Annotated in this window: 52 protein-coding genes and 1 riboswitch (2 of these 53 only partly in view); of the genes, 23 read left to right on the top strand and 29 right to left on the bottom strand. The window is 71.1% G+C overall.

Annotation, left to right across the window (positions count from 1 at the left end; translation table 11 throughout):
• The 5 genes from BEI_RS17780 to BEI_RS17760 all read left to right on the top strand — a co-directional run.
• Positions 1 to 37: the end of a c-type cytochrome gene (locus BEI_RS17780; protein WP_097790754.1), read on the top strand. Its footprint begins 416 nt before the window's first position; only the last 37 of its 453 coding nucleotides appear in the window; the start codon falls outside the window, past its left edge; its stop codon occupies positions 35 to 37.
• A 320-nt stretch (positions 38 to 357) separates the two neighbouring features.
• Positions 358 to 1713 carry a cbb3-type cytochrome c oxidase subunit I gene (locus BEI_RS17775; protein WP_097790753.1) on the top strand — a complete coding sequence of 452 codons (1356 nt, stop codon included), beginning with the start codon at positions 358 to 360 and terminating at the stop codon, positions 1711 to 1713.
• A gap of 53 nt (positions 1714 to 1766) precedes the next feature.
• Positions 1767 to 2579, top strand: a complete 813-nt coding sequence (locus BEI_RS17770; RefSeq protein ID WP_097790752.1) for a CbbQ/NirQ/NorQ/GpvN family protein — start codon at positions 1767 to 1769, stop codon at positions 2577 to 2579.
• A gap of 284 nt (positions 2580 to 2863) precedes the next feature.
• Positions 2864 to 4807, top strand: a complete 1944-nt coding sequence (locus tag BEI_RS17765; protein ID WP_097790751.1) for a nitric oxide reductase activation protein NorD — start codon at positions 2864 to 2866, stop codon at positions 4805 to 4807.
• A gap of 22 nt (positions 4808 to 4829) precedes the next feature.
• On the top strand, positions 4830 to 5039 hold the full coding sequence (locus BEI_RS17760; protein WP_097790750.1) for a hypothetical protein: 210 nt from the start codon (positions 4830 to 4832) through the stop codon (positions 5037 to 5039).
• On the opposite strand, the gene BEI_RS17755 is transcribed toward BEI_RS17760, so the two are convergent.
• The 7 genes from BEI_RS17755 to BEI_RS17725 all read right to left on the bottom strand — a co-directional run bounded on the left by BEI_RS17755 (position 5036) and on the right by BEI_RS17725 (position 12701).
• A complete protein-coding gene (locus BEI_RS17755; RefSeq protein WP_097790749.1) occupies positions 5036 to 5341 on the bottom strand; it encodes a hypothetical protein in 306 nt (101 codons plus the stop codon). The genes BEI_RS17760 and BEI_RS17755 overlap by 4 nt on opposite strands.
• A gap of 59 nt (positions 5342 to 5400) precedes the next feature.
• Positions 5401 to 5985: a cytochrome c oxidase subunit 3 gene (locus BEI_RS17750; protein ID WP_227644512.1), complete on the bottom strand. Its 585-nt coding sequence runs from the start codon at positions 5983 to 5985 to the stop codon at positions 5401 to 5403.
• Between the two features lie 2 nt (positions 5986 to 5987).
• Positions 5988 to 6419: a DUF4870 family protein gene (locus tag BEI_RS17745; protein ID WP_097790748.1), complete on the bottom strand. Its 432-nt coding sequence runs from the start codon at positions 6417 to 6419 to the stop codon at positions 5988 to 5990.
• Positions 6420 to 6556: 137 nt separating this feature from the next.
• Positions 6557 to 7933 (bottom strand): MFS transporter, encoded by a 1377-nt coding sequence (locus BEI_RS17740; protein ID WP_097790747.1) that lies wholly within the window; start codon positions 7931 to 7933, stop codon positions 6557 to 6559.
• A 228-nt stretch (positions 7934 to 8161) separates the two neighbouring features.
• Positions 8162 to 9808, bottom strand: coding sequence for an MFS transporter (locus tag BEI_RS17735; protein WP_097790746.1), 1647 nt, complete (start codon positions 9806 to 9808; stop codon positions 8162 to 8164).
• Positions 9809 to 10090: 282 nt separating this feature from the next.
• The gene (gene narL / locus BEI_RS17730) at positions 10091 to 10753 is read right to left on the bottom strand and encodes a two-component system response regulator NarL (RefSeq protein WP_097790745.1); all 663 of its coding nucleotides are present in this window, start codon (positions 10751 to 10753) and stop codon (positions 10091 to 10093) included.
• Positions 10754 to 10838: 85 nt separating this feature from the next.
• Complete coding sequence (locus tag BEI_RS17725) at positions 10839 to 12701, bottom strand: histidine kinase (RefSeq protein WP_097790744.1); 1863 nt, start codon at positions 12699 to 12701, stop codon at positions 10839 to 10841.
• A 216-nt stretch (positions 12702 to 12917) separates the two neighbouring features.
• Between BEI_RS17725 and BEI_RS17720 the strand changes: the two genes are divergently transcribed.
• The 15 genes from BEI_RS17720 to BEI_RS17650 all read left to right on the top strand — a co-directional run bounded on the left by BEI_RS17720 (position 12918) and on the right by BEI_RS17650 (position 33489).
• Positions 12918 to 14219, top strand: a complete 1302-nt coding sequence (locus tag BEI_RS17720; RefSeq protein ID WP_097790743.1) for an MFS transporter — start codon at positions 12918 to 12920, stop codon at positions 14217 to 14219.
• 426 nt (positions 14220 to 14645) lie between these two features.
• Entirely contained in the window at positions 14646 to 18401 is a 3756-nt protein-coding gene (locus tag BEI_RS17715) for a nitrate reductase subunit alpha (RefSeq protein ID WP_097790742.1), read from the top strand.
• Positions 18398 to 19984, top strand: coding sequence for a nitrate reductase subunit beta (gene narH / locus BEI_RS17710; RefSeq protein WP_097790741.1), 1587 nt, complete (start codon positions 18398 to 18400; stop codon positions 19982 to 19984). The genes BEI_RS17715 and narH overlap by 4 nt, the downstream gene beginning before the upstream one ends.
• Positions 19977 to 20762 (top strand): nitrate reductase molybdenum cofactor assembly chaperone, encoded by a 786-nt coding sequence (gene narJ / locus BEI_RS17705; RefSeq protein ID WP_097790740.1) that lies wholly within the window; start codon positions 19977 to 19979, stop codon positions 20760 to 20762. Before narH ends, narJ begins: the two co-directional genes overlap by 8 nt.
• Positions 20763 to 20774: 12 nt before the next feature.
• On the top strand, positions 20775 to 21458 hold the full coding sequence (gene narI, locus BEI_RS17700) for a respiratory nitrate reductase subunit gamma (RefSeq protein ID WP_097790739.1): 684 nt from the start codon (positions 20775 to 20777) through the stop codon (positions 21456 to 21458).
• Positions 21459 to 21534: 76 nt separating this feature from the next.
• Complete coding sequence (locus BEI_RS17695) at positions 21535 to 22347, top strand: peptidylprolyl isomerase (protein WP_097790738.1); 813 nt, start codon at positions 21535 to 21537, stop codon at positions 22345 to 22347.
• A gap of 198 nt (positions 22348 to 22545) precedes the next feature.
• A complete protein-coding gene (moaB, locus tag BEI_RS17690; RefSeq protein WP_097790737.1) occupies positions 22546 to 23121 on the top strand; it encodes a molybdenum cofactor biosynthesis protein B in 576 nt (191 codons plus the stop codon).
• The gene (locus BEI_RS17685) at positions 23118 to 24374 is read left to right on the top strand and encodes a molybdopterin molybdotransferase MoeA (protein WP_097790736.1); all 1257 of its coding nucleotides are present in this window, start codon (positions 23118 to 23120) and stop codon (positions 24372 to 24374) included. The genes moaB and BEI_RS17685 overlap by 4 nt, the downstream gene beginning before the upstream one ends.
• Entirely contained in the window at positions 24334 to 25077 is a 744-nt protein-coding gene (locus tag BEI_RS17680) for a Crp/Fnr family transcriptional regulator (protein WP_097790735.1), read from the top strand. The genes BEI_RS17685 and BEI_RS17680 overlap by 41 nt, the downstream gene beginning before the upstream one ends.
• 21 nt (positions 25078 to 25098) lie before the next feature.
• Positions 25099 to 25479, top strand: coding sequence for a putative zinc-binding protein (locus BEI_RS17675; RefSeq protein ID WP_097790734.1), 381 nt, complete (start codon positions 25099 to 25101; stop codon positions 25477 to 25479).
• A 212-nt stretch (positions 25480 to 25691) separates the two neighbouring features.
• Positions 25692 to 27062, top strand: a complete 1371-nt coding sequence (gene hglS / locus BEI_RS17670; RefSeq protein ID WP_097790733.1) for a 2-oxoadipate dioxygenase/decarboxylase HglS — start codon at positions 25692 to 25694, stop codon at positions 27060 to 27062.
• A 187-nt stretch (positions 27063 to 27249) separates the two neighbouring features.
• Complete coding sequence (locus BEI_RS17665; protein WP_097790732.1) at positions 27250 to 28005, top strand: sulfite exporter TauE/SafE family protein; 756 nt, start codon at positions 27250 to 27252, stop codon at positions 28003 to 28005.
• A gap of 119 nt (positions 28006 to 28124) precedes the next feature.
• Positions 28125 to 31004: an HD domain-containing phosphohydrolase gene (locus tag BEI_RS17660; RefSeq protein ID WP_097790731.1), complete on the top strand. Its 2880-nt coding sequence runs from the start codon at positions 28125 to 28127 to the stop codon at positions 31002 to 31004.
• A 94-nt stretch (positions 31005 to 31098) separates the two neighbouring features.
• Positions 31099 to 32490 (top strand): serine hydrolase, encoded by a 1392-nt coding sequence (locus BEI_RS17655; RefSeq protein ID WP_097790730.1) that lies wholly within the window; start codon positions 31099 to 31101, stop codon positions 32488 to 32490.
• Positions 32491 to 32607: 117 nt separating this feature from the next.
• Positions 32608 to 33489: a DMT family transporter gene (locus BEI_RS17650; RefSeq protein ID WP_097790729.1), complete on the top strand. Its 882-nt coding sequence runs from the start codon at positions 32608 to 32610 to the stop codon at positions 33487 to 33489.
• A gap of 26 nt (positions 33490 to 33515) precedes the next feature.
• On the opposite strand, the gene thiE is transcribed toward BEI_RS17650, so the two are convergent.
• Both thiE and thiM read right to left on the bottom strand, forming a co-directional pair.
• Positions 33516 to 34130, bottom strand: a complete 615-nt coding sequence (thiE, locus tag BEI_RS17645; protein WP_097790728.1) for a thiamine phosphate synthase — start codon at positions 34128 to 34130, stop codon at positions 33516 to 33518.
• Entirely contained in the window at positions 34120 to 34926 is an 807-nt protein-coding gene (gene thiM / locus BEI_RS17640) for a hydroxyethylthiazole kinase (protein WP_097790727.1), read from the bottom strand. Before thiM ends, thiE begins: the two co-directional genes overlap by 11 nt.
• Before the next feature lie 42 nt (positions 34927 to 34968).
• Positions 34969 to 35054: riboswitch (TPP riboswitch) on the bottom strand.
• Positions 35055 to 35373: 319 nt separating this feature from the next.
• Between thiM and BEI_RS17635 the strand changes: the two genes are divergently transcribed.
• On the top strand, positions 35374 to 36861 hold the full coding sequence (locus BEI_RS17635) for a di-heme oxidoredictase family protein (RefSeq protein ID WP_153045810.1): 1488 nt from the start codon (positions 35374 to 35376) through the stop codon (positions 36859 to 36861).
• Positions 36862 to 36879: 18 nt separating this feature from the next.
• On the opposite strand, the gene BEI_RS17630 is transcribed toward BEI_RS17635, so the two are convergent.
• The 10 genes from BEI_RS17630 to BEI_RS17585 all read right to left on the bottom strand — a co-directional run bounded on the left by BEI_RS17630 (position 36880) and on the right by BEI_RS17585 (position 44556).
• Positions 36880 to 37167 (bottom strand): hypothetical protein, encoded by a 288-nt coding sequence (locus tag BEI_RS17630; RefSeq protein ID WP_153045809.1) that lies wholly within the window; start codon positions 37165 to 37167, stop codon positions 36880 to 36882.
• A gap of 98 nt (positions 37168 to 37265) precedes the next feature.
• Positions 37266 to 38642 (bottom strand): ATP-binding protein, encoded by a 1377-nt coding sequence (locus tag BEI_RS17625; RefSeq protein ID WP_097790724.1) that lies wholly within the window; start codon positions 38640 to 38642, stop codon positions 37266 to 37268.
• Positions 38639 to 39319 (bottom strand): response regulator, encoded by a 681-nt coding sequence (locus tag BEI_RS17620; protein ID WP_097790723.1) that lies wholly within the window; start codon positions 39317 to 39319, stop codon positions 38639 to 38641. Before BEI_RS17620 ends, BEI_RS17625 begins: the two co-directional genes overlap by 4 nt.
• Positions 39320 to 39331: 12 nt before the next feature.
• On the bottom strand, positions 39332 to 39979 hold the full coding sequence (locus BEI_RS17615; RefSeq protein WP_097790722.1) for a tetratricopeptide repeat protein: 648 nt from the start codon (positions 39977 to 39979) through the stop codon (positions 39332 to 39334).
• Positions 39976 to 40806, bottom strand: a complete 831-nt coding sequence (locus BEI_RS17610) for an SDR family oxidoreductase (protein ID WP_097790721.1) — start codon at positions 40804 to 40806, stop codon at positions 39976 to 39978. Before BEI_RS17610 ends, BEI_RS17615 begins: the two co-directional genes overlap by 4 nt.
• On the bottom strand, positions 40793 to 41485 hold the full coding sequence (locus BEI_RS17605) for an iron-containing redox enzyme family protein (RefSeq protein WP_097790720.1): 693 nt from the start codon (positions 41483 to 41485) through the stop codon (positions 40793 to 40795). The genes BEI_RS17610 and BEI_RS17605 overlap by 14 nt, the downstream gene beginning before the upstream one ends.
• Positions 41482 to 42933, bottom strand: a complete 1452-nt coding sequence (locus BEI_RS17600) for an AMP-binding protein (protein ID WP_097790719.1) — start codon at positions 42931 to 42933, stop codon at positions 41482 to 41484. The genes BEI_RS17605 and BEI_RS17600 overlap by 4 nt, the downstream gene beginning before the upstream one ends.
• On the bottom strand, positions 42917 to 43558 hold the full coding sequence (locus BEI_RS17595) for a thermostable hemolysin (protein WP_097790718.1): 642 nt from the start codon (positions 43556 to 43558) through the stop codon (positions 42917 to 42919). Before BEI_RS17595 ends, BEI_RS17600 begins: the two co-directional genes overlap by 17 nt.
• Positions 43559 to 43656: 98 nt before the next feature.
• Positions 43657 to 44154, bottom strand: a complete 498-nt coding sequence (locus tag BEI_RS17590; RefSeq protein ID WP_097790717.1) for a C40 family peptidase — start codon at positions 44152 to 44154, stop codon at positions 43657 to 43659.
• 57 nt (positions 44155 to 44211) lie between these two features.
• Complete coding sequence (locus BEI_RS17585; protein ID WP_097790716.1) at positions 44212 to 44556, bottom strand: hypothetical protein; 345 nt, start codon at positions 44554 to 44556, stop codon at positions 44212 to 44214.
• Positions 44557 to 44807: 251 nt separating this feature from the next.
• On the opposite strand from BEI_RS17585, the gene gloA reads away from it, so the two are divergent.
• The gene (gloA, locus tag BEI_RS17580) at positions 44808 to 45341 is read left to right on the top strand and encodes a lactoylglutathione lyase (protein ID WP_097790715.1); all 534 of its coding nucleotides are present in this window, start codon (positions 44808 to 44810) and stop codon (positions 45339 to 45341) included.
• 11 nt (positions 45342 to 45352) lie between these two features.
• Here the strand turns inward: gloA and BEI_RS17575 are convergent, their stop codons facing one another.
• Positions 45353 to 45649 carry a hypothetical protein gene (locus tag BEI_RS17575; protein ID WP_097790714.1) on the bottom strand — a complete coding sequence of 99 codons (297 nt, stop codon included), beginning with the start codon at positions 45647 to 45649 and terminating at the stop codon, positions 45353 to 45355.
• A gap of 258 nt (positions 45650 to 45907) precedes the next feature.
• On the opposite strand from BEI_RS17575, the gene BEI_RS17570 reads away from it, so the two are divergent.
• Entirely contained in the window at positions 45908 to 46870 is a 963-nt protein-coding gene (locus tag BEI_RS17570; protein WP_097790713.1) for an ABC transporter substrate-binding protein, read from the top strand.
• A gap of 72 nt (positions 46871 to 46942) precedes the next feature.
• Here the strand turns inward: BEI_RS17570 and BEI_RS17565 are convergent, their stop codons facing one another.
• The 9 genes from BEI_RS17565 to BEI_RS17525 form a co-directional block, all read right to left on the bottom strand.
• Positions 46943 to 47680 (bottom strand): DODA-type extradiol aromatic ring-opening family dioxygenase, encoded by a 738-nt coding sequence (locus BEI_RS17565; protein ID WP_097790712.1) that lies wholly within the window; start codon positions 47678 to 47680, stop codon positions 46943 to 46945.
• Positions 47681 to 47746: 66 nt separating this feature from the next.
• A complete protein-coding gene (locus tag BEI_RS17560) occupies positions 47747 to 48130 on the bottom strand; it encodes a DoxX family protein (protein WP_097790711.1) in 384 nt (127 codons plus the stop codon).
• Positions 48131 to 48228: 98 nt separating this feature from the next.
• A complete protein-coding gene (locus tag BEI_RS17555; protein WP_097790710.1) occupies positions 48229 to 49146 on the bottom strand; it encodes a LysR family transcriptional regulator in 918 nt (305 codons plus the stop codon).
• Between the two features lie 15 nt (positions 49147 to 49161).
• Entirely contained in the window at positions 49162 to 50292 is a 1131-nt protein-coding gene (locus BEI_RS17550) for a lipocalin-like domain-containing protein (RefSeq protein WP_097790709.1), read from the bottom strand.
• Positions 50289 to 52778 (bottom strand): ABC transporter permease, encoded by a 2490-nt coding sequence (locus tag BEI_RS17545; protein ID WP_097790708.1) that lies wholly within the window; start codon positions 52776 to 52778, stop codon positions 50289 to 50291. The genes BEI_RS17550 and BEI_RS17545 overlap by 4 nt, the downstream gene beginning before the upstream one ends.
• Positions 52775 to 53440, bottom strand: coding sequence for an ABC transporter ATP-binding protein (locus BEI_RS17540; RefSeq protein WP_097790707.1), 666 nt, complete (start codon positions 53438 to 53440; stop codon positions 52775 to 52777). The genes BEI_RS17545 and BEI_RS17540 overlap by 4 nt, the downstream gene beginning before the upstream one ends.
• A 96-nt stretch (positions 53441 to 53536) precedes the next feature.
• A complete protein-coding gene (locus BEI_RS17535) occupies positions 53537 to 54595 on the bottom strand; it encodes a metal ABC transporter solute-binding protein, Zn/Mn family (RefSeq protein ID WP_097790706.1) in 1059 nt (352 codons plus the stop codon).
• A 16-nt stretch (positions 54596 to 54611) separates the two neighbouring features.
• Positions 54612 to 55508 carry a metal ABC transporter permease gene (locus BEI_RS17530; protein ID WP_097790705.1) on the bottom strand — a complete coding sequence of 299 codons (897 nt, stop codon included), beginning with the start codon at positions 55506 to 55508 and terminating at the stop codon, positions 54612 to 54614.
• Positions 55492 to 55724 carry the end of a metal ABC transporter ATP-binding protein gene (locus BEI_RS17525; protein ID WP_097790704.1) on the bottom strand. The gene runs 502 nt beyond the window's last position, so only the last 233 of its 735 coding nucleotides appear in the window; the start codon falls outside the window, past its right edge — the gene reads right to left on this strand; it ends in the stop codon at positions 55492 to 55494. The genes BEI_RS17530 and BEI_RS17525 overlap by 17 nt, the downstream gene beginning before the upstream one ends.

Below are 55724 nucleotides of genomic sequence, written 5' to 3'. Positions count from 1 at the left end.
CGACGACCAGGACTGGCCACCGCACCCCGCCGGCTGAGCGCTTCGTTCCGGATTCGACCGTTGGAGTCGGGCTTTTCCGGCGACAAGTCCCGGTGTGCCGGACCATCGCGAGGGCGCTGTGAACCCTTCCATGGGCGCTACCTTTGCCCTGCATCGCTAACGCATCCTGCGTCGCTTGCAGGGCCTGGGCTGACCATCCGTGGCCAGCCCGCTCGGCGGGAAGAACATTCGCTGGACGTTCTTCACTTTCCGCCTCGCCCATGGGTAAAGGACCCTCGCTTCGCCTTGTCCCCGGCGCCCATTACCCCAGGGAGTCCGGCAATGCGAGCTTCGGATGACGCAAGGAGAATCACCGCGATGAGATACGAAACCCAGAGGGTGGCCCTGCCCTTCTTCATGGTGGCGATGGCGCTGTTCGCGCTGCAGATCGTCTTCGGGCTGCTGGCCGCCACCGTCTATGCCTGGCCGGAGTTCATGGCCCAGCTGATGCCCTTCAACATCATGCGCGTCAGCCACACCAACCTGCTGATCGTCTGGCTGCTGATCGGCTTCATGGGCTGCACCTACTACCTGATGCCCGAGGAGGCCGAGCAGGAGATCCACAGCCCCGGACTGGCCTACCTGCAGCTGGCGATCTTCGCCTTCGCCGGGGCCGCCGCCCTGGTCGGCTACCAGTTCGGGATCCACGAGGGCCGCGAGTTCCTCGAGCAGCCCTTCTGGGTCAAGGTGCTGATCACGATTTCCTTCCTGATGTTCCTCTTCAACACCAGCATGACCCTCGCCAAGGGGCGCAGGACCGCCATCAACCGGGTGCTGATGCTGGGCCTGTGGCTGGCCGCGGTGTTCTGGCTGTTCGCCTTCTACAACCCGTCCAACCTGGCCGTGGACAAGCTCTACTGGTGGTGGGTCGTGCACCTCTGGGTGGAGGGCGTCTGGGAGCTGATCATGGCCTCGCTGCTGGGCTACCTGCTGATCAAGATGACCGGGGTCGATCGTGAGGTGATCGAGAAATGGCTGTACGTCATCGTCGGCCTGTCGCTGTTCTCCGGCCTGCTGGGCACCGGCCACCATTACTACTGGATCGGCGCGCCGAGCTACTGGCAACCCATCGGCAGCATCTTCTCCACCCTGGAGGTGATCCCCTTCTTCGCCATGGTGGTCTTCGCCTTCGTGATGTTCTGGAAGGGCAGCCGCAACCATCCCAACAAGGCCGCCATGCTCTGGACGCTGGGCTGCCCGACCATCGCCTTCTTCGGCGCCGGGGTCTGGGGGTTCATGCACACCCTGTCGTTCATCAACTACTACAGCCACGGCACCCAGGTCACCGCGGCCCACGGCCACCTGGCCTTCTACGGCGCCTACGTGATGCTGATCCTCGGCGTGATCACCTTCGCCATGCCGTCGCTGCGGCGCACCCAGCCCTACAACCAGGTGATGAACATGTGGGGCTTCTGGATCATGACCTCGGCCATGTGCTTCATGACCTTCACCCTGACCTTCGCCGGGGTGGTGCAGACCCATCTGCAGCGGGTGCTGGGCATGAACTACATGGAGGTGCAGGGCCAGCTCGAGCTCTTCTACCTCATGCGCCTGGGGGCCGCCCGGGCGGTGGCCGTCGGGGCGGTGCTGCTGATCGTCGCCTTCTTCGGCCGGGCGCGCGAGCAGGTGCCGGCCGGCGGCACCCAGTTGACCGCCGGGACCGGCCCGCTCTGACTCGGGATGGCCCCCGGGGGCCATCCGCGCTTCACCGACTCGGGAGAGATCTCATGTCCGTTTCCTCACTGGCCGCCGCCTCCGGCGAGCGCGAGGCCCCCTTCTACCGGAGCGTCGGCAACGAATGCGGCCTGTTCGAGCAGGCCTTTCGCCAGCGCCTGCCGCTGCTGCTCAAGGGCCCGACCGGCTGCGGCAAGACCCGCTTCGTCCACCACATGGCCGCCAGGCTCGGCAAGCCGCTCTACACGGTCGCCTGCCACGACGACCTGACCGCCGCCGACCTCACCGGCCGCTACCTGCTGCAGGGCGGCGAGACCCGCTGGGTCGACGGGCCCCTGACCCGGGCGGTGCGCGAGGGGGGGATCTGCTACCTCGACGAGGTGGTGGAGGCCCGCAAGGACGTCAGCGTGGTGCTGCACCCGCTCACCGACGACCGTCGCCTGCTGCCCCTGGAGCGTACCGGCGAGCTGCTCGAGGCGCCGGACGACTTCATGCTGGTGGTGTCCTACAACCCCGGCTACCAGCACATCCTCAAGTCGCTCAAGCCCAGCACCCGCCAGCGCTTCGTGGCGATGGCCTTCGACTTCCCGCCCCCCGGCGTGGAGCGCGACATCATCGCCCGGGAGAGCGGCCTGGCCGCCGAGCGCTGTGCGGCCCTGGTCAACCTGGCCGCCAGCCTGCGCGCCATGAAGGGCCAGGACCTGGAGGAAGGCGTCTCCACCCGGCTGCTGGTCTATTGCGCCACCCTGATCCAGGGCGGCATGCCGATCCTGGAGGCGGCCCGGGCCACCCTGGTGGAGCCGCTCTCCGACGACGTCGACGTGCAGGACGGGCTGCTGGAAGCCATTCGCGCCACCTTCGGCTAAAGGGTGGAATTAGAACTGGCTGCCAAGCGCGTTGAGATGAGCGCCGGGGGCAAGGCGGAGCGAGGGTCTTTTGACCAGGGGTGAGGCGGGTTCCGCCGAACGGGTTGGCCATGGATGGCCAACACCGGCCCTGCAAGCGGCGCAGGATGCGAGAGCGCCGCAGGGCAAAAGTAGCGCCCAGGGAGGGTTCACAGCGCCCTCGCGATGGTCCGGCACACCGGGGCTTGGCGCCGGAAAAGCTCATCTCTTGTCTCTTGCGTCCGGTGGTGAAGAGGAGCGTTTAGATGCTCGATTTTCTGGAGGTCGAGGAGTTCGTCGGCCGGCACTGGCACCGCTGGGCCTCAGGCGCGGCGAGCTACCCCGACCACCCCGAGGCGGCGGTGCGGCTGGAGACGCTGCGCCCCGTGCTCGGGGTCTTCTTCCGCGCCGGCGGCGGCGAGGCCGGCATCGAGGTGGGGGCCATCGCCGCCCGGGCCTCCGCCCATCGGCTGAGCCTGCGCCAGCGCCTCGGCCTCGACGAGGAGGTGCTCGACCAGGCGCGCCGCGACGAGGAGCACCTGCTGCTCCCGCCCCGCATCGCCCTGTTCGACCAGGCGGCCCTGAACCGGGACCTTTATCTCTGGCTCACCGCCTACCTGGCCGAGGCGCGGCCGATCGAGCCGCCGGACGATCCGCTGCAGGCCGACCTGCTGAGGCTGCGCGAGGCTCGCCGCACCACCGGGAAGGCCCTGGCCCGCTTCCCCGGCCTCGCCGCGCGCCATGCCCGGCTGTGCCGGGCCCTGCTGGGAATCCGCCCTTGGCGCCGGCGGCTGCCTCCCCTGGAGGCGGCGCTGGAGGCGGCGCTGCGGGCCGAACTCGGCGAGGCGCCGCCGACGGACGGCTGGGCCGGGGCCATGCACCGCGTCGTCGTCGACGAGACGCTGGACCTGGCGGGCTTCCAGGCGCCGCGGGGCTATCGGCCGCCACTGCCGGTGCCGCTGTGGGGCCGGGCCGAGCGTTTGGGCACCCGGGAGGCGAGTCGCCCCGAAGCGGGGGAGGACGAGGTTCCGGGACTGTCGCCGGATGCCCGGGAGGACGATCATGGCAAGCGCCGGGCCGACCGTCGCGAACAGGATCAGGCCGACCGGGACGATCCGCTGATCCTCAACGCCTCGGAGAAGATGCTTTCCTGGGCCGAGATGGTGAACCTCAATCGGCACGTGGAGGACGAGGAGGAGGAAGAGGCGCGCCAGGCCGCCGACCAGATCGACGAGATCGTGCTCAGCCCGCATCGCAAGCGGGCCGGCTCGCGGCTCAAGCTCGACCTCGACCTGGCGCCGGGCGAGGCCGTCGGCGATCGGCTTCGCGGGCGACACACCTATCCGGAGTGGAACCATCGTCGGCAGGCCTACCTGCCCGACCATTGCGTGGTGATCAGCGGTCTCCAGGACGAAGAGGGAGAGGCCTGGTCGCTCGACGAGACCAGCCGGCGCCGCATCCGCCGGGTGCGGCGCGAGTTCGAGGCGCTGCGGCCCAGGCGCGAGACCCTGCGCGGCCAGCTCGACGGTCATGAGCTGGACACGGACGCGCTGATCCGCTCGCGCTGCGACCTGGCCGCCACCGGCGAGGCCAGCGACCGCTGCTACCTGGACAGCCGCGCCCAGGCCCGGGATCTGGCGGTGTCGATCCTGGTGGATGTCTCGCTGTCCACCGAGGCCTGGCTGGAGGACCGCCGGGTGCTGGACGTGGCCAAGGAGGCGCTGCTGGCGCTCGGCCACGGCCTGGCCGGCTGCGGCGACGACTACGCCATCCACACCTTCACCTCCCAGCGACGCCACAGGGTCTGGGTGAACACCCTCAAGGGCTTCGACGAGCCCATGGGCGAGCGGGTGGAGCGGCGCGTCGCGGCCCTGCGGCCCGGCCACTACACCCGCATGGGCCCGGCCATCCGTCACCTCACCCGCGAACTGGCCGAGCGGCCCAACCGGCACCGCCTGCTGCTGCTGCTCACCGACGGCAAGCCCAACGACACCGACTACTACGAGGGGCGCTACGGCATCGAGGACACCCGCAAGTCGGTGCTCGAGGCCCGGCGCCAGGAGGTGCGGGTGTTCGGCGTGACCATCGACCGGGAGGCGGGGCGCTACCTGCCGCACCTGTTCGGCCGCGGGGGCTACGCCATCGTGCAGCGTCCCGAGCACCTGTCGCTGGCGTTGCCGGGCATCTACCGCCAGATCATCGCCACCTGAGGCATCCCCGAGGAGGTTCGCCATGCCATCCCATGTCCGACTCGCCCTGGCCGTGGTGGCCTGGCTGCTCGCCGCCACCGCGGTGACGCTGCCGCTGGCCTGGGGGATCCATACCCGGGACTGGGGCGTGGCGCTGATGCTGGCGGTGCCCGTGGCGGTCTACGGCCTGCTGTGGCTGGGCCGGGGCCTGGAGGCCTGGGCTCGCACACCGCCGCCACCGGACGGCCCTTAGCCGGGCGAGATCCCCCAGCGCGCGGCCAGGTAACCGCCGGCGATCAGCGCCAGGGTCAGGGCCAGCAGCCCGACGAAGGCACCCCGCCAGGCGGAGCCGGCGGCGCGCAGGTTCAGGTAGACCATCAGCAGCCGGTGCGCCTTGAAGGCGGTGGCCAGCAGCACCAGGCCCGCCGACCAGAGCGGCAGGGCCTGCCACTGGGCCGCTTCCTCCAGGCGTGCCGAGAGCATGGAGACCAGCGTCAGGACCATCAGCGTGGCCCAGGCGATGAGCAGGCGGCGGGCGCCGGGCAGTGTCGTCATGGTTACCTCATCGGAGCGACGTCGGCGACGCAGGGCGCCTTCAGCAAAGGAGAGCGCCCTTAGCGCAAGAGATAGAGCAGCGGGTAGAGCAGGATCCAGATCAGGTCCACCAGGTGCCAGAAGGCGGCGGCGGTCTCGACGTTGTCCGTCGACAGGCGCCAGGTCACCAGTGCCAGCAGCGCCATCCCGAACAGCACGTGGGCGAAGTGGAAGGCGGTCAGGCCATAGTAGAAGCCGAAGAAGAGGTTGGTCTCCGGGGTGAGGCCGGCGGCCAGCTTGTCGGCGTACTCCAGCCCCTTGATCGTGCAGAAGACCGCGCCGAGCCCCAGGGCGGCGCCCAGCCAGCGGCGGGCGTGGCGTCGCCGGCCGGCGGCGATGGCCTCCACGGCCAGGGCGGCGGCGAGCCCGCTGGTGAGCAGCACCAGGGTATTGAGCCCGCCCATCAGCGGGTCGAGGTGGCGCTGGGCGGCGTCGACCCGGGCCGGGGCGGCGGCGCGCTGCCAGGCGTACAGGGCGAAGAAGGCGGCGAAGACCAGCAGTTCGCTGAGGATCAGCACCCACATCAAGGGATTGCCGGGCAGGGCGGCGAACGGTCCCCAGCCGGGATTCGGCAGCCCATCGCCGTGGGGGCGGGCCTCCGACACCGTCAGCCCTCCAGGGTGACGGCGGCACCGCCGAAGGCGAGACTCTCCGGGTGGGCGATGGGCCGGTTCGCCAGCAGGCGGTGGAGGCCGACGCCGCAGCGGCCCACCATCCAGGCCAGGCAGGCGGTGAAGAACAGATAGCCGTAGCTCCAGGACACGGCGGCGGGCAGGCCGAGCCATCCCAGCAGCTGCCAGGCGCCCAGGCCCAGGGCGCCGCCCGCGGCGCCGAGCCAGAAGGTGCGGATCTGGAAGCGCAGGTGGCTGTCGATCCAGCCGGCCACCCGGCCCCGACGCCGGTGCGCGATGACCGCGCCGAGCGGGGCGGTGATCACCGCCATGACGCTGCCCAGGAAGAGCCCATAGACGATCAGTGCGGTGCCGCGTCCGGGAGACTTCTGCAGGGTGGCCGGGGCGTCGGCGAGATGAGCGGGCATGGCGCACCTCCTTGAAGAAGTGTTTGAAATGGCACTTTATGCGATCGGAGCCAGGATCGTCCCTGTCCTGGATCAAGTCGGCAGGCGGAAACAAGAATGCCGCCCGCAGGCGGCATTCACGGCGTCGGGGACGGGGATCAGGCCCCGGCCTCGTGGCCCGGTCGCGCCGATGACGCGGCCCGCTCGTCACGGAGCGGAGGACGGTTGCCGACATCCTGGATCTCCGGCAGGTAGCGGTAGCGTTCCTCACCGAGCTCCGGCAGGCGGCGGCGTTCCATGCGGCGGATGGCGCCGTGCATCCAGAGCAGCGACACGGCCACCAGCACGAAGAGCACCATGTAGGAGCTGGTCCAGACGCCGGTGAGGTCGAGCACCGCGCCGAAGATGATCGGCAGGAAGAAGCCGCCCAGGCCGCCGATCATGCCGACCAGGCCGCCCACCGACCCCACGTTCTCCGGATAGTAGACCGGGATGTGCTTGTAGACCGCGGCCTTGCCCAGGGACATGAAGAAGCCCAGCAGCACGGTCAGCACCACCACGCCCCACAGCGGCATCGCCAGGGAGAAGGCGATCTGGCCCTCCTTGCCCTCCACCACGTAATGGGTCTCGGGATAGGCGAGCAGGAAGAGGCAGACCAGCGAGGCGATGAAGGTCAGGTACATGATCGACCGGGCGCCGTAGCGGTCGGACAGCCAGCCGCCCAGGGCGCGGAAGACGCTGGCCGGCAGGGTGTAGAGGGCGGCCAGGGACCCGGCCACGGCGATGCTGACGTCATAGGCGCCCACGTAGTAGCGCGGCAGGTAGGAGGCCAGGGCGACGAAGGCGCCGAAGACGAAGAAGTAGTAGAGGGCGAAGCGCCACACCTGCAGGTACTTCAGCGGCTCCAGTTGCGCCTTGGCGGAGGTGGCCTTGCCGCCCGCGCCGCGCCGGGCGCGGGTCAGCGGGTCCTCCTTGGCGAACACCCAGAAGCCCACGGCGACCACCGCCAGCACGATGGCGTAGACCACCGCGGTCTGCTCCCAGCCCAGGGCCAGCAGCAGGAAGGGGGCGGCGAAGTTGGTCACCGCGGCCCCGGCGTTGCCGGCGCCGAAGATGCCCAGCGCGGTACCCTGCTTCTCCTTCTCGAACCAGTAGGAGGTGTAGGCGATGCCGACGATGAAGGAGCCGCCGGCCAGGCCCACGCCGAGGGCGGCGACCAGGAACATCGCGTAGGATTCGACGTAGGACAGCAGGAAGACGCAGGCCGCGGTGACCAGCATCAGCACGCTGAACACCCGGTGACCGCCGAACTGTTCGGTCCAGATGCCGAGGAAGAGCCGGCTGATCGAGCCGGTGAGAATCGGGGTGGCCACCAGGATGCCGAACTGGGTCTCGTTGAGGCCCAGGTCCTGCTTGATCTTGATGCCGATGATGGAAAAGATCGTCCACACCGCGAAGCAGGTGGTGAACGCCAAGGTACTGAGTGTCAGCGCCCGGATCTGCTGTGGCCGGGTCACCCCCTCGAGGTGTTTCATGTCGAGCCTCCTTCGGCGATGCATGAATGGTCGTCTTCCAGACTGGCAGGCGGGGGACGGAGGATATTGACGTGTATCAAGTCTGCGCTGCCGCTACCCCTTGATATTCCAGGCCTATCTCCTTGGAGGTAGGTCGGGCCTGCCCCCTTCGGCGTCCTGCCGGGGCGTGAACCGCGACGACCGGGCCGCGGGGCCCGGTCGTGAGTGGCGGGGTGGGTGTCGCCCGGCTCAGGGGTTCTTCACGTAGGCGTTGCGGCGCAGGTAGAACCACCAGTTGACCACCAGGCACAGGGCGTAGAAGACCGCGAAGCCATACATGGCCATCTCCGGGGTGCCGGCCTTGATCTGCTCGCCCATCACCCGCGGGGCGATGAAGGCGCCGTAGGCGGCCACCGCGGAGGTCCAGCCGAGCACCGGGCCCTTCTGCTGCAGGTCGAAGATGAAGCCGATGCTGCGGAAGGTGGAGCCGTTGCCGATGCCGCTGGCGGCGAACAGCACGATGAACAGCAGCAGGAACATCCAGAAGTACTGGTTCGGGTCGGTGGCGTTGTAGGCCAGCATCATCACGTAGCCCACCGCGGCGGAGGCCAGGACCATCACCACGGAGATGGCCTGGGTGACGATGGCGCCGCCGACCTTGTCGGAGATCCAGCCGCCCACCGGGCGGATCAGGGCGCCGACGAAGGGCCCCATCCAGGCCCAGGTCAGGGCGCTGGGGGCGTCGGGATTGGCCACGCGGGTGACGGTGCCGTCGGCGGCCACCTCCATCATGTTGCCGAAGATCACGGTGATCGACAGCGGCAGGGCGGCGGAGAAGCCGATGAAGGAGCCGAAGGTGGCGATGTAGAGCACCGTCATCGCCCAGGTGTGCTTGTTGGAGAAGATTGCGAACTGCTTCTGGATGTTGGGCTTGATGTCACCGGGAATCAGCCGCAGCAGGCCCAGGGTCAGGGCGATGGTCAGCGGCAGGGCGAGCCACATGTTGAGCCAGCCCAGGGCCGCCACGCCGATCACCGCGGTGATCAGGCCCACGCCGTAGAGGCCGAGGATCTTGCCGAAGGCCTGCAGGGGCGAGCCGGGGTTGGGGGTGATGGCGCGGATGTTGTTCATGCCGAACCAGCCGGCGAAGGCCAGCGGAATCAGGAAGACCAGCCAGATCAGGCCGGCGTTCTGGATCCAGGTGTCGGTGCCCGCCTCGATGCGGCCGATCAGGGTGCCGCTGGCCTTCTGCAGCTCCATCGGCTCGCCGCCCAGGGCGCCGAACAGGCCGACGGTCATCACCAGCGGGATCAGGATCTGCATGGTGGTGACGCCGAAGTTGCCCAGGCCGGCGTTCATCCCCAGCGCATAGCCCTGCTGCTTCTTCGGGTAGAAGGTCGAGATGTTGCTCATCGAGTTGGCGAAGTTGCCGCCGCCGATCCCCGAGAGCAGCGCCAGCGCCTGGAAGACCCAGAAGGGCGTGCCCGGGTTCATCAGCGCCACCCCGGTGCCGAGCGCCGGCAGCATCAGCAGGGCGGTGGTCAGGAAGATGGTGTTGCGCCCGCCGGCGATGCGGATCATGAAGGACGCCGGGATGCGCAGGGTGGCCCCGGACAGGCCGGCGATGGCGGTCAGGGTGAACAGCTGGTCCACCGTGAAGGGAAAGCCCAGGTTGCGCATCTGGGTGGTGATCATGCCCCACATCAGCCAGACGGCGAAGCCCATCAGCAGGCTGGGGATGGAGATCCACAGGTTGCGATTGGCGATCCGCCGTCCGGTGCGTTCCCAGAACGTCGGATCCTCGACGTCCCAGTGGTCGAGGTCGGCGTTGGCCCGGCCCGGCGGGCGCTTCGGCTCGCCTTCCCAGCGGGCGGAATCGGCACTCTCTCGGCTCATGGTGTGTCCCCCTTGATGGTCTTTCGGTGGGCCCCGTCATGGGGCTTTGCAGCGAAAGATACGCCGGGGACAGGACTGGCGAAACGGGCTGAAAATGCCAGGAAAACAGCGGGATACCACTAGAGGGGTAGTCGGGGGTAGGCGTCGCTTGCCCGCCATATCAAGGGCTTAGCCGAACCGGGCCCGGGGTGGGGGAGCCCTCGGGCGACGCCCGGGGGCATTGGAGGTATCCACACAGAACCCCGGGCGTCGCCCGATCGATGCGTCAGACGGTCGGGCGGCCTACTTGTCCACACCCTCCTGCACGGCCCACACCGCGGCCTCGACCCGGGAGCGCAGGTTGAGCTTCTTGAGCAGGTGCTTGACGTGGACCTTGACCGTGCCCTCGGTGATGTCGAGCTTGCGGGCGATCAGCTTGTTGGACAGCCCCGCGGCGAGCTCGCGCAGGATCTCCCGCTCCCGTTGGGTCAGGCTGTGGATATCGGGGGTGGCCGGCTGGCTGCGCTGGTTGCGCAGCGCCTCGGCGAGCAGGGCGGTGAGGCTGTCGCTGATCACCATGCGGCCGAGTGCCGCCTGGCGCAGCTGGTGGACCATGTCGTCCGGATCCATGTCCTTGAGCAGATAGCCATCGGCCCCGGCGCGCAGGGCGGCCACCACGTCCTCCTCGTGGTCGGACACGGTGAACATCACGATGCGACCGGCGAAACCGTCCTCGCGCAGTCGCTTGAGGGTCTCGATGCCGTCCATGCCCGGCATGTTGAGGTCGAGCAGGATCAGGTCGGGGTCGAGCGCCTTCGCCAGGCGCAGCCCTTCCTCGGGTTCGCCGGCCTCGCCGGCCAGGGTCATGTCATCCTCCAGCTCGAGCAACTGGGTGACTCCACGGCGCAGCAGGGGATGGTCGTCGATGATCAGGATCGAGGCGCTGTCTTGGGCGGTGCGGGTCATCCTGTGGGTCCCTGTCGAGGAATGAGCGGGCCACCTGGAGGAAGACGCCGAGCGACATCGGGCGCAGCCATGAGTCCGGATCCTCCTAGGCGGGTTGCTGGGTGATCAGTCTAGCCGTCTGGGGCGTGAAGCCGACCGAGACGAGGGTACCGCCGGCCTGGCGATTGCGCACCTGGAAGTCGCCGCCCAGGGTATCCGCGCGGTCGCGCATGATGACCAGGCCATAGTGCATGGGGGGCGAGGTGTCATCCTCCAGCCCGATGCCGTCGTCCTCGACCATCACCTCGAGGCGGGCCTCGGCGAAGCGCACCGTGACGGCGGCCCAGTGGGCCCGGGCATGCTTGTGCACGTTGGCCAGGGCCTCGCGCACCACCTGCAGGACATGGATCTCCTCGTTGGGGTTGAGCAGGTGGGGAGGCACGTCGAAGAACAGCTCGACCGGGAAGCCCAGGCGCTCGCTGAACTCCAGCGTGGTCTGGCGCAGCGCGCTCTGCAGGCCGGGGCCATCGAGGCGCAGCCGGAAGGTGGTGAGCAGTTCGCGAAGCTGACGGTAGGCGCTGTCGAGCCCGGTGCGCAGCTCGTCGAACACCGGCGCCTGGGTCTCCCTCGGGAGCTCCTTGGCCTGCATGCGCTCGAGCCGGGCGACCTGCATCTTCAGGTAGGACAGCGACTGGGCCAGGGAGTCGTGCAGTTCCCGCGCGATGATGGTGCGCTCGTTCATCAGCGTCACCTGCTGCTCCTCCTCGATGCGCCGCTGCAGGTAGACCGCCGTGGCCAGCTGGTCGGTGAGGGTGTAGAGCAGGCGTCGGGTGCTGTCGTCGAGGCCGGTGTCCCGGGGATACCAGACCTCCAGGGTACCGAGCAGGGTGTCGCCGACGCTGACCGGCAGCAGCAGGCACTCCGCCTCGTCGTTCTCCGCCAGCGACAGCGGCTCGGGATCGAGCAGGCAGGCATGGCAGTCGTGGTCCCGGCAATAGGTGGGCCGGGACCGGGAATGGGTCGCCAGGATGGGGACCTCGCGCTGGTCATAGGGATCGTGAAGCGCCAGTCCCATCGGGCCGATCCCCAGCAGATCCTCCAGACGACGCAGCATGGGGGCGGCACTGGCACAGAGATCGTTGCCCCCGCCGTAGAGGGCCCGGCTGCCGTCATGGAGGATCTGCATGGCCTCGTTGCTGCGGGCCAGCTGACGCTGCTTGTGCGAGACCCGGGCCTCGAGCTCGGCGTAGCTGGCGCCGAGTTCCGTGGCCATGGTGTCCAGGGTCCGGCCGAGCAGGGCCAGCTCGTCGCTCCCCGAGAGTCGGGTGCGGTAGCCGAAGTTGCGGCGGCCGGCTTCCCGGGCCTGGACCACCAGCTGGTGCAATGGCCGAACCAGGTTGTAGCGGATGTCGTAGAGGGCGATGGCCACCACGACCACGGTCAACGCCAAAAAGAGGATCTGCAGGGCGCCGAGCAGCTGGATCTTGGCCTCGCTGTTCTGCTCGAGCAGGCTCACCAGGCGATCGATCTCGTCCACCAGCCCCTCCAGTTCGCGGGTCAGGGGAGGGATCGCGGCGTCCCCGCCGGCGACGGCCTCGACGACGCGCGGTGCCAGCTCGCCGGCCCAGCGAGCCTCGAGTCGGTGATACTGGGTCAGCAAGCGGTGTCCCTCGGCCCCCGGCAGGGCGCCGGTCAGGTCGGGACTGTCGAGGCGCTCGGCGAAGCGCTCGGCCAGCGTCTCGACGCGATCGCGGCGCTCGGCGCTCGGCGCCCGGTCATAGCGCTGCAGGGCGGCGACGACCTGATAGGTGTTCATGCGCAGCGAGCCGGCCAGGTTGATGGCGGCGGCGTCGCCCCGGCTGCTGCCGGCGATCCAGGCGGTCACGGCGATGCTCACCAGCGCCATGGCGCTGATCGCCAGCAGCGAGCCGATGATCCGAGCCACCAGGGAACGCTGGAGCAGTTTCATGGGACCTCCGGGAGGACGCGAAGCGTGGGCAGGAGCGGTGTTACGAGGGGGCATCGCCGGTGTGGCGACCGCCCACCATTCAACGAATCGTGGCTCCTGAATGCCACTATACCCTAGTAGGTAGGTGTCGCTCCCTCAAAGGCATACCTCCCATGCCCTTTTGACGCCCCTCCCGGCGCTCACGAGAATTCGGGTATCGTCCCGTGAGTCCCGACCATGAAACGCGCCGATTCCGCCCTCGTTCCCGGAGGAGTGCCCGTGCCGGAGCGCCAGGGCGAGCCGTCGCCGCCGCTGGGCTATCGTGCCCTGGTGGTGGTGGTGCTCTCGCCGCTGGCCTTCGCGCTGGTGTTCGCCTGCTGGACCCTGTTCGCCGTGCTCGGCCTCGAGCTGCGGCGCGACCTGGCGCTGCCCCCGCTGGCCTTCGCCGGCCTGCTGGCCATGCCGTTGCTGGCCGGGGCACTCGCCAGCCTGCCGGCGGCCCTGCTGGCCAGGCGGCTGGGGGGACGCCGGGTCATGCTCGCTTGCCTGCTGGTGATCTGTCCCTTCCTGTGGTGGATCGGCCATGCCCGGCACTACCCGGAGTTCCTGCTGGCCGGCCTGGGGATGGGCGTGGGGGCCGGGGCGCTGGCCGCCGGGCTGGTGCACGTGGCGAGGCTGGGGCCCTCCCGGCATGTGGGCCTGGCCCTGGGGCTCTACGGGGCGGGCATGGTCGGCGCGGGACTCGGCTATCTGCTGCTGCCGCTGGTCAGCCAGGCCTATGGCTGGCGGGTCGCGCCGCTGCTCTACCTGCTGCCGGTCGTGCTGGTGGCGGGCCTGCTCTGGCTGTTCGCCGACGACGCCGAGGCCCCGCGGTCCGGGCGCGAACCGGGCCTGGCGGCGGCGCTGTCCGCCGGGCTGCGCCGCCTCCAGGACTGGACGCTGTGGCGGCTGGCGGTGACCTACGGCTTCTTCTTCGGGGCCTTCGTCGGCCTGGCGCTGTGGCTGCCCGGCGAACTGACGGCCCGCTACGGCCTCTCCCTGCAGGCCGCGGCCCTCTGGGCGTTGCCCTTCCCGCTGGCGGTCGGGGCGGGGCAGGTGCTGGGCGGCGCCCTGGCCGATCGCCGCGACTTCCGCAGCCTGCGCTGGTGGGTGAGTGCCTTCGTGCTGGTCTGTCTCTTCCTGCTTTCCTACCCCCCCTTCGAGATGGTGATCCATGGCGTCCATGGTCCCCTGGCGCTGCGCTACGACGCCCCCCTCTGGGGGTTCGAGCTGCTCCTCGTCCTGATGGGGCTGGCCATGGGCCTGGGCCTGGGCAGCCTGATGCGACTGATCCATCGGGACCACGGTGACGACATGGCCCTGGTGGCCGGCCTGGCCCTGACCCTGGGCGGGCTCTTCGCCGCCCTGCTGCCGCCGGTGTTCGTGCTCGGCAGCGCCTGGACAGGGCTGTCCACCGCCGGCTTCATGTTCCTCTACGCCGCCCTGGTGGCCTGCATGCTGGTGATGCTCGCCGATCATGCCCGCGGCCCTCGCCCCTGACTTCGCAGATTTAGCGTCACACCCCCGGCTGACGTGGGAACGCAGCTCCGCTTGGCGATATGCCTCGGCCTGGTCCGGGCGTCGGCGGCGCCATCGCCGATGCGCCGGACCGGCTCCGAAGAGAACGTCCGCACGGAAGGCTACCCCCTGGGGCATCCGGCTCCGCTGCGCCATCGGCAAGCCTTCGGATGCGGCGGGACCGAGCCTGTTCCTGCCGCCTTCCGCCCCTCCCGCCAGGGGCTTATCCCCAGGCGAAAGGCCTGCCTATCCCCTTGGGGGTAGCGGCGAGGTATATGGAGGTAACCAGGCAGTAATCGGCGTGGCGATCACCCAGAATCGGCTCCAGCGACCCTGGCCGTGAAGGCGACGGCGCAGGACGGGTGACCGAGGGGTCACGCATCAATTCGAGGAGCCTGGAGAGCGACCATGAGTCACTTCATCGATCGGCTGAACTTCTTCCGCAAGGCACGCGAGCCCTTCGCCAACGACCATGGCGAGCTCCGCGGCGAGTCCCGGGGCTGGGAGGACGGCTACCGCCAGCGCTGGCAGCACGACAAGATCGTGCGTTCCACCCACGGGGTGAACTGCACCGGGTCGTGCAGCTGGAAGATCTACGTCAAGAACGGCCTGGTCACCTGGGAGACCCAGCAGACCGACTATCCCCGGACCCGGCCCGACCTGCCCAACCACGAGCCGCGGGGCTGCCCGCGCGGGGCCAGCTACTCCTGGTACATCTACAGCGCCAACCGCCTGAAGCATCCCCTGGTGCGCAAGCCCCTGCTCAAGCTGTGGCGCGAGGCCCTCGCGGCCAAGGGCGATCCCGTGGACGCCTGGGCCTCCATCGTCGAGGACCCGGCCAAGGCCAAGCAGTACAAGCGGGCCCGGGGCATGGGCGGCTTCGTGCGTGCCGACTGGGACGAGCTCAACGAGCTGATCGCCGCCTCCAACGTCTACACCGCCAAGCAGTACGGTCCGGATCGCATCATCGGCTTCTCGCCGATCCCGGCCATGTCGATGGTCTCCTACGCCGCCGGCAGCCGCTACCTGTCGCTGATCGGCGGGGTCTGCATGAGCTTCTACGACTGGTACTGCGACCTGCCGCCGGCCTCGCCGATGACCTGGGGCGAGCAGACCGACGTGCCGGAGTCCGCCGACTGGTACAACTCGGGCTACATCATCGCCTGGGGCTCCAACGTGCCCCAGACCCGCACCCCGGATGCCCACTTCTTCACCGAGGTGCGCTACAAGGGCACCAAGACCGTCTCCATCACCCCGGACTACGCCGAGGTCTCCAAGCTCACCGACGAGTGGCTGTCCGCCAAGCAGGGCACCGACGCGGCGCTGGCCATGGCCATGGGGCACGTCATCCTCAAGGAGTTCCACCTCGACAAGCCCAGCGCCTACTTCACCGACTACGTGCGGCGCTACACCGACATGCCCTTCCTGGTCGAGCTCGAGGCCCGGGAGGACGGCAGCCATGCACCCGGCAAGCAGCTGCGCGCCAGCGACTTCGCCGACGGCCTGGGGCAGGACAACAACCCCGAATGGAAGACCGTGGCCTGGGACGAGACCCGCGACCAGCTGGTGGTGCCCCGCGGCTCCATCGGTTTCCGCTGGGGCGAGGAGGGCAAGTGGAACCTCGAGTCGCGCAACGCCGAGGGCGACGAGATCAAGCCGCGGCTGAGCCTGGCCGAGGCCCATGACGAGGTGGCCCGGGTGGCCTTCCCCTACTTCGGCGGCATCGCCCACGAGCATTTCGATCACGTGAAGAGCGGCGGCGCCAGCGACGAGCTGCTGTTCCACAGCCTGCCCGCCAAGCGCCTGACCAAGGCCGACGGCAGCGAGGTCCTGGCGGTCACCGTGTTCGACCTGATGTGCGCCAACTACGGCATCGATCGCGGCTTCGGCGAGGACGACGGCGCCACCTCCTACGATCAGGTCAAGCCCTACACCCCGGCCTGGCAGGAGAAGATCACCGGCGTGCCCGCCGAGCAGTGCCTGCGCATCGCCCGGGAGTTCGCCGACAACGCCGACAAGACCCACGGGCGTTCCATGATCATCGTCGGTGCCGGGATGAACCACTGGTACCACATGGACATGAACTACCGCGGCCTGATCAACATGCTGATCCTGTGCGGCTGCATCGGCCAGAGCGGCGGCGGGTGGTCCCACTACGTGGGCCAGGAGAAGCTGCGCCCGCAGACCGGCTGGCTGCCGCTGGCCTTCGGCCTGGACTGGCAGCGACCGCCGCGGCACATGAACTCCACCTCCTTCTTCTACAACCACTCCAGCCAGTGGCGCTACGAGAAGCTCGAGGTCAAGGAGATCCTCTCGCCGCTGGCCAACCCGGCCGACTACTCCGGCAGCCTGATCGACTTCAACGTGCGCTCCGAGCGCATGGGCTGGCTGCCCTCCGCCCCGCAGCTGGCGACCAACCCGCTGCGCCTGGCCAAGGCCGCGGAGGCCGCGGGCCTGTCCACCAAGGACTATGCCGTCGAGCAGCTCAAGAAGGGCGAACTGGCCTTCGCCGCCGAGGACCCGGACGACCCGCAGAACTTCCCGCGCAACATGTTCATCTGGCGCTCCAACCTGCTGGGCAGCTCCGGCAAGGGCCACGAGTACATGCTCAAGTACCTGCTCGGCACCCGCCACGGCATCCAGGGCAAGGACCTGGGCGAGGACGGCGGCCAGAAGCCGGAAGAGGTGAAGTGGCACGAGCAGGCCCCGGAGGGCAAGCTCGACCTGCTGGTGACCCTGGACTTCCGCATGTCCACCACCTGCCTGTACTCGGACATCGTGCTGCCCACGGCGACCTGGTACGAGAAGGACGACCTCAACACCTCGGACATGCACCCCTTCATCCACCCGCTGACCGCGGCCACCGACCCGGCCTGGGAGTCGCGCAGCGACTGGGAGATCTACAAGGGCATCGCCAAGGCCTTCTCCAAGGCCTGCGTGGGCCACCTGGGCGAGGAGACCGACCTGGTCACCCTGCCGCATCAGCACGACTCCCCCGCGGAGCTGGCCCAGCCCGAGGTCAAGGACTGGAAGAAGGGCGAGTGCGAGCCGATTCCCGGCAAGACCATGCCGGCGCTGATCGAGGTCAAGCGCGACTACCCGGCCACCTATGAGCGCTTCACCTCCGTCGGCCCGCTGCTCGACAACCTGGGCAACGGCGGCAAGGGCATCAGCTGGAAGACCGAGAAGGAAGTCGAGCTGCTCGGCAAGCTCAACTACGTCAAGACCGAGGGGCCGGCCAAGGGGCGTCCGCGCATCGAGTCGGCGATCGACGCCGCCGAGGTGATCCTCACCCTGGCCCCGGAGACCAACGGCCAGGTGGCGGTGAAGGCCTGGGGGGCGCTCTCGAAGATCTCCGGCCGCGATCACACCCACCTCGCCGAGCCCAAGGAAGAGGAGAAGATCCGCTTCCGCGACGTGGTGGCCCAGCCGCGCAAGATCATCTCCAGTCCGACCTGGTCCGGCCTCGAGGACGAGCACGTCTCCTACAACGCCGGCTACACCAACGTCCACGAGCTGATTCCCTGGCGCACCGTCAGCGGTCGCCAGCAGTTCTACCAGGATCACGCCTGGATGCGCGCCTTCGGCGAGAGCCTGCTGGTCTACCGGCCACCCATCGACACCAAGGCGGCGGTCAGCCTGGCCGAGCCCAAGGGCAACGGCAACCCGGAGATCGCCCTGAACTGGATCACCCCGCACCAGAAGTGGGGCATCCACTCCACCTACAGCGACAACCTGCTGATGCAGACGCTGTCCCGGGGCGGGCCCATCGTCTGGCTGTCCGAGGACGACGCCCGCGCCATCGGCGTCGAGGACAACGACTGGATCGAGCTCTACAACGCCAACGGCGCCATCGCCGCCCGGGCGGTGGTCAGCCAGCGGGTCAAGAACGGCATGGCGATGATGTACCACGCCCAGGAGCGGATCCTGAACATGCCGGGCTCTGAGGTCACCGGGACGCGCGGCGGCATCCACAACTCGGTCACCCGCGTGTGTCCCAAGCCGACCCACATGATCGGCGGCTACGCGCAGCTGGCCTACAGCTTCAACTACTACGGCACCGTCGGCTCCAACCGCGACGAGTTCGTCATCGTGCGCAAGATGAAGAAGATCGACTGGCTGGACGGCGAGGGCAACGACTATGAGCAGGAGGCCGTGAAATGAAGATTCGTTCCCAGGTAGGCATGGTCCTGAACCTCGACAAGTGCATCGGCTGCCACACCTGCTCGGTGACCTGCAAGAACGTCTGGACCAGCCGCGAGGGCGTGGAGTACGCCTGGTTCAACAACGTCGAGACCAAGCCCGGCATCGGCTATCCCAAGGAATGGGAGAACCAGAGGAAGTGGAACGGGGGCTGGCTGCGTCGCAAGGACGGCCGCATCGAACCGCGCATCGGCGGCAAGTGGCGGGTGCTGGCGAACATCTTCGCCAACCCCGACCTGCCGGAGATCGACGACTACTACGAGCCGTTCACCTTCGACTACCAGCACCTGCACACCGCCAAGCAGGGCGAGCACCAGCCCACCGCGCGGCCGCGCTCGCTGATCTCCGGCCAGCGGATGAACAAGGTCGAGTGGGGCCCGAACTGGGAGGAGATCCTCGGCACCGAGTTCGCCAAGCGCCGCCGCGACGCCAACTTCGAGCAGGTACAGGCCGACATCTACGGCCAGTTCGAGAACACCTTCATGATGTACCTGCCGCGGCTGTGCGAGCACTGCCTGAACCCCACCTGCGTGGCGTCCTGCCCGAGCGGGGCGATCTACAAGCGCGAGGAGGACGGCATCGTCCTGATCGACCAGGACAAGTGCCGCGGCTGGCGGATGTGCATCTCCGGCTGCCCCTACAAGAAGATCTACTACAACTGGAAGACCGGGAAGTCCGAGAAGTGCATCTTCTGCTACCCGCGCATCGAGGCCGGCCAGCCCACGGTGTGCTCCGAGACCTGCGTGGGCCGCATCCGCTACCTGGGCGTGCTGCTCTACGACGCCGATCGCATCGAGGAGGTGGCGAGCTCCCCGGACGAGCGTGACCTCTACCACCGCCAGCGCGAGATCTTCCTCGACCCCTTTGACCCCGAGGTGATCGCCCAGGCCCGGAAGGACGGCGTGGCCGACAGCGTGATCAAGGCCGCCCAGGAGAGCCCGGTCTACAAGCTGGCAATGGACTGGGGCCTGGCGCTGCCGCTGCATCCGGAGTACCGCACCCTGCCGATGGTCTGGTACGTGCCACCGCTGTCGCCGATCCAGTCGGCGGCCGAGGCCGGCCAGGTCGAGTACGACGGGGTGCTGCCGAAGATCGAGTCGCTGCGCATCCCCGTGAAGTACCTGGCCAACCTGCTCACCGCCGGCGAGGAGGAACCGGTAGTGCTGGCCCTCAAGCGCCTGATGGCCATGCGCCTCTACATGCGCGGCAAGCACGTGGAGGGCGCCGCCGACGCCGCGGTGCTCGACGAGGTCGAGCTCACCGAGGCCCAGGTGGAGGAGATGTACCGGTATCTCGCCATCGCCAACTACGAGGATCGCTTCGTGATCCCCACCAGCCATCGGGAGCTGGCCACCGAGGCCTTCCCCGAGCGTGGCGGCTGCGGCTTCAGCTTCGGCGACGGTTGCCACGGCGACACCGGCCAGAGCCTGTTCGGTGGCCGCAAGCAGACCACCACCCTCGTCAAGTCGGTGGAGGTCTTCGATCCCCACGCCCAGAGCGAGGGTCGGCGCGATGAGACAGCCGAGGAGGCCCGTCATGGCTGAGACCGCCCCCATCGCCACCGCCCCGGCGGACGACATGCTGAGCCTGCGCGTGCTGGCCCGGCTGCTGGACTATCCCACGGAGGCGCTCCAGGGCGCCGCCGGGGAGATGATCGAGCTCCTCGATGCCGAACGGCGCTGGTCTGCGTCGCTGCGCACCGCCCTGATGGACTGGTGCCAGCGCCTGGCCGAGGCCGAGCTGATGGAGCTCCAGGCCGAGTACGTGGCGCTCTTCGACCGCGGCCGCGCCACCTCGCTGCTGCTCTTCGAGCACGTCCACGGCGAGTCACGGGATCGCGGCCAGGCCATGGTCGACCTGCTGGCCGAGTATCGCGCCGCCGGCTTCGAGATCGATGCCCGGGAGCTGCCCGACTACCTGCCGCTGTTCCTGGAGTACCTCTCCACGCGGCCCGAGGCCGAGATCGGCCGCTGGCTGGGCGAGATCCGCCACATCCTGGCCAGGCTCACCGCCCGACTGGAGGAGCGCGACGCCGACCACGCCCTGGCGCCCCTGGCCCTGCTGGCGCTGATCGGCGCCGAGGGGGACGTGGACGCGCACCGGGAGCCCGTGAAGGAGGAGACCCGGGACGACACCCCCGAGGCCCTGGACGCGGTCTGGGAGGAGGAGGCGGTCCGCTTCTCCGCCGCCTCCGACCAGGACTGCGCCCTGCAGTCGGCGGAAGGTCGCCGGCTGGTCGAGCGCAAGCACCAGGTCTCGAGCGACCCCGTCAAGATCATGCCCGGCGGCGGCTCGACCGCCCGCGCCGTGAGCGATCGCTAAAGGAGAACCGTCATGTTTGGCGAATACCTGCAACACCTCATCTACGGCTATTACCCCTACCTGGCCGGTACGGTGTTCCTGGTCGGCAGCCTGCTGCGCTACGACCAGGGCCAGTTCACCTGGAAGACCGGCTCGAGCCAGATGCTCTCGTCGAAGAACATGCGCCTGGCCAGCAACCTCTTCCATATCGGCATCATCGTGATCTTCTTCGGTCATCTCTTCGGCATGCTGACGCCCCACTGGGTCTATGCGCCCTTCCTCAGCGCCGGGACCAAGCAGGTGATCGCCATCGTGGTGGGCGGCATCGCCGGGGTGATGTGCCTGGCCGGCGGCGCCATGCTGCTGCATCGTCGCCTCACCAACCCCCGGGTCCGGGCCTCCTCGAGCCTGATGGACACCCTGATCCTGGCGCTGCTGGTGTTCCAGGCGGCGCTGGGCGTCACCACGGTGTTCTTCTCCCTGGGCCACCTGGACGGCGAGATGATGCTGACCCTGGCCGCCTGGGCCCAGGCCATCGTCTTCTTCGGCGGCGGCGCCGCGGACTACATGGCCGAGGTCTCCTGGATCTACAAGCTGCATGTCTTCCTGGGGCTGACCATCATCCTGCTCTTCCCCTTCACGCGGCTGGTGCACGTGTGGAGCGTGCCGCTGGGTTATATCACCCGCCGCTACCAGCTGGTTCGCAAGCGGGGCTGAGACCCAGCAGACACGGGGCCGGGCTTTACCGGCCCGTGACCGCAGGCGGGCCGAGAAGAGATTCGAGGAATTGACCATGCAGAAGATCGATATCGAGCAGATTCCGGGGAGCGCCGCGCCGCCCCCGATCCGGGTCGGCGAGGCCCGCATCGACCAGGCCGCCATCGCCCAGGAGATGCAGTACCACCCCGCCGACAGCGCCGGCGATGCCCAGCTCAAGGCGGCCCGGGCCCTGGTGGTGCGCGAGCTGCTGCGCCAGCGGGCCGGCCGGCTCGGCCTGGCGGTGGACGAGGAGGCCGACGTCGAGGCCTCCATCGCCGCCTTGCTGGAGCGGGAACTGGACGTGCCCGAGCCCGACGAGGCGGATTGCCGGCGCTTCCATGCCGCCCATCCGGCACGCTTCAGCGAACCCACCCGGCTGCGGGTTCGCCATGTGCTGCTGGCGGCGGCCCCGGACGACGCCAGGCATCGCGACGGGGGGTACCGGCTGGGCGAGAAGCTCATCCAGCAGTTGCGCGAGGCCCCGCAGCGCTTTACCGAGCTGGCCCAGCGCCATTCCGACTGCCCCTCCCGGGACGACGGCGGGGAGCTGGGCTGGCTGGTGCCCGGCCAGACCGTGCCCGAGCTGGATCGCGCCCTGCAGCACCTGCCCGAGGGGCTGCATGGCCGGCCGCTGGCCTCCCGCTACGGTTGGCACGTGGTCTCGATCGATGCCCGGGAGGAGGGCCGTGAGCCGCCCTACGAGGAGGTCGCCGAGCGGGTCCGCCACAGCCTGCGGGAGCAGGCCACCCGCCGGGCCCTGCGCCACTACCTGCTGGCGTTGGAGGCGGAGATCGGCGTGGAGGGCATCGAGCTGGACGATGACAGTGCCAGCGCCCTGATGCAGTGACTTTCGGTGGAAAAGTGCCTGCGCTCGGCCATACGGCGTTGAGAATCGGATCGAAATGCTCATTTAGGCACATCTAAACTCCGCATTCTCACCGATTCTCGCCTTGTCTGGCCATCGCTCGTCGACTTTTCCCCTCGAAAGTCAGTCCCTGAATGATTCTGCAGACGCCGCCCGCGGCCGGGCGGCGAGGAGGCCCTGATGTCCCATGTTTCCGCCGATGCCCCCTTCGTCCCCCTGGGCATCGCCGTGCTGACCGTGTCCGATACCCGAGGCTTCGAGGAGGACGGCAGCGGCGACCTGCTCGGCGAGCGCCTCACCGGCGCCGGCCATGCCCTGGTGGAGCGTCGCATCGTGCCCGACGACGTCTACCGCATCCGTGCCGTCATCTCCGCCTGGGTGGTGCGTGACGACATCCAGGCCGTGCTGGTCAACGGTGGCACCGGCTTCACCGACCGGGACACCACCCCGGAGGCCCTGGCGCCGCTGTTCGACAAGGCCATCGATGGCTACGGCGAGCTGTTCCGTCACCTCTCCCTGCAGAGCATCGGGACCTCCACCGTCCAGTCCCGGGCCGTGGCCGGGGTGATCGACCGCACCCTGGTATTCGCCATGCCCGGATCGCCCAGGGCCTGCGCCACCGCCTGGGACGGCATCCTGGCCGAGCAGCTGGATGCCCGCACCCGACCCTGCAACTTCGTCGCCATGGTTCGGCCGGCGACGCCGCGCTGCGCCTCCCGCCAGGCCGAGGCCCCCGTGCCGGGAGTCGAGGCATGAACTGCGGGTGTGACACCGTCTCCCGAGCCCGGCTGCTGGACCTCTTCGATGCCCGGGCCTTGATGACCGCCGCGGCCACCCCGGTGGCGGGCGTCGAGCGTCTCTCCCTGGACGAGGCCGCGGGCCGGGTACTGGCCGAGGAGGTACGAGCCGTGCTGGACCAGCCCGGCGTCGACAACAGCGCCATGGACGGCTATGCCCTGCGCCTCGCGGACCTCCGGGACGAGGGCGGGGCACTGCCGGTCCGCCAGCGCATCCCCGCCGGTGCCGGCGTGCAGCGGCTGGTCGAGGGGGGCTGCGCGCGGATCTTCACCGGGGCGCCGGTGCCTCGGGGCGCCGACGCCGTGGTGCCCCAGGAGCGCGTCGAGCTCGACGGGGCGGGGCGGGTGGTCTTCCCGGGCGACATCGCCCCCGGGGCGAACATCCGCCGTCGTGGCGAGGAGCTCGAGGCGGGGGAGCCCCTGCTGCCCGCCGGGACGCGGCTGACGCCCGCCGCCATCGCCCAGCTGGCCGGGCAGGGCCTGGCGAGCCTGACCGTGCGCCGGCGGGTCCGGGTGGCGCTGATCAGCACCGGCGACGAGCTGATCGAACCCGGCGAGGCCTGGACGCCGAGCGCCGTCTACAACAGCAACGCCGCCATGCTGCGCGCCCTGCTCGCCGCCCAGGGCGTCGAGGTGCTCGACCTGGGGGCGGCGCCCGACACCCCCGAGGCCCTGGTGGCCGCCTTCACCCGGGGACGCGACGAGGCCGACCTGGTGCTGTGCACCGGCGGCGTCTCGGTGGGCGAGGAGGATCACGTCCGTTCCGTGCTGGAGCTCCTGGGCGGCCTGGTCTTCCACGGTGTGGCCATCAAGCCCGGCAAGCCCGTGGCGCTCGGCTACCTGGGCGCCTCCCGGGCCACGGGGACACCGCTGGTCGGTCTGCCCGGCAATCCGGTGGCCTCCCTGGTGGGCTGGCAGTTCCTGGCCCTGCCGCTGGTGCAGGGCCGCCAGGGCCGCACCCCGCCGCCCCTGCAACGCTTCCCGGTGCGCGCCGGCTTCTCTCGCTCGGCGCCCCGCGGCCGCCGCGAGCTGCTGCGGGTGGTCCTGGACTGGGCCGGGGAGGTCCCGGTGGCACGCCTGGCCGGCGGCCAGGGCTCGCACATGCTGAGCGCCGCCCGCCAGGCCCATGGCTACCTGATCATCGATCCCGATACTCCCGTGGAGGAAGGCCATGCCTACCGCTACTGTCCCGTCACCCAGTTCCTCGACTGAGCTGCTGCTGCGCCCCCGCCAGCTGACCGACCTGGTCCGCGGCGTGCCCTGGCTGCAGGGCCTCGACGACGAGGGCCTGGCGAGCCTGCTGGCGGACTCGCGGGTCCGCACCCTGAAGAGTCGCGAGTGGCTCTTTCGCCAGGATGCCCCGGCCCACTGGCTGTACATCGTCATCAGCGGGGCGGTGCGGCTGGTGCGCGCCGCCGGCGACGGCGGACTGGCGACGATCCGTTGCGTGGAGCGCGGCGGCCCCCTGGGGGAGCTGAGCATGGTCGCCCGGGAGGGGAGCTACCTCTACTCGGCGGAGTCGTTGCGTCGGACCCAGGTACTGGCGATGCCCGCGGCGCGCTGTCGCGAGCTCTTCGACGCCCAGCCGGCCTGCCGGGCCGAGTTCATGAGCCGGTTGGCGCTCGAGCTGACCGAGCGCCTGGAGGATCTGGCCTTGCTCACCCAGGCCGACGCCATGGCCCGGCTGGTCAGCTACATCCTGCGCCAGCTGCCCCCGGGCCGCGCCGGCGATCCGCGGGTGGTGCGCCTGACGATTCCCAAGTGCTGGCTGGCCGCGCAGCTGGCGATGACGCCGGAGACCCTGTCCCGACTGCTGGCGCGACTGCGCGAAGCCGGCGCCATCAACGTCGAACGTCATCGCCTGGTGGTGCTCGACGAGGGCAAGCTGCGCGACATCATGCTCGCCGACGACTGATCCGAACCCAAGGGAGGTATCATGTCCCGACCCACCAAGCCGGATGTCCTGGTGTATGCCTGCTCCGGGTGCTCCGATGTGGCCCAGCTCGCCAACGACGTGGCCCTGCGTCTCGACCATGGCGGCCTCGCCGAGATGTCCTGCATCGCCGGAGTGGGCGGCGGCGTGCCCGGGCTGGTGCGCACCGCGCGCTCCGGTCGCCCCGTCGTGGCCATCGACGGCTGCCAGATGCACTGCGCCCGCCACTGCCTGGACAACGCCGGGGTCGCGCCCACCGAGCACGTGCGGCTCTATGAGCATGGCCTGAAGAAGCGCAAGGGGCGGCTCTACGACGAGGCCACCATCGATGCCGTCACCGAGCGGGTCGGCGAGATCATCGCCCGGCTGAAGGTGGAGGGCTGAGGCGGGGCCGACGTCGGGCAAGCAGGGAAGAGATGAAAAAGGGGGTCGCCTTTTCGGTAGGCCGCCTTCGGCGACTCTGCTTAGATGGGGACGGTCAATGCCCCTCGGAGCCTGTCGGACCCAACGGCCATCGGCCTCGACGATCGGTCGTCGCCGGCAGCCGCCTCGACGAGGGGTTCCGCCATCGCAGGAACCACTGCCAAGGACCCCGCATGAACAGTACCCCCACGGATATCGTGTCTCGCGACGAGATCCGCGACCGTTTCTCCCGAGCCATGTCGGCCATGTACCAGGCCGAGGTACCCCAGTACGAGACCCTGCTCGAGCTCGTCGAGCGCGTGAACCGCGAGACCCTGGAACGCGATCCCGCCCTGGCCGAGCGGCTGGACGCCCATGGCGAGCTGGACCGCCTCGGCGTCGAGCGCCACGGGGCCATCCGCGTGGGCAGCGCCGACGAGCTGGCCATGCTGCGCCGTCTGTTCGCCGTCATGGGGATGTACCCGGTGGGCTACTACGACCTCTCCGAGGCCGGGGTCCCGGTGCATTCCACCGCCTTCCGCCCGATCGACGACGCGGCCCTGGCCCGCAACCCCTTCCGCATCTTCACCTCGCTGCTGCGCCTCGAGCTGATCGAGAGCGAGGCGCTGCGCGAGCGTGCCGCGGCCATCGTCAAGGCGCGCGACATCTTCACCCCGGGGGTGCGCGAACTGATCGCGCTCGCCGAGGGGCAGGGCGGGCTCACCGATGACCAGGCCGAGCGCTTCGTCGCCGAGGCGCTGGAGACCTTCCGCTGGCACCGCGACGCCACCGTGGACCTCGCCACCTACGAGGCGCTGCATGACGAGCATCGCCTGATCGCCGACGTGGTCTGCTTCCGCGGGCCGCACATCAACCACCTGACCCCGCGGACCCTGGACATCGACGAGGTCCAGCGGCGCATGCCCGAGGCGGGCATGAACCCCAAGGCGGTCATCGAGGGACCGCCCCGCCGGGCATGCCCGATCCTGCTGCGCCAGACCAGCTTCAAGGCGCTGGAGGAGTCGATCCGCTTCGCCGGCGAGCGACAGGGCACCCACACCGCGCGCTTCGGCGAGATCGAGCAGCGCGGGGCGGCCCTGACCGCCGAGGGCCGGGCGCTCTACGACAGCCTGCTGACGGCCTCCCGCGAGCGGACCCGGGGGCTCGACAACGAGGCGCACCAGCGCGTGCTGGCGCAGGTCTTCGCCGACTTCCCCGACGACGAGGCCGAGCTGCGCCGCCGGGGGCTGGCCTTCTTCGAATACCGTCTCACCGAGGCGGGCCGCGCCGCCGGCAAGGTGGACGAGACCGACCTGGAGGCGCTTATCGCGCGGGGCCTGGTGGCGGCCCGTCCGATCACCTACGAGGATTTCCTGCCGGTGAGCGCCGCGGGCATCTTCCGCTCCAACCTGGGGGACGGCGGCGGCGAGGCCTACGCCGGCAACGCGAACCGCGAGGTCTTCGAGGCGGCCCTGGGCGCCCCGGTCACCGACGAGCTGGCGCTCTATGCCGAGCGCGAGCGGGCCTCCCGGGTGGCGGTGCTCGCGGCCCTGGGCCAAGCATGACCTGGCACTCCCGCCGATCCTGGGGGGCGACGGGAGTGTCGCCCGCTCCCTCTGGCGCGTGGGCGTCCAGCGGCTAGGCTGAGATGGTCGTGCGCCGGCGTCCCGGCGCCCCCGATGCGGCCGGCCCCTTGGCCGCCCGGGTCGCGTCTCGGCTATGATGTCGACTCGCCCATGGATCGGGATCCCCATGCCGCTGCTCGACGCCCTCTCTCCCCTCGGCGGCCACCTCGGCCTGCTGCTGATCCTGCTGTCGGTGCTGACCTCCGCGTTTACCGCGGCCTTCGGGGCCGGGGGCGGCGTGCTGATGATCATGGCCCTGGCCCAGGTCATGCCGCCGGCGGCCCTGATCCCGGTGCACGGCATGGTGCAGCTGGGCTCCAACGTGGGGCGCATGGCCATGACCTGGCGCCACGTCGATCGGGCCACCCTGCTGGCCTCGCTGCCCGGCGTCGCGCTGGGGGCGGTGGCCGCCGCCTGGCTGCTGATCCGCCTGCCCGCCGGGGTGCTGGAGCTGTGCATCGCCGCCTTCGTGCTCTTCACCCTCTGGGGCCCCGGCCTGCCCAGGCGGGCCCTGGGCGGGCCGGGGACCCTGGTCATGGGGGCCGCCACCACGCTGCTGTCGAGCCTGGTGGGGGCCAGCGGCCCGGCGGTCGCCGCCTTCATCAAGCAGCGCCAGGAAGGCCGGATGGCCAAGGTCGCCACCTTCTCCGCCTGCATGATGGCCCAGCACCTCACCAAGGCGTTCGTGTTCGGGGTGGCGGGCTTCGTCTTCCGCGACTGGCTGGGCCTGATCCTGGCCATGGTCGCGGCCGGCTTCCTGGGCACCTGGCTGGGCCTGAACGTCCTGCGCCGACTCTCCGACCGGCGTTTCGATGGCGTCTTCCGCCTGGCGCTGACCCTGCTCGCCCTGCGCCTGGTCTGGCTGGGCCTCCAGCGGCTCTGAGGCGCCTGATCGACCCCTGCCCGGCCAATGGGCGTTGAATGCCGCCGCTGAAGCGTCGGCCGGAGGGGGGCGACCATGGCGTATGCTGGATATCACCGCCGGCCGATATCGGGACCTCCATGCCGCGTCGTTCCTTCTCCCTCCAGTCGTTGACCGCCCTGGCGATCGTCGGCCTGATGCTGGTCCTGGCGACGGTGCTGCTGTGGCACGGCGGCCGGGGAGCGGATCGCCTCCTGGTCAACGCCGTGCGGGACACCGGCCGCCAGCTGGCCGAGACCACCGAGGAGCGCTCGCGACGGCTGATCGCCCCGGCCCGGGTGGTGGTTCGCCTGCTGGCGCGCGACAACCTGGTCGCGGAACGGCTCCTGGTCGATCGCCTGGCGGCCCTGCCCCTGCTCGCGGCCGCCCTGGACGCCCACGAGGTGGCCAGTGCCGTCTATATCGGCTATGACAACGGCGATTTCCTGCTGCTGAGGCCGGTGGCGCGGGTCGCCGAAGAGCACCTGCCGCCCATCGCCGGGGTCGAGCGGGCCCGCTATCTGGTGCAGGCCGTCTCCCGGGATCCGCGCGGTCGGCGCTACGGCGAATGGCGACTCTACGACGCGGACCTGACGCTGCTCGGGCGGCGCGCCATGCCGGGCTACGATTTCGACCCCCGTACCCGACCCTGGTACCGCGAGGCCATGACCGGGGAGGGGGAGCGCCTGACCGATCCCTATGTGTTCTTCACCACCCGTGAGATCGGCGTCACCCTGTCCCGGCGCAGCGATGACGGCCGGGCGGTGGTGGGGATGGACGCCTCCCTGGCGGATCTGGGCAGGGAGATGGATTCGCTGCGGCTGACCCCCGGGACGCGACTGGCGGTGGTGTCCGGCAATGATCGCCTGCTGGCCTACCCCGACATCGAGCGACTGCTGGTCGAGGCTCCCGAGGGCCCGCGACTGGCCAGCCTGGAGGAACTACGCGACCCGGTCCTGGCTCGGCTGAATCGACTCGGCCAGGAGGGCGAGTCGGTGCGGTTCCGGGTCGAGGGCGAACCCTGGTTCGGGATGCGCCTGCCGTTCCGGGCCCTGGAAGGGGCCCAGGCCCATCTGCTGCTGGCGGTCCCTGAGCGCGAACTGATGGCCGGCAGCCGACGCCTGCTCTGGCAGCGCTCCTTGGTCGCCGGCGGGCTGGTGCTGGCCCTGCTCCCCTTGGGCTTCTGGGTCGGCCACCGCCTCGGTCGGCCCCTGCGTTCGCTGGCCGACCAGGTCCGCTCCCTGGCCGGATTCGACTTCGAGGCCTATCGGGGCACGGGCTCCCCCGTGCGCGAGGTCCAGCAACTGGGCAAGGCCCTGGAAGACATGGCCGGCAGCATCTCGGACTTCCAGCACATGACCCGGACCCTGAGCAGCGAGCCTCGACTCGAGGCCATGCTCGTCGGCATCCTCGACGACCTGCTGCGCATCACGGCCAGCCGCCATGGCGCCATCTACCTGGAGGACGAGGCCGACGCCTCTCGCTTCGATTGCCTGGCCGAGGTCGGGGCCGGCCTGGACGGGGAGGCCCTCCCCGAGCGTCTGAGCCTGACGGCGCCCGAGGAGGCCGGCCTGGAGGTGCTGGGCCAGGAGCTCGAGGCCAAGGGCTATCTGGTCCAGCCGCTGCGCAACCGCAGCGGCCACCGCCTCGGGCTGCTGCTGCTGGCCAGGCGGGGCGATGCCGAAGGCGGGGACGACCAGCCCTGGCGGCGCTTCGTCGAGGAGATCTCCGGGGCGGCCGCCGTGACCATCGAGATGCGCCGGCTGCTGGAGGGGGAGAAGCGGCTGCTCGATGCCATCGTCGAGCTGATCGCCGGCGCCACCGATGCCAAGTCGCCCCACACCGGGGGGCACTGCTCCCGGGTGCCCCAGCTCGCCGAGATGCTGCTGGAGAGCGTCGATCGGGCGCGCAGCGGCCCCTTCGCCGAGGAACGGGTGGACGAGGACCGCCGCACCGCCTTCCATCTGGCGGCCTGGCTGCACGATTGCGGCAAGCTGACGACGCCCGACGAGGTCATGGAGAAGGCGACCAAGCTGGAGACCCGCTACAACCGCATCCACGAGATCCGCACCCGCTTCGAGGTGCTGTGGCGCGACGCCGACATCGCCTACTGGCGGGGCGTCGCCCAGGGCGGGGACGCCCAGGCCCTGGACGAGACCCGGGAACGGCGCCGGCAGGAGCTTCAGGCGGCCTACCGCCTGGTGGCGGAGATCAATCGGGGCGGGGAGCGACTCGACGCGACGCGGCTCCAGCGCCTCGACGAGATCGCCGACTGGCGCTGGTGGCGGCACTTCGACGACCGGCTCGGGCTTTCCGAGGACGAGGCGCAGCGGGCGTCCCGGGAGCCGGAGGTCACGCTGCCGGCGGAGGAGCGGCTGCTGGCCGATCGGCCCCGGCATCGTATCGACTGGGCCGTCAAGCCGCCGCCGGTGGCGCCGGACGATCCCGCCAACCGCTGGGGCTTCGCCATGCAGCCCCCGGAGGTGGCCGGTCACCAGGGGGAGCTCTACAACCTGAGGGTGAGTCGCGGCACCCTCAACGAGGTGGAACGCTTCCGCATCCAGGAACACATCGTCCAGACCATCATGATGCTGGAGTCCCTGCCCTGGCCGGCCCATCTGCGTCACGTCCCGTCCATCGCCGGCAACCATCACGAGCGCATGGACGGCCAGGGCTATCCGCGCCGGCTGGTGCTGGCCGAGGCCAGCCTGGAGGAGCGGATCATGGCCGTGGCCGACGTCTTCGAGGCCTTGACCGCCGCCGATCGCCCCTACAAGCCGGGCATGACGCTGTCTCGCTCGCTGTCGATCCTGGCGGGCATGGCTCGGGAAGGGCACCTCGACCCCGAGGTGTTCGGGCTGCTGCTCGACAGCGGCGTCTGGCGGGCCTATGCCCGGCGCTTCCTGGCCCCGGAGCAGGTCGACGCGGTGGACATCGAGGCGCTCAAGGTCGAGGCCGGCCTGGCCTCTCACGAGGCATGAAAATGCCCGGGCGAGGCGCTTTTCACCCTGTACAGCCTCGGACCCTGCGTCATAATGCACTGATACAGGGAACCGAAAAATCAGGGGAACATCGATGCTGCCCACGACGACCTCACCGTGGCGTCTCGGTGCCGTCATCGCGCTGCTGGCCGGCTGGCTGCTGGCCGGCAGTGCCCAGGCCGAAAACCCGCGCTATGCCGGCATCGTCATCGACGCCGACAGTCATGAGATCCTCTATGCCGAGAACGCCGACGCGCCGCGCTACCCCGCGTCGCTGACCAAGATGATGACCCTCTACCTCGTCTTCGAGGCCCTGGAGGAGCGCAGCCTGAGCCTCGAGCAGCCGCTGCCGGTCTCGCCGACGGCCGCGGCCATGCCGGCGACCAAGCTCTATCTCCGGCCCGGCGATCGCCTCTCCGTGGAGACCGCCATCCAGGCATTGATCGTGCGCTCGGCCAATGACGTGGCGGTGGTGGTCGCCGAGGCCCTGGGTGGCAGCGAGGCGCACTTCGCCCGGATGATGACCGACCGGGCCCGGGCACTGGGGATGCACGACACCACCTTCCGCAACGCCTCGGGCCTCCCCGACGACCGCCAGGTCACCACGGCTCGGGACATGGCGATCCTGGCGCGCCGCCTGATGCTCGATTTCCCCCAGTACTATCCCTACTTCGCGAAGCAGAGTTTCCGCTGGCGAGGCAAGACCTACCGCGGCCACAACCGGCTGCTGGCGAATTACCCGGGCGCCGACGGCCTCAAGACCGGCTTCATCCGAGCCTCGGGCTTCAACGTGGCCACCTCGGCGGTGCGCGACGGCCGGCGCATGCTGTCCGTGGTGATGGGCGGCTTCACCGCCGCGTCCCGGGACGCGCACATGGCCGACCTGCTGGATCGGGGCTTCGTCCGTGCCTCCCTGGCCGATGGTCACGGTTGGCTGGCCCACACCCGGATCGCCGACGGCCGGCTGATGCCGGCGTCGGTCGGCCCCGTGCCGTCCCGCGAGCGGATGCTGGCCAGCCTGGACACCGTGGGCGCGGCCGAGGCGCCGGCGCCCACCCCGGCCAGCCGGTCGAGCACGGTGGCCGCGCCCTCTCCCGTGTCCACCTCGCCCCCGACCGGGACGCCCGTCCGCCCCTCCGCGACCGAGACCCTGGTGGCCGCGTCGGCGTCGGGGGCAAGGGGGGGCTCGGCTCCCGCCGCCGACCCGATCCGGGAAATGATCGCCGGGGGCGATGCCCCGGGCGCCAGCTGGGGCGTCCAGGTGGGCGCCTTCCGCGATGCCGAGGATGCCCGTCGCCTGGCGGACCGGGCCGCGGCCCGGCTCGCCGTGGAACTGGCCGAGGCCCGGATCGCCGTGCCGCGAGCCGAGGGCGCCGGCGTCTATCGGGCCCGGGTGGTGGACCTCCACGAGGGGCAGGCTCGCCAGGCCTGTCGTCGCCTCCAGGCGCAGGGGATGGAGTGCATGGTGGTTCAGGCCTCCCTGTGACAGGGCTTGCCCTCTGCGGAACGACCCCTTAGCGTGTTCATGATCCCGCCACCCCGTCGGCTCTGCCGTCGGGGTGGCGTTGTCTCCATCCGACGAGCACGCAAGGAGGCGTTCGCCATGTCGTCGTCGCTGAAGGGCATCCTGTTCATGTGCGGGGGCGTGTTGTGCCTGGCCCTGGGGGACGCCCTCACCAAGTGGCTGGGCGAGACGCACTCGCCGCTGCAGATCATCTTCTTCCGCACCCTGGTGTCGCTGCCGCTGATCGCCCTGATCGCGCGCTACAACGGCGGGCTACGCACCCTGGCGACGCGTCGGCCGGGGGTGCACCTGCTGCGGGGACTGATCTTCGCCGCCACCATGATCTGCTTCATGTGGGGGCTGACCCTGTTGCCCCTGGCGGAGACCACCGCCATCGCCTTCGCCGCGCCGCTGTTCGTCACCCTGCTGTCCGTGCCGCTGCTCGGCGAGCGGGTCGATCGGCCGACCCTGATGGCCACGGCCCTGGGCTTTCTGGGGGTGCTGGTGGTGGTGCGTCCCGGCGGCGAGAGCTTCCAGCCCGGCGCCCTGGTGGTGGTCGCCGCGGCGGTCTTCTATGCCCTGACGATGATCACCGCTCGCCGTTACGGGGCGCGGGAGCACCTCTGGGCCATGGTCTTCTACACCACCCTGGTGCCCCTGCTGGTTTCCGCCGTGACCCTCCCCTGGGTGTGGCAGACGCCGGCTCCCTGGCACTGGCCGGCCTTCGTGGTGGCGGGCTTCCTCGGGGTGGGCGCCATGACCGGCCTGACCCTGGCGTTCCGGTACGCGCCGGCGGCGCTCGCCGCGCCCTTCGACTACACGGCGCTGCTGTGGGCGGTGCTGCTGGGCTGGTGGTTCTGGGACGAGGTGCCGGACCTCTGGGTCTTCGTCGGCGGCACCCTGATCATCGTCAGCGGCCTGGCCATCGCCTACCATGAGCGGCGCACCTCCCTGAATCGGCGCCCCGCATCCGGCGCCTGACCCGGCGGCCGGCCCGCGCGGGCCGGTCAGCGGCGCGGGAAGGCGCGGGCGGCGGCCTCGGGATCGGGCGTGCCGCAGATGGCGGACACCACCGCCAGGCCATCCGCGCCGGCCCGGCGCACGGCTGGGACGTGCTCGGCCTTGAGCCCGCCGATGGCCACCGAGGGCAGCGGGCTCGCCGCCACCAGCTCGGCCAGGCCCTCGAAGCCCAGCGGCTCGGCATGATCCCCCTTGGTGGGGGTGGCGAAGACCGGGCCCAGTCCCAGGTAGTCGAGCCGCCCCTTGTCGATCCGGGCCAGCTGGTCGAGGGTCTGCACCGAGAGGCCGAGGATGGCCTCCGGGCCCAGCGCGGCTCGGGCGTCGGCCACCTCGCCGTCGTCCTGGCCGATGTGCAGGCCGTCGGCGCCGCTGGCCAGGGCCACCTCCAGGCGGTCGTTGATGATCAGCGGCACGCCGCTGCCGGCCAGGGCGGTCTTCAACCGCCGGGCCAGCGGGACCAGCTCGGCGTCGGAGACGTGCTTGTCGCGGAGCTGGACCACGCTCACCCCGCCGCGCACCGCCGCCAGGACCGTCTCCTGCAGGCCGTGGGCCGCGCAGAGATCGGGATCGGTCACCAGGTAGAGGGAGAGATCAAGGCGCATCGGTGACCTCCAGGCGGGCACGGTCGGCCAGGGTGGCTTCGTCGAGGGCGTACAGGGCATCGAGGAAGGCGACGGCGAAGCTCCCCGGCCCCGGGGCCCTCTTGCCGGCTTCTTCCCCGGCCGCCGCATAGGTCGCCAGGGCCGCCGCCGTGGCCTCGAAGGGATCCTCGGCGCCGGCCAGGAAGGCGCCCACCACGCCGGTCAGCGAGCAGCCCAGGGCCGTCACCCGGGGCATCAGGGCATGGCCGCCGGCCACCCGGGCCAGGCGCCGGCCGTCGGTGATCAGGTCCACCGCGCCGGTGACCGCCACCACGGCCGCCTGCCGGCGAGCCAGGTCGACGGCGGCCCGCTCGGCGGCCTCGCTGGAATCGGTGCTGTCCACGCCGCGGCCGCCGGCGCCTCGCGCCGCCAGGGCCATGATCTCCGAGGCGTTGCCGCGAATCACGGTCGGCCCCGGCTCGAGCAGGCGGGCGGCGGTCTCGCGGCGAAAGGCGGTGGCGCCCACCGCCACCGGGTCCAGCACCCAGGGCGTGCCCGCCGCCGAGGCGGCGCGGGCCGCCTCCACCATGGCCTCCACCCAGTGGGGCGAGAGGGTACCGATGTTCAGCGTCAGGGCGTCGGCCAGGCCGGCGAACTCGGCGGCCTCCTCGCGGGCATGGACCATGGCCGGCGAGGCGCCCAGGGCCAGCAGGACGTTGGCCATCGGGTTCATGGCCACATGGTTGGTGATGTTGTGGACCAGCGGTCGGGTCCGGCGCACCCGGGTCAGGTGCGGGACGGGATCGAGGGAATGCATCGGGCCTCCTGGCGGCGGGAGGCGCGGGCCCGGGGGGCCGGCACGACTCCCTCCGCCGGCATTATCCGGGTCAGGTGATGAGGGTGCGTCTCAGCCGGTCCGCCGTGGCGTGCCGGCGCCCCTGTCGTCGGGCCTCACTATCCCCCCTTCCCCGAGGCTTGTAAAGCCGCCGGTCTGCGGCGTCTGGCCCCGGGGCCAGACGAAATCGACATGAGGCCCGAGCGAAATGTCATGAGCGGAGCCCTCCCGGCGCCGAACCCGGAATAACTATAATTATCACTACCCATCCGTCGGGCTGGGGGTGGGCCGGTCGTCGCGAGGATCACGGATTTCGCGTCGGCCGCCGGTCCGGGGGCCATCGTGGATCGACCTTCCGCCCCAGGGGCTGCCGGCGACCGGAGCGAGGCTGGCCGTGACATGGCCAGGCGACAGGTCGAGGGGAGAGGCATGAACGACGAGTCGAGTCGAGCGGGGCGTCACCGTCGGCGTGCCGCCTGGTCATGTGGCCTGGCGGCGGTGGTGCTGTCGTGCTGGGCGACCGCGGCCCAGGCCCATGCGCCCCATGCCTGCCCGCCGGACCTGCCCGAGACGCCCGCGCTCGCCGAACACCTCGAGCAGCGCAGCATCGACGCCGGCGAGGTCGGCTTCGACCAACTCTTCGCCCATGGCCGGGCGCTCTTCGTGGCCAAGTTCAATCTCTGCGATGGCCAGGGGCGGCCGGCCGCCACCGGCATCGGCGAGAAGCGCGCGCCCGACGAGCCGGCCTTCATCCGCACCTCGGGGCCCGACGCCAACGCCTGCTCGGGCTGCCACATCGAGCCCCGGGTGGGCGGCGCCGGCGAGTTCGTCGTCAATGTCTTCGTGCTGTCCCAGGTGCGGGATCCGGTGATCACCAGCGTGCGCCACGAGTTCAGCAACGAGCGCAACACCCTCGGCATGTTCGGGGCCGGCGCCATCGAGATGCTGGGGCGCGAGATGACCGCCGACCTGCGGCGCCAGGCCGATGGCCTGGCGGACGGCGACTGGGTGCTGACCTCCAAGGGAGTGGACTTCCCGGTGACGGTGTCCCACGGCGAGGTCGTGGCCAGCGAGGGGGTGGATCCGGACCTGGTGATCAAGCCCTTCCATCAGGCCGGGGTCAAGCGTTCGCTTCGCCAGTTCACGGTGGATGCCATGATCCAGCATCCCGGCATGCTGGCGGAGGAAGGCTTCGGCCTCAATCCCGACAAGGGGCGGGAGGCGGACTTCGACGAGGATGGCGTCGAGCGGGAGCTGACGGTGGGCGACATCACCGCCATCAGCGTCTTCCAGGCGGCCCTGGGGGTGCCGGGCCGGCGGTTGCCGCTGGATCCGGAAGCGGCCATCAGTGTCGCCCGGGGCGAGCGGCGCTTCGCGGACATCGGCTGCACCGGCTGCCATGTCCCAGCCATGCGCCTGGAGGACCGGCGCTTCGTCGAGCCCTATGCCCTGAACCCGCCGGGCTTCTTCGGCGATCCGGAGCGGTCGGTGGCCTTCGACATGACCCGCGAAGGCGAAGGGCCCTACCTGGAGCCGAGGCCGGAAGGCGGGGCCATCGTCCGGGCCTATACCGACCTCAAGCGTCACAACCTCTGCGACCCACCGGGCATGGCGGGCGCGATCCGCCACTTCTGCAACGAGTACCTCGACCAGGGGCGCCCCGACCAGGGCGAGCTGCCGGGGTCGGAGTTCTTCATCACCCGCAAGCTGTGGGACGCGGGCAACTCGGCGCCCTACGGGCATCGAGGCGACCTGATCACCCTGACCGAGGCCATCCGGGCCCATGGCGGGGAGGGACGCCCGAGCCGGGACGCCTTCGTCGCCCTGCCGCTCGAGGAGCGCCGGGCGATCATCGCCTTCCTGAAGTCCCTGCAGGTCCTGCCGGCGGGGTCGCCCCGGCTGGTGGTCGAGCCTTGAATAGGGGCGGTCGCGAGGTCACGCGGCCAGCTGCAGCGCCACCAGGGTCAGCAGGCTGGCCTGGGTGAAATGGTGAAGGCGGCTTTCCCGTCCGTTCGCTTGCTCGCCGTCGTCGGGCGTGACCTCCTCCGGCCACAACAGGGCGATCGCCGCCGCGGCCAGGCTGGCCAGTCCCAGGGGCATGCCGCCCACGCCCCAGCAGGCGATCAGCCAGCCCGCGGCGAGCACCAGCACGCCGGCCAGCACCAACCAGACGGCGCGGTGCAGGGTGTCTTCCAGGAGGGTCGTCATCGGCGTCGTGTTCATGGTGAGTTGTCCCGGTGTCGTTATCGTTGTGGCTCCAGATGAAAGCACGATACCGGCGTTGGCTTAACGCGGGCTTAAACAACGATGACGGTTCGGTGTCAGGGGCGAGGCAGTCGCACCACGACCCGCAGGCCACCCCCCGGGGCCGCTTCCAGGCTCAGGCGCCCCCCATGGCGCGGGACCGGGCGATCGACGATGGACAGGCCCAGGCCGGCGCCGGCGCCGGGCCCGGCGCGGTGGAAGCGCGCCAGCACTCGGCCGCGCCGTTCCGCGGGGATGCCGGGACCCTGATCGTCCACCCGCAGGACCACGGCATCGGGCTCCGGGGTCAGGGCGATATCGACCCGTCCCCCGGTCGGGGAATGCTGCAAGGCATTGCCGACCAGGTTCTGCACCAGGGTGAGGATGGCGCCCGGTTCGGTGGAGAGCCGCCAGTCGGCGGCCTCGTCGGCGTCGAGCCGGATGTCCTGGCCCTGTTCCGAGGCCAGCGGAAGCAGCTCGGCCAGGGCCTCGCGCACCTCATGGAGCAGGTCGGTCGCCTGGCTCGGGGCGTCCTCCTCCTGCTCGGGGTCGAGCCGGGCCAGGGTCAGTAACTGGGCGACCAGCCGCGTGGCTCGGGCCACGCCGGCGCGCAGCTGGGTCAGTGCCTCCCGGCGGTCGGCCGGGTCCTCGCTGGCCAGGGCGTTCTGGGCATGCAGGTCGAGCACGGCCAGGGGCGTGCGCAGCTCATGGGCCGCATCGGCGATGAAGCGTTTCTCCCGGGTTCGCAGGTCGCGGATCCGCGCCAGCAGCCGATTCAGGGCCCGGGTGATGGTAGCCAGCTCCCGGGGCAGGGGCGTGTCCGGCAGGGGGCGAAGGTTGTGGGGGTCCCGGCTCTGGATCTGGGTGGCCAGGCGCGACAGCGGCCTGAGCCCCCAGCCGATCGCCCACCACAGCAGCCCGGCCAGCACGGGCAGGCCGAGCAGGTCCGGCGCCAGGGTGCGCAGGGCGATGGCGGTGACCAGCTCGCCGCGCACGTCCTCCCGCTCGCCGACCAGCACCCGCAGGCCGTCCCCAGGGCCGCTCAGCGCGAACACCCGCCACTGGTGATCGTCCAGGCCCACGTCCTCGTAGCCGTCCCGGCGGGCCGTGAAGGGCGCCATGGGAGCGCTTGCGGAGCGCAGCAGCAATCGCTCGCCCCGCCAGATCTGGAAGGCGACCTTGCCCTCGTAACGGTGCCCGGCGATCCGCTGGTCGGCCTGTTCGGCCCGCTGCAGGGCACTGTCGAGGCTGGCCAGCAGGGCGTCTCGCTGGACCTCGCCCAGCGGGGCACGCATCAGTCCCTCCAGCAGCCGGGCGTTCTGGGCGAGGCGGGCATCGAAGAGTTCCTCCACCTCATGGGCCGCGTCCCGGTAGCTGGTGAGGCCGATGACCAGCATGCTGGCGGCGAAGACCCCCAGCACGATGCCCAGGGTACGGCGACGGATGGAGGTCATGCGTCCGAGTCCCGGGGCGCCTTGTCCATGACGTAGCCGATGCCGCGCAGCGTGCGGATCAGCTCGGGGAAGAGCTTGCGGCGCAGGTGATGGACATGCACCTCGATGGCGTTGCTCTCCACGTCCTCGTCCCAGCCATAGACCAACCGGGTCAAAGTGTCGCGGGTGAAGACCCGTCCCGGGTGGCTGAGGAATTCCTGCAGCAGGCTGAATTCCCGACGCGACAGCGAGACCGGCTCGCCCCGGTAGGTGACCCGGCGACTGCCCGGGTCCAGCACCACCCCCCGGTGATGGAGCTCGCTGCTGGCATGGCCCTGGCTGCGACGCAGCAGGGCGCGCAGCCGGGCCTTGAGCTCGGCCACCTCGAAGGGCTTGATCAGGTAGTCGTCGGCGCCGGCGTCGAGGCCCTGGATGCGGTCCTCGATGCCGTCCCGGGCGGTCAGCACCAGCACCGGCACCCGATTGCCGGCCCGGCGCAGGCGCTCGAGCAGGGTCACGCCGTCGAGCCGGGGCAGGCCCAGGTCGAGGATGACCGCATCGAAGGGTTCGCCGGCCTGGAGGGTGGCCAGGGCGGCGGCGCCGTCGTCGAGGAGGTCGACGGTGTAGTGTTCCGGTTTCAGCGCCAGTCGGATGCCCGACGCGAGGCTGGGATCGTCCTCCACCAGCAGTATGCGCATGGCCGTTCCTTGTCAGTGGTCGAGCTCGTCGAGCAGGGCCCGGATCTCGGCGCGCCGCCCGGCGTCGGCCCGCTCGCGGCCCGGCCGCGGGGCGGCCTCCAGGGCCTGACGCAGGGCCCGGCGGGCCTGGTCGTCGTGCCCCTGCTCGTGCAGATAGTCGCCCCAGAAGTAGAGGCTGTCGAGCCCGTCGGGGGAAACGGCCAGCCCGCGGCGCAGGTAGCGCTCGGCACGGGCATCGTCGCCGAAGGACAGCGGCCAGCCGGGCACCTGGTAGTAGAGGGCCCCGAGACTGGTATAGGCGGCGCCGTCCAGGGCCAGGGGATCCAGGGACAGCGCCTTCTCCAGGTCGGCCCTGGCCTGCTTGACCAGGCTCAGGGCGCCCAGGCCGCCGGTGGCGCCGGCCTGGGTGGAGCGCACGATGCCGGCCCAGGCATGCAGCTCGGCCGCCTCGGGATGGGCGGCCAGGGCGCGGTCGGCCTCGTCGGTGAGGGCGGCGTAGGCCGCTTCGCGCCGTTCTTCCGGCAGGGCATAGCGAATCTCGGCCCAGCGGGTCTGGAGCCGGTCGACCATGGAAGCCACCTCGGGGTCCATGGCCAGGGCGACGGCGCCCGGCCAGCCGGCCAGGGCCACGAGGATCAGGGTGGCGGCGTGACGTTTCATGGGGCATTTCCTCCCTTGGGCGCGATGAAGCGCCGAACGGTGGGCAGCTGGCGACGCAGGGCGGCATCGACCAGCCCCGGGGCGAGGGCGTTGAGCCGGGCGAGGAAGGGTTCGGCGCCGCCCAGGCGGGTCTCCTTCCGGCCCCGCTCGATGGCGCGCCGAACCTGACGGGCGACCGCCTCGGGCGGATCCATGGCGTTGCCCAGGGCCTCGTTCAGCGCCTCCATGGCGGGCGCGTTCATGGCGGTCCGGGTCGCTCGGGGCGCGATGTAGAGCACCCGCACCGGGGTGTCGGCCAGCTCCCGGCGCAGCGCCTGGCTGAAGCCGCGCAGGGCGAACTTGGTGGCGCAGTAGCCGGCCTGGCCCGGATAGCCGATCTCGCCGAAGGCCGAGCCCAGGTTGACCAGCCGGCCCCGTTCCGCCCGCCGCAGCTGGGGCAGCAGGGCGTGGGTCAGCTGCAGGGTGGCGGTCAGGTTGGTGGTCACCAGGCGTTCGAGGGTCGTGTCGTCGCAGGCCTCGAAGCTGCCGGCCCAGTTCACGCCGGCGGCATTGATCAGCATGGTGCAGCCCTGCCGCTCGGCGGCCATCGCCAGGCGGTGGCGATCCTCGGCCCGGGTCAGGTCGGCCGGCTGGGCGGTCACCGACGCGCCATGCCGGCGGCACAGCGCCTCGAGGGGTTCCCGTCGTCGGCCGGTGATCACCAGCCGCGCACCGGCGCCGGCGAGTTCGTCCACCAGGGCCCGGCCGATGCCGCCGCTGGCGCCGGTGAGCAGGACACACTGGGTGGACCAGCCCCCCCTGAGGCGATCGCGATCAGGCCAGCGCATCGGCGAGCTCCCGGGTGGCGTCTCCGCCCTGGCAGCGCGCGGTGATGCCCCGGAACATGGCGCCGTAGAGGCGATAGACCATCCGCGCGGTCTCGATCACCTCGGCCAGGTCGGCGTCCTCGAGGCGATCGATCAGCCCCTCGAAGAAGGCCAGGTGGCCGATGTCCAGGCTGCCGTGGGAGGTCAGGTAGCGCAGCGCGTCGTCGGGCAGGCCGAGGCTCGCCTGCAGCCGATCGGCGGCCCGGGTCGCGACCGCGGTACTGGTCCCTTCCAGCACCTGCACCATGCCGAAGAAGCCCACCGGGTTGCCGTGGGCGATGCGATCGCGGACGTAGGCCACCATCAGCGTCGTGGCCGGGTCCGGGGTCGCCGCGGCGGCCGCCTCGGGATCGCCGCCGGCGGCCCGGATGTCGTCGAGGATCCAGCGTTCATGGCCGTGCTCCTCGTCGATGTATTCCACCAGCGCCTCGCGTAGCCAGCCGAGGCGCTCCGGCAGGCGCGCTCCGCAGGCCATCATCAGCGGCACCGTGAAGCGCACGTGGTGGTAGGCCTGGCCGAGGAAGGCGAGGTACTCGTCGCGATCGACCTCGCCCTGCAGGGCGCGGGTCACCAGGGGCGCGGCCAGCAGCCAGTCGCGTTCGTCGCGGGTGGCCGCCTGGAGTCTCTGATACGGGGTCATGGGGTCACTCCTTGGGCATCGGGATGGCGGAGCCAGCCCGGGTAGGTCTCGAGGATGGTCGAACGACGCAGCCGGCCGTTGGCCGTCAGCTGGCCGTTGGCCGGGGTGAAGGGGGCGCAGCGTCGCCAGGTCCCGATGCGGGCATAGTCGGGCAGGGAATCGTTGGCCGCGGCGATGTCGGCCTCGATGACGGCGTCCGCGAGGTCGGGACGGGCGGGCACGATCAGTGCCCGGTTCTCGGTCAGGGCCTCGCCGTACACCAGGGCCTGGGCGATGGTCGGTCGAGTGCAGAGCACGCCTTCCACCCACTGGGGGTCGACGTTGCGGCCGTAGGCGGTGATGAAGACGTCCCGGCGGCGGCCCTCCAGCACCAGCGCTCCGTCCTCCCAGCGGCCGAGATCGCCGGTGGCATGCCACTCGCCCGCCGGCGGCTCGCCCAGGTAGCCGAGCAGGGTGGCACCGGCGACCTCGACCTCGCCGTCGCGACGCAGTCGCACCCGGGCATGGGGCAGCGGGGGGCCCACGCCGCGATGCGTCGCGCCGGGACGGTTGAGGCAGACCACCGAGGCACACTCGGAAAGGCCATAGCCCTCGACCACCGGCCAGCCGCCTTCCTGGGCCCGCCGGCAGGCTGGCCCGGCCAGCCGGGCGCCCCCCACGGCGACCAGGCGCAGGCCGGTCGGGGGAGTGGGGGACGCCTCGACCAGGGCCTGGAGCTGCTGGGGAACCAGGATCAGGCTGTGGGGCCGGTGGCGAACGATGGCGGCCAGGGCCGTGTCGGCATCGAAGCCGCTGGCCCCGCGCCAGCCCACCTCGGCGGTGCCGGGCAGGGCGACGCTCGCGCCGATCCACAGCGGCAGGTAGAGGCCGCCCAGGTTCTCGAGCAGGGTCGCCAGCGGCAGCATGGCCAGGTGCCGTTCGATGGCGGCCGGGGCGATCGCCTCGGCCAGGCTCGACATCACGGTCAGCACCGTCCGGGTATCCAGGCAGACGCCCTTGGGGGTGCCGCTGGTGCCGGAGGTGAAGGTGATGCGGGTGGTGCCCGCGTGAAGGGGCGGCGGGGCGGTCACCGGTCGGGTGGCCAGTGTCCGCGCTCGCGTCGGAACGAAGCCGTGCGCTTCGGCCCCCGGGCCGATCCAGGTGTCCAGGCCGGCCTGCTCGACGAGGTGACGGCGCTGGGCGTCGTTGAAGAAGCCGGGTATCGGCACCGCGACCCGGTCGGTGGCGAGCAGCGCCAGGTCCCACAGGGCCCAGTCGAGCCCGTTGTCCAGCGCCAGCCCGACGCGGCGTGCGTCGACGTCCGCGAGGCATCGCGCGCGTCGCCGGATCTCGGGTTCGAGTCGGCCATAGCGCAGCCGTCGGCCGTCGTCGCTCAGGGCCGTGGCCCCGGGACGCGCCGCGGCATGCTCGGCGAGGCGAGCCAGGAAGACCTCACGCGGGGCGGGCATGGGCGGGCTCCGAATCCATGGAGGCGGGCAGTAGGCCGGCGGCCCTCAGCCGCTCGCGCGCCAGCTGCAGGTCCCCGGCCATCACCCAGGGATGCCGATCGTAGTAGTGCCCCCAGTCCGCGCGCTCCTCTCCCAGCCAGGCCGGATCGGCGATCCGCAACGGCAGCAGTTCGATGCCCAGGCGCCGGATGCCGTTGATCACCGTCGGGATGGCCGTGAACAGCACCCAGCGCAGCCCCTCCGAGGCGAGCTGGTCGATCAGGTGCAGGAAGAGATGGCGCTGCAGGCCGTGACGCGTGCTGGCGAGGTTGCCGATCTCGACGATCTCGCGCCGGGCCACGGGAACGCCGAGGGCACGGCTCAGGCAGGTCTCGGCCGGTGCGTCGAGATAGCCTTCCTGGAACAGCGGGGTCCGTTCGGCTCGTTTCACCCCCACCGCGGCCAGCGGGGTGTCGCCCTGCCAGAGGCCGAACAGCCGCGGCAGGAAGCGCGTGATGCGGGCATGGTGCTCGTTCGCGAAGCACGCCTGGATCAGGCGCTCCAGGCGTTGACGGTCCGAGCCGTGTCGGGCTTCCCGCCAGGTCAGGGGCGGGGCGGGCCGATCGTGAGAGGCGGGAGCGGGCATCTCGGGGTCTCCATGAGGATTCCCCGATAGTGTGGGTGGTGCAACTTAACGGAGGCTTAAGCCTGGGGAGGCGCGGGAGCGACGTTCGCCCGGCCGCTTCAGGGGGCGGGGGCGGCGGCGCCCAGGAAACGCTCCTGCCAGTAGTCCAGCGACAGCGAGGTGATGGTGACCCGGCGTCCGCGTCCCGGGGCATGGATCATCTCGCCGTCGCCCAGGTAGATGCCCACGTGGCTGGCCTTGCCCCGGTCGGCGGTGTCGAAGAACAGCAGGTCCCCGGGGCGGGCCTCCTCGGTCGGGGGCAGGCGCTCGAATTGGTGGCGGGAGGTGCGGGGCACCGGGATGCCCGCCCGGGCATAGACCCGCTGGACCAGGCCCGAGCAGTCCACCCCGTCCTCGCCGCTGCCGCCGTAGCGATAGGGCGTCCCGAGGGCTTGGCGTGCCTCGGCCAGTATGAGGGCACGATCCATCGACAGGCCCTCGCCGTCACGGGTGGCCATCTGGGGGCCGGCACAGCCGGCCAAGGCCAGCAGCAGGCCCAGCATGAGGGGCAAGCGGCGGAGGGACAGCGGGCCGGATGAGGCGAGGTTCGGCGGCATGGACATCTCCCTTGTCGTCCGCTTCCACTCTAGCCACTCGGCCCGGGTCTGTGAAACTCAGCGGAAGGAGATGCGCGTGCCGTAGGTGAGCATCTCGTCGGGGGTCAGGGCATGGCCCGGCACGCCGATCATCTCGTCGCCGCACTGGTCCGCCCAGGTCAGGACGCCGTGGGTCAGGCCCAGGTCGCCAAGCAGGTCCTGGATCTCGCCCGTTCCCATGAAGGTGCGGGTCTTGCCTTCATGGTCGGAAAGGGTGGAGACGCCTTCGGCATGGTGGAAGCGCACCGTGTAGATGCCGTCCATGGACTCGACCTCGACGATGGGCGAGAGGCCATGGGAAAGGGCATGGGCGAGTTCCTTGAGGGTGATGTGATCCCCCAGGGACGGTTCGGTGTGGGACATGGCGGGCTCCCTGTCGGTGGGTCGGTGTATAGATAATGTAGAAGCCCCGGCGACGAGTCGCCAATGCCATGTCGTTTCCGGGACGGTCCCGGGAAAATGGCGTTCGCTCGCGCCCCCTGGATCTTGTCGGTTTCTTGGGTCTTGTACAGATTGTGTATCATTGTGGCGTGAGCCGTGGCTCGTCGCCGGGTGGAAAAGCCCGGCCATCGTCGCCATATCCTGTTACGAATCCGCGCGGACAAGGAGATCCCATGAGCTTCCAAGGTGAGCAGCATCCCGGCGTCAAGACGCCGACCGCCGATACCGATGGCTTCCGCCTGAACCACACCATGCTCCGGGTCAAGGACCCCGAGGCCTCCCTGGCCTTCTACTCCCGGGTCTTCGGCATGCGGGTGTTGCGTCGTCTCGACTTCGAGGAGATGCGCTTCTCGCTGTATTTCCTTGCCAGGCTCGAGGACGGCGATCGCGTGCCCGAGGGGACCGACGAGCGCACCGTCTGGACCTTCGGCCAGAAGGGCTTGCTGGAGCTGACCCACAACTGGGGCACCGAGGATCAGGCGGACTTCGCCTACCACGACGGTAATGCCGAGCCCCAGGGCTTCGGTCATATCTGCTTCTCGGTGCCGGACCTGGATGCCGCCGTGGCCTGGTTCGACGCCAACGAGGTGGAGTTCGTCAAGCGGCCCGACCAGGGCAAGATGAAGGACGTGGTCTTCGTCAAGGACGTGGACGGCTACTGGATCGAGGTGATCGAGGCCGCCCGCATGGCCGGCAAGGGCGACTGACCCGGCCGGGCTCACCGAAACATCAGATCGCCGTAGCTCCAGATCAGCGTCCCCATGACGATGGCCAGGTAGCAGACATAGGGGATCGAGTGCCAGACGCGGCCGATCCAGCGCACCAGGGGCGCCGGTGGGTGGCCGTCGCGCCCCGCCTGTCGTTCCACGCAGCGCAGCCAGTAGCTGCGGTGGTACTGGACGCCCACCGCGAAGAGCACCATCAGGGCACCGGACCGCTGGAACCACTGGCCGTCGCCGGTGACGTGGCTGGCGTAGGCGGAGACGATCACGGGCAGGGTGGCCAGCACCATCATCAGTCCTTCCAGGGCATAGTCTCGCCCGGAAGGTTCGGTGCCCGGTCGAGATGGCGAGGGCGTGGGCATGGGGCCTCCCGTCGGTGACTGCGCGCCTCGCGGGGGCGCGCCTGTCACTTGGTGGGGGCCGTGGCGCCTTCCTTACGCCATGGCCCCGAAGCGTTGACGCAAGGGGGGAAGGCCGCACTTGTCGAGCCCGCTGGCGAGCTTTAGGGTCATGGCGTGTTTCACGATGGCGCATCCCGCCAAGGAGTCCCCATGAAGTTGTCTCATCGCCCTCTTTCGCTGGCCCTGGCCGGCTCACTGCTCGCCATGGGTGGCCTGGCCCAGGCCGCAGAGCCCGCCCAGGTGCGCTTCTCCGTGCCGGCCTGGCCCGGCGTGACCGTCAAGACCGCCCTGGCCTCCACCCTCCTCGAGACCCTGGGCTACGCCCCCCAGCAGGCCGAACTGGGGTCCACCATCACCTACCAGGCCCTGCAGCAGAACGAGCTGGATGCCTTCCTCGCCGCCTGGCTGCCCGCCCAGCAGGGCATGTACGACACCAGCTTCGAGGGCGAGGACGCCAAGCTCGTCGACCTGGGCAACAACGTCGATGGCGCTCGCCTCGGCTTCGCCGTCCCCACCTATGTCTACGAGGCGGGCCTGACCTCCGCCGAGGACCTGGACAAGCCCGAGTTCGCCGACAAGCTGGATCGCACCATCTACTCCATCGAGGTGGGGTCCGGCATGAGCGACACCCTCAACGAGGCCGTGGACGCCGACACCTACGGCCTGGGCGACTGGCGGCTCTCCGAGACCTCCACCCCGGGCATGCTCAGCGCCGTGGACAGCGCCATCGATCGCGAGGAGTGGATCGTCTTCGCCGGCTGGACGCCGCACTGGATGAACATCGAGTACGACGTCCGCTACCTGGACGATACCCAGGACATGTGGGGACCGGAGGGCGGCCGCAGCGACGTGCGCACCCTGGTGACCCGGACCTTCGCCGAGGCCAACCCCAACGCCACCCGGCTGCTCGACCAGCTCTCGTTCACCGCCGACGACCAGAGCGCCATGATCCGCGGCTTCAGCTACGAGGAGCGCGAGCCGGATGCGGTGGCCCTGGAGTGGCTGCGGGAGCACCCCGCCGAGACCAAGGCCTTCCTCGAGGGCGTGACCACGCGTGACGGCGAGCCGGCCTGGCCGGTGGTCCGGCAGGCGCTGGAGATCCCCGAGGCCTGAGCCCGATCCTGGCCGCGAGACGACGAGGCCGCCCCCCTGCCGGGGCGGCCTCGTTGCGTTCGGCGGCGGGACTCAATGGAAGGCGTAGGCGTCCATGGCCAGCGCCCCGTGCTCCACGCTGTGGTGGAGCCGCTCGGCTCGGTCGCCGGCCCCCATGGCGACCAGCAGGGGCTGGAAGTGCTCCGGGCTGGGGTGGTTGTCCCGGGCCCTGGGCGCCGTCTCCCAGGCGAGCAGGGCCCCGCGGTCGCCGGCCGCCAGGCGGTCGTGCACCCAGTCGCCGAAGGCGGTGACCCAATCCGGCACTGGCGCCTCGAGCGTGTCCAGCGCCATGAGGTTGTGGGTCAGGCTGCCCGAGCCGACGACCAGCACGTTCTCCTCGCGCAGCCCGGCGAGCCGCTCGCCGAGGCCGACGAGCTCGGCGTTGGACCAGGCCACCGGCAGCGACAGCGAGACCACCGGCACGTCGGCCTCGGGGAACATCAGGGACAGCGGTACCCAGGCGCCGTGATCCAGGCCGCGTTCGGTGGGGACGGCGTCCAGCTCCCGGGCCAGCCGCCGGGCCAGCTCGGGATCGCCTGGCGCGGGGTATCGGCACTCGAAGAGCTCGCGGGGGAAACCGCCGAAGTCATGGATCGTCTCGGGGCGGGCGCTGGTGCTGACGCTCAGGCGCCGGCTCGCCCAGTGGGCGGAGACCACCAGGATCGCCGTGGGGCGCAGCGTCTCGCCCAGCTCGCGCAGGAAGGCATGGGCCGGGGTCGGCGTCAGCGCCAGCATGGGCGAGCCATGGGAGAGGAAGAGGCTGGGTAGCATGAGGGACTCCGGGACACGAGCCGACCACGCCCGAGGGGCGTGGCCGGCGAGAGGGTGAGAGGAAGCTCAGGCGAGGCGGGGGCTGAGCACCAGACGGCCGCCGCCGAGACCGGCCTGGGCCAGCAGGGCCAGGGCCCAGAAGACCGGGTATTCCCAGCCGCCGCCTTCGCTGGAGAACACCCAGCCGTTGCCGGCGTGGGCCCAGGCGGCGCCGAGCAGCACCGGCACCAGGGCCAGGCTCACCCAGCGGGTGTAGACGCCGAGGATCAGCGCCAGGCCGCCGCCGACCTCGGCGAGGATGGTCAGGTAGGCCAGCACGGCGGGCAGGCCCAGGGACTCGAAGAAGGCCACGGTGCCCGGCACGGTGAAGACGAAGACCTTGAGCAGGCCGTGGGCCAGGGTGGCGACGCCGAGGGTCAGGCGGAGCAGGGTGATGGCGTTGTTCTGCATGGGGAAACCTCCAGGGGCGTTGTCGCGTTATCGCGTTGTCAGGGGTTGGGCGTACTCTAGCCCCGGAGGAGGTCGGGATAATCTGCTGGTGATGAACATCACTGTTGCGTAATGGGCGACAATGTCAGGTCCCGTTCCCAGACCGGCGGGTCGCCCCAGGCCTCGGCCAGGTAGTCGAGGAAGGCCGTCACCTTGGCGGGCAGGTAGCGTCGGGCCGGGTAGACGCCGTAGACCGTCAGCACCTCCGGGGGCGTCTCGGGCAGCAGCGGCACCAGCCGGCCCGCGCGCAGGCTGTCGGCGACCAGGAAGCTGGGCTGCTGGGCGATGCCCAGGCCGGCCTCGGCGGCCGGCGTCAGGACGTCGCCGTTGTTGCTGTCCAGGGGCCCGGACACCGTCAGGCGTTGCCCGTCCACCCGCCAGTCCCCGCCCCGCGAGGTGAGGTAGCGCAGGCAGCGATGGTCGGCGAGCTCCGCCACCGAGCGAGGCTCGCCATGGGCCGCCAGGTAGTCGGGGGAGGCGCAGAGCACCATGCGACAGCGGGTCAGGCGCCGGGCCACCAGGCTGGAATCCGGCAGGGCGCCGATGCGGATCGCCAGGTCGTAGCCCTCCTCCAGCAGGTCGACGCGCCGGTCGTTGAGGTCCAGGCGGACCTCGAGGTCGGGGTGCTCGGCCATGAAGCGGGCCACCAGCGGCGAGAGATGGCGGATGCCGAAGCTCATCGGGCCGTTGAGGCGCAGCCGGCCGCGCACCTCGCAGAGCCCGGCGCCGGCCTCGGCCTCGGCGTCCTGCAGGGCCTGCAGGATACCCTGGGCCCGCGCCAGGTAGCGCTCCCCGGCCTCGGTCAGGTGCAGCCGCCGGGTGGTGCGCTGCAGCAGGCGCACCTGGAGGTGGGCCTCGAGCTCCATGACCAGCCGCGAGACGCGGGTGCGCGACAGGTCCAGGGCCTCGGCGGCCCGGGTGTAGCTGCCCAGCTCGGCGACCCGGACGAAGGCGGTCATGGCATCCAGCAGGTTCATCCTCGTCTCCTGTTCTCAATACCCGGTCAGTTCCAGATACCCCACCCCGCGAGGCTCGCCGGTGGCCCGGTCCCGAACGGTGACCGCGCCCTCCCAGTAGGGCACGGCGGTGGGCATCCAGCGCTCGGGGTGGCGGGCGGCGACCTCCAGGTCCAGGCCCCGCTCCGGCAGGGCGAGCCGCCAGCGCAGCGGCAGCTCGTGCCCGGCGACCTCCCGGGTGGCCAGCGGCGTCAGGCGCAGGTCCTCGGGGCCCAGGGAGATCACCGCCCCGTCCGGGGCGATCCAGCTGCCCGAGAGGACATCGCCGTCGTCGCCCCGCAGGCGGAAGGCCATCAGCTTGTGGCCGTCGTCCAGGTGCAGGGCCAGCCAGTCCCAGCCGGCCTGGCCGGGGCCGAGCAGCTGGCTGCTCCACTCCCGGTCCAGCCAGGCGCGGCCGGTCACCGGCACTCGCTCGCCGTCCAGCACGACCTCGCCCGCCACCCGGTAGAAGGGCTGGCTGACGTACATCGAGCCCTGGCCGCCTTCGGCCTTGCGACTGAAGCCTGCCTCGCCATGGCGCACCAGCGGGCCCTGGGCGTCGAGGGCCAGCCGGAGGCCGAAGGCGTCGTCGCCCCGCCCCGCCGAGGCGCTGACCGCCAGGTGGTCCAGGGCGTCCGCCCCCGGGGCCTCGCTCCGGCTCGCCAGCGTCCAGTCGTCCAGCCAGGAGCGAAAGGGGCGGACGGTGACGCCGGCCTGGCGAGCCTCGGGCGCCCGGGGCGCCGCCGTGCCCCGGGCGAAGCGCTCGGCGACCCGATGGCTCGCACCCCGGGAGACGGCCAGGTGCGCCATCCACAACTGGTCCGCCGCCCAGGGGCCGGGCTCGCCGAGCGAAGACGGAGGACGACCGGCCCGGCGGAACAGGGTCCACTGGATGCCCAGGGGCTCGCCCTCGGCGTCTTCCAGGTTGGCGGTCAGGTACCACCACTCCAGGCGATAGTCGGGATGGGCGCCGTGATCCCCGGGGAAGCGCAGCGTCACCTCCGGGCCGGCCTGGCGGAAGCCCTCGGCGTCGGCCCCCAGGCCGGCGAAGCCGGCCTGCCCTTCCGGCGGCGCCTCCCCGCAGCCCGCCAGCAGCATCACGAGCAGCCCGGCGACCAGCCGTCTCATGGGCTGTCCTCCTCGGCCAGCAGGGCCCGCGGCGGGGTGCGCCACAGGCTCACGGCCGGCAGGGCGGCGGCGAGCAGGGCCACCCCCAAAGCGGTGGCGAGCGTCACGGCCAGTGCCCCGGGGAAGACGTGCAGCGGCAGCCGCCAGCCGAAGGCCGCCACGTTGATCTCTCCCACCAGGCAGGCGGTGACGGCCACCCCCAGCGGCAGGGCCAGCAGCCCGGTGACCAGCGCCGCCCCGCCGAGCTGGGCGAGCTGGACTCCGGCCAGCCGCCCCCGGGGCACGCCCAACGCCCAGAGGGGCGCCAGCCGGCGGCGGCGTTCCCGGCCCTGGGCCAGCAGGCTGGCCAGCAGCGCCAGGGCCGCCACCCCCAGGGTCAGGGCGTTCAGCGCCCGGGTGATGGCGAAGGTGCGCTCGAAGACGTCGACGGCCAGGCGCTTGACCTGGCGCTGGTCGCGGACCGTCACCTCGCCGCCGAAGCGCTCGGCCAGGGCGGCGGTCAGGCCGGCGGTGTCCGCGTCGGGGCGAAGCGCCACGCCGAGGCCGCCGGGCCTGGCATCGAAGCGGCGATGCAGCACCGGCGTGGCCAGCAGCACCTGGCTGCGGGGGTTGCCGTAGTCCGGGTAGACGGCGGTCACTGCCAGGCGCACGGGGCCATCGGGGCCGGCCAGGGTGAGGCGACTTCCCGGGGTGATCCCCTCGGCGATGGCCAGCTGCTCGTTGACGAAGGCGTCGCCCGCCGCCAGCGCCGTCCAGGCCGGGGCGCGGCCGTCGCGGTTGGCGAGCAGCGGCCAGGTGGCCGTCAGGCGCTCGCCCGGGGTGATGCCGAAGAGCTCGACCGGCCGGCCGGAGGCGGCGCCGTCGACGGCCTGGAGGGTCGTGTCGCCGCTGGCGGTGGGCAGTCGCTGGGCCACCTCGGGGCGATCCGCCAGCCAGGCGTCCAGGGCCTCGAGGCGGGCCGGTGGCGGGGCCAGGTAGAGATCGGCGACCAGGCGACGGTCCAGCCAGTCCAGGAAGGTCAGGCGGAAGCCGCCGACCATGCTGCCCACCCCCAGGTTGGCCGAGAGGGCGATCAGCAGCGCCATCATCGCCAGCGCCAGGCGCGGCAGCTGCAGCTGGAGGTCGGCCAGCGCCCAGTGGCCCAGCGGCCAGGGGCGGGCCAGCCGGCCCAGGCCGGCCAGTGCCGTCGCCAGCAGCGGCGGCAGCCAGAGCGCGCCGGCCAGCAGCAGCGCCGCGACGAGGGCGAAGGCGGCGATCAGCCCCTCGCCGGGCGCCCGCCCGGCCAGCCAGGCCCAGAGGGCCAGGCCGAGGGTCGCGGCGCCCGCCCCGGCCAGGGCCTGCCGGGTCAGCTGGCGGTGGAAGCGCCCGCGCCAGGCCTGGGCCTGGCCCAGGGCCAGCACCGGCAGCCGGGCGGCCCGCCACAGCACGCCGCCGCCGGCCAGGAAGAGCCCGCCCAGCATGACGCCCAGCCCGCCCAGCCAGTAGTGCCAGGGCAGGCGGAGGCGGGTGCCGATCTCGGTGCCGTAGAGGCTCGCGAGGCTGGCGGCCACGTCCGGCAGCAGGGCTCGGGCCAGCCAGACCCCGCCGAGGATGCCGGCCAGGGCCCCGGCCAGCCCCAGCAGGCAGAGCTCGAGGGCGAGCAGGCCGACCAGGTGGCGGCCCGGGACGCCCAGGGCCCGAAGGGTGCGCAGCAGGCCGAGGCGCTGCTCCAGGGCCAGGCCCAGCGCCGCCTGGACGATGAAGAGCCCGACGATCAGCGCCAGCAGGGCCATGGCGGTGAGGCTGAGGTGGAAGCTGGCGGTGAGTTCTCCCGGCGAGAGACGCGCCTCGGCCCGGGTCAGCGCATAGCCCTCCGGGGCCGCGGCCAGCTCACCGGCCGGGGCCACCAGGCGGTCGAGCCGCTCGCCGCGGCCCAGCAGCCGGGCCGCGGCGGCGAGGTCGGTGACCAGGGTGGCCGGCGGCAGCGAGGGGGCCAGGGCCAGGGGCGGCAGGCGCCGCCCGTCGGCCAGGCGGGGCTCGGCCCCGGGGGCCGTCTCGCGGTCGAGCCCCAGCGCCGCCAGGGTCTCGGGCGCCACCCGGGTCTGCCAGGGCGGCGACAGCCAGGCGCCCAGCCTCGCGCCGCCGGGGCCCAGGGGGCCGTCGCCGGGCAGGGTCAGGGGATCGAGCCCGATCAGGGTCAGCCGCTCGCCCCCGGCCGCCTCGATCTCGCCCTCGAGCCAGGGCGAGACCGGCAGGCCGGCCCGGCGCAGGGCGATGAAGTCGTCCCGGGTCAGGGGGGCGCTGTCCCGGCGCTCGAGGGTGTCGAGGCCGCTCGAGAACAGCGCCTCGGCCCGGGCGTAGCTGTCCCGGGCCGAGGCGTTGATCGCCTGGACGCCGCTCCACAGGGCACCGGCCACCCAGAGGCCCAGCAGCAGCAGGACGAGCTGGGCGGGATGGCGCCGGTAGTGGGAGAGCAGGGTCGCCAGCGCGACGCCGAGCCCGGTCATGGCGGCGGCTCCGCGAGGTGGCCATGGGAGAGCCGAAGGCGACGGTCCAGGGGCGCGGCGACCGCCGGGCTGTGGGTCACCACCAGCAGGCCGCTGCCGGCCTCGTGCACCAGCTCCAGCATCAGCGCCAGCACGCCTTCGGCGGTGGTCTCGTCCAGGTTGCCGGTGGGTTCGTCGGCGAGCAGCAGGGCCGGCCGGGGAGCCAGGGCGCGGCCGATGGCCAGGCGCTGCTGCTGGCCGCCGGAGAGCCGTTCGGGATAGTGGCGCTCGCGGCCGGCGAGCCCCAGGCGCTCGATCAGGTGCGTCGTCCAGCCCGGGGACTCGCGCCCAGCCAGGCGTGCCTGGAGGCGCAGGTTGTCGATGACGTTGAGGCTCGGCACCAGGTGGAACTGCTGGAAGACCAGGCCCAGGGTCTCGCGACGCAGGCGGGCGCGGTGGGGCTCGCCCAGGGAGGCCAGGGAGGCGCCGGCCAGGCGCACCTCGCCCTCGTCCGGCAAGTCCAGGCCGGCGGCCAGGTGCAGCAGGGTCGACTTGCCGCTGCCCGACTCGCCCATCAGCGCCAGGCTCTCGCCCGGGGCCAGGGTCAGGTCGACGCCGGCCAGGACCCGCAGCGGCCCCTGGGGCGTGGCATAGGCCTTGTGGACCCCTTGGAACTCGAGCATGGCGGCCTGTCCTTCCCTGAGGCGGTGGGAACGATCCTCCCATAAAAACGGCGCCACCCGAAGGCGGCGCCGCGTCAGGCCAGGAGGGGGGCCGGCTCAGTGATCGTGGTCGTCGTGCTCGTGCTCGTGGTCGTGGTCGCGCTCGTGAGCGGGGTCGGCCAGGGCATCGTGCAGCAGCCGGGCGTTGTGGTGCAGCATGCCCAGCCAGCTGCTGGCCTCGCCCTCGCTGGCCAGGGCGTCGGCGTAGAGGGTGCCGGCGATCGGCAGGCCGGTCTCCTCGGCGAGCTGCTCGATCATCGCCGGGCTGGTCATGTTCTCGTGGAACAGCGCCCGGACGTCGCGCTCGCGGATGGTGTCGATCAGCCGGGCCATGTTGGCCGCGCTGGGCTCGGCCGCGGTGGACAGCCCCGTCGGCGAGAGGAAGGCGACCCCGTAGGCCCGGGCGAAGTGGCCGAAGGAGTCGTGGCCGGTGATCACGCTGGTGTGCTCGGGGAGCTCGTCCATCATCGCGCGGATCTCGGCGTCCAGGGCGGCGATCTCCTCCAGGTAGCGGGCGGCACGCTCCCGGTAGGCGGCCTCGTGGGCCGGGTCGGCACCGATCAGGCCGTCGCGGATGTTGGTGACGTAGACCTCGCCGAGGCCCAGGTCCTGCCAGGCGTGGGGATCCAGGCCGCCATGGTCGTGATCATGGCCGTCCGCCCGGGCCGCGTGGTCGTCGTGCTCGCCCCCGTGGTCGTCGTGGCCGGGCTCCTCGGCGGGGGCCTCGTGATCATGCTCCTCGTCGCCGTGGGCGTCATCCTCCCCGGCCGCCAGCGCGGCCTCGATGCCCGCGGTGGCCACCACCGTCGGGCCGGCGTAGTCGCTGGCGTCGACCAGCCGTTCCATCCAGCCCTCGAACTGCAGGCCGTTGAACACCACCAGGTCGGCCTGGGCCAGGGCCCGGGCGTCGGTGGGCCGGGGGCTGTAGACGTGGGCGTCGCTGTCCGGGCCGACCAGGGCGGTGACCTCGACGTGCTCCCCGCCGATCTCCTCGACCATGTCGGCGAGGATGCTGAAGCTGGCCAGCACCTGGACGCGCTCGTCGGCGACGGCGGGGCCGGCCAGGAGGAGGGAAGCGCCGGCGGCGAGCAGGGCGGCGGGCTTGGCGAGGGGCATGGCAACGGACTCCTTGTCAGCGGTTCGAGGAAAGGGGGGCGTTCAGGGGCGCGGCCCGGCGGCGCCAGCGGGCGCTCAGGCTGTGCTGGCGGCCGAACAGCGCCGAGAGCACGTAGGCCACCCCGGCCAGCAGGATGATCGCCGGGCCCGAGGGCAGGCTCAGGTGGTAGGAGAGCAGCAGGCCGCCGGTGCTGGCCACCAGGGCCACGCCGATGGCGATGGCGATCAGGCCCTCCAGGCGCTGGCTCCAGAAGCGGGCGGTGGTGGCCGGCAGCATCATCAGGCCCACCGCCATCAGGGTGCCGAGCGTCTGGAAGCCGGCGGTGAGGTTGAGCACCACCAGGCCCAGGAAGACGCCGTGGACCACGCCGCCGCGGACCCCCTGGCCGCGCAGGAACAGCGGGTCCAGGCACTCGACCACCAGGGCGCGGAAGATCACCGCCAGGGCCAGCACGATCAGGCTGGCGATGCCGGCGATCAGCAGCAGGGCGGTGGTGTCCACGGCCAGGATCGAGCCGAACAGCACATGGGTGAGGTCCACGCTGCTGCCGCCGAGCGACACCAGCATCACCCCCGCGGCCAGCGAGATCAGGAAGAAGCTGGCCATGGCCGAGTCCTCCCGGTGGCCGGTCATCTGGGAGACGCTGCCGGCCAGCACCGCCACCAGCAGCCCCGAGAGGATGCCGCCGAGGCTCATGATCGGCAGCGAGAAGCCGGCGAACAGGAAGCCGAGCGCCACCCCGGGCAGGATGGCGTGGGCCATGGCGTCGCCGATCAGGCTCATGCCGCGCAGCATCAGGAAGACGCCCAGCGGCGGGGCGGCCAGGGACAGCGCCAGGCCGGCGACCACGGCGCGCCTCATGAAGCCGTACTCGAAGGGGGCGAACAGCCAGGCGTCAAGCAGTGCCAGCATGGGAGGCCTCGGGGAAGTCGATGGGCAGGCGCGGGGCCTTCGGGGCCTGGCCGGTGGAATGGTCGAGCAGGGCCTCGGGGCTGACCCAGCGGCCGTGGCCGCCGGACAGCATCAGCACGTCGTCGGCCAGGTGGGCGAGCTGTTCCAGGTCATGGAGCACCACCAGGATGGTGGTGCCGGCGCGGGCCATGTCGCGCAGCACCTCGGTCAGCACCT

The organism is Halomonas beimenensis, assembly GCF_002549795.1.
In the GTDB taxonomy this organism is placed as follows: Bacteria; Pseudomonadota; Gammaproteobacteria; order Pseudomonadales; family Halomonadaceae; genus Halomonas; species Halomonas beimenensis.
This window is presented reverse-complemented; position numbering and strand designations above follow the sequence as displayed.

Bases quoted from the DNA above. Each gene is read 5' to 3' on its own strand.
- BEI_RS17775 (WP_097790753.1), top strand. From the start codon at position 358: ATGAGATACGAAACCCAGAGGGTGGCCCTGCCCTTCTTCATGGTGGCG.
- BEI_RS17770 (WP_097790752.1), top strand. From the start codon at position 1,767: ATGTCCGTTTCCTCACTGGCCGCCGCCTCCGGCGAGCGCGAGGCCCCC.
- BEI_RS17765 (WP_097790751.1), top strand. From the start codon at position 2,864: ATGCTCGATTTTCTGGAGGTCGAGGAGTTCGTCGGCCGGCACTGGCAC.
- BEI_RS17760 (WP_097790750.1), top strand. From the start codon at position 4,830: ATGCCATCCCATGTCCGACTCGCCCTGGCCGTGGTGGCCTGGCTGCTC.
- BEI_RS17755 (WP_097790749.1), bottom strand. From the start codon at position 5,341: ATGACGACACTGCCCGGCGCCCGCCGCCTGCTCATCGCCTGGGCCACG.
- BEI_RS17745 (WP_097790748.1), bottom strand. From the start codon at position 6,419: ATGCCCGCTCATCTCGCCGACGCCCCGGCCACCCTGCAGAAGTCTCCC.
- BEI_RS17740 (WP_097790747.1), bottom strand. From the start codon at position 7,933: ATGAAACACCTCGAGGGGGTGACCCGGCCACAGCAGATCCGGGCGCTG.
- BEI_RS17735 (WP_097790746.1), bottom strand. From the start codon at position 9,808: ATGAGCCGAGAGAGTGCCGATTCCGCCCGCTGGGAAGGCGAGCCGAAG.
- narL (WP_097790745.1), bottom strand. From the start codon at position 10,753: ATGACCCGCACCGCCCAAGACAGCGCCTCGATCCTGATCATCGACGAC.
- BEI_RS17725 (WP_097790744.1), bottom strand. From the start codon at position 12,701: ATGAAACTGCTCCAGCGTTCCCTGGTGGCTCGGATCATCGGCTCGCTG.
- BEI_RS17720 (WP_097790743.1), top strand. From the start codon at position 12,918: ATGAAACGCGCCGATTCCGCCCTCGTTCCCGGAGGAGTGCCCGTGCCG.
- BEI_RS17715 (WP_097790742.1), top strand. From the start codon at position 14,646: ATGAGTCACTTCATCGATCGGCTGAACTTCTTCCGCAAGGCACGCGAG.
- narH (WP_097790741.1), top strand. From the start codon at position 18,398: ATGAAGATTCGTTCCCAGGTAGGCATGGTCCTGAACCTCGACAAGTGC.
- narJ (WP_097790740.1), top strand. From the start codon at position 19,977: ATGGCTGAGACCGCCCCCATCGCCACCGCCCCGGCGGACGACATGCTG.
- narI (WP_097790739.1), top strand. From the start codon at position 20,775: ATGTTTGGCGAATACCTGCAACACCTCATCTACGGCTATTACCCCTAC.
- BEI_RS17695 (WP_097790738.1), top strand. From the start codon at position 21,535: ATGCAGAAGATCGATATCGAGCAGATTCCGGGGAGCGCCGCGCCGCCC.
- moaB (WP_097790737.1), top strand. From the start codon at position 22,546: ATGTCCCATGTTTCCGCCGATGCCCCCTTCGTCCCCCTGGGCATCGCC.
- BEI_RS17685 (WP_097790736.1), top strand. From the start codon at position 23,118: ATGAACTGCGGGTGTGACACCGTCTCCCGAGCCCGGCTGCTGGACCTC.
- BEI_RS17680 (WP_097790735.1), top strand. From the start codon at position 24,334: ATGCCTACCGCTACTGTCCCGTCACCCAGTTCCTCGACTGAGCTGCTG.
- BEI_RS17675 (WP_097790734.1), top strand. From the start codon at position 25,099: ATGTCCCGACCCACCAAGCCGGATGTCCTGGTGTATGCCTGCTCCGGG.
- hglS (WP_097790733.1), top strand. From the start codon at position 25,692: ATGAACAGTACCCCCACGGATATCGTGTCTCGCGACGAGATCCGCGAC.
- BEI_RS17665 (WP_097790732.1), top strand. From the start codon at position 27,250: ATGCCGCTGCTCGACGCCCTCTCTCCCCTCGGCGGCCACCTCGGCCTG.
- BEI_RS17660 (WP_097790731.1), top strand. From the start codon at position 28,125: ATGCCGCGTCGTTCCTTCTCCCTCCAGTCGTTGACCGCCCTGGCGATC.
- BEI_RS17655 (WP_097790730.1), top strand. From the start codon at position 31,099: ATGCTGCCCACGACGACCTCACCGTGGCGTCTCGGTGCCGTCATCGCG.
- BEI_RS17650 (WP_097790729.1), top strand. From the start codon at position 32,608: ATGTCGTCGTCGCTGAAGGGCATCCTGTTCATGTGCGGGGGCGTGTTG.
- thiE (WP_097790728.1), bottom strand. From the start codon at position 34,130: ATGCGCCTTGATCTCTCCCTCTACCTGGTGACCGATCCCGATCTCTGC.
- thiM (WP_097790727.1), bottom strand. From the start codon at position 34,926: ATGCATTCCCTCGATCCCGTCCCGCACCTGACCCGGGTGCGCCGGACC.
- BEI_RS17635 (WP_153045810.1), top strand. From the start codon at position 35,374: ATGAACGACGAGTCGAGTCGAGCGGGGCGTCACCGTCGGCGTGCCGCC.
- BEI_RS17630 (WP_153045809.1), bottom strand. From the start codon at position 37,167: ATGAACACGACGCCGATGACGACCCTCCTGGAAGACACCCTGCACCGC.
- BEI_RS17625 (WP_097790724.1), bottom strand. From the start codon at position 38,642: ATGACCTCCATCCGTCGCCGTACCCTGGGCATCGTGCTGGGGGTCTTC.
- BEI_RS17620 (WP_097790723.1), bottom strand. From the start codon at position 39,319: ATGCGCATACTGCTGGTGGAGGACGATCCCAGCCTCGCGTCGGGCATC.
- BEI_RS17615 (WP_097790722.1), bottom strand. From the start codon at position 39,979: ATGAAACGTCACGCCGCCACCCTGATCCTCGTGGCCCTGGCCGGCTGG.
- BEI_RS17610 (WP_097790721.1), bottom strand. From the start codon at position 40,806: ATGCGCTGGCCTGATCGCGATCGCCTCAGGGGGGGCTGGTCCACCCAG.
- BEI_RS17605 (WP_097790720.1), bottom strand. From the start codon at position 41,485: ATGACCCCGTATCAGAGACTCCAGGCGGCCACCCGCGACGAACGCGAC.
- BEI_RS17600 (WP_097790719.1), bottom strand. From the start codon at position 42,933: ATGCCCGCCCCGCGTGAGGTCTTCCTGGCTCGCCTCGCCGAGCATGCC.
- BEI_RS17595 (WP_097790718.1), bottom strand. From the start codon at position 43,558: ATGCCCGCTCCCGCCTCTCACGATCGGCCCGCCCCGCCCCTGACCTGG.
- BEI_RS17590 (WP_097790717.1), bottom strand. From the start codon at position 44,154: ATGCCGCCGAACCTCGCCTCATCCGGCCCGCTGTCCCTCCGCCGCTTG.
- BEI_RS17585 (WP_097790716.1), bottom strand. From the start codon at position 44,556: ATGTCCCACACCGAACCGTCCCTGGGGGATCACATCACCCTCAAGGAA.
- gloA (WP_097790715.1), top strand. From the start codon at position 44,808: ATGAGCTTCCAAGGTGAGCAGCATCCCGGCGTCAAGACGCCGACCGCC.
- BEI_RS17575 (WP_097790714.1), bottom strand. From the start codon at position 45,649: ATGATGGTGCTGGCCACCCTGCCCGTGATCGTCTCCGCCTACGCCAGC.
- BEI_RS17570 (WP_097790713.1), top strand. From the start codon at position 45,908: ATGAAGTTGTCTCATCGCCCTCTTTCGCTGGCCCTGGCCGGCTCACTG.
- BEI_RS17565 (WP_097790712.1), bottom strand. From the start codon at position 47,680: ATGCTACCCAGCCTCTTCCTCTCCCATGGCTCGCCCATGCTGGCGCTG.
- BEI_RS17560 (WP_097790711.1), bottom strand. From the start codon at position 48,130: ATGCAGAACAACGCCATCACCCTGCTCCGCCTGACCCTCGGCGTCGCC.
- BEI_RS17555 (WP_097790710.1), bottom strand. From the start codon at position 49,146: ATGAACCTGCTGGATGCCATGACCGCCTTCGTCCGGGTCGCCGAGCTG.
- BEI_RS17550 (WP_097790709.1), bottom strand. From the start codon at position 50,292: ATGAGACGGCTGGTCGCCGGGCTGCTCGTGATGCTGCTGGCGGGCTGC.
- BEI_RS17545 (WP_097790708.1), bottom strand. From the start codon at position 52,778: ATGACCGGGCTCGGCGTCGCGCTGGCGACCCTGCTCTCCCACTACCGG.
- BEI_RS17540 (WP_097790707.1), bottom strand. From the start codon at position 53,440: ATGCTCGAGTTCCAAGGGGTCCACAAGGCCTATGCCACGCCCCAGGGG.
- BEI_RS17535 (WP_097790706.1), bottom strand. From the start codon at position 54,595: ATGCCCCTCGCCAAGCCCGCCGCCCTGCTCGCCGCCGGCGCTTCCCTC.
- BEI_RS17530 (WP_097790705.1), bottom strand. From the start codon at position 55,508: ATGCTGGCACTGCTTGACGCCTGGCTGTTCGCCCCCTTCGAGTACGGC.